This is a genomic window from Blautia glucerasea (genome assembly GCF_013304385.1).
In the GTDB taxonomy this organism is placed as follows: Bacteria; Bacillota; Clostridia; order Lachnospirales; family Lachnospiraceae; genus Blautia_A; species Blautia_A ammoniilytica.
On record NZ_JAAITU010000021.1, the window covers coordinates 1 to 57671 of the forward strand.

Sequence of the window (57671 nt, forward strand, 5' to 3'; positions counted from 1 at the left end):
GAAATACGAAAAAAAGCCCAATTCTTTTTTAGAATCAGACTTTTTCAGTGCCCTTGTTTGCATTGGCGTTCCAGGCATTTCTAATCATGGTGTGCGTGGGAATCTACTCTGTTTTGGTACAGAGTATCGCCACGGACGGAAATATCTCAGGCGCGATATGGGCCTGCATGGGCTACACGGTCCTGCTGTGCTTCGCCCTGTTCAAGACCGGCAGCCTCTCTAAGAGCCTGTTCGGAGCGCATTAAGGAGGCTTGATAAATTGGCGTATGTAACCATTCCAAAGGATTTGACGAAAGTAAAATCCAAAGTGCTGTTTGGACTTACCAAACGGCAGCTTATATGTTTCGGAGCGGCGGCACTCATCGGAGTACCGCTTTTCTTTTTGCTCAGACGCACGGCCAGCAACAGTGCCGCCGCGTTCTGCATGATTATCGTCATGCTCCCGTTCTTTCTGCTTGCCATGTATGAGCGGCACGGTCAACCCCTGGAGGTGGTGGCCGGACAGGTCATCCGCTGTATGTTCCTGCGGACGAAGGAACGGCCTTACCAGACAAACAATTTCTATGCAGCCCTGGAGCGGCAGGCCCAGGCGGAAAAGGAGGTGAAAGCCATTGTTCAGAAAGCGAAAGCCAAAGCCGCAGGCACGACAGGCGGCAAAACCCGCGGTAAAGCTGACCGCCGCAGAAAAGCGTGAGATCAGCCGTATCCTGGAAACTGCCAGAGGCGACGGCAAGGTACATTCCGCGCAGGATACTTTACCTTTCCGCCAGATGTACCCGGACGGACTGTGCAAGCTGGACGATCACACCTGGTCGAAGTGTATCGAGTTCGAGGATGTGAATTATCAGCTTGCGAAACCTGACGATCAAACGGCGATTTTTGAAGCCCTCTGCGATATGTATAACGCCCATGACGCTTCTATCGGGATGCAGCTCTCCCTTGTGAGCCGCCGCATGAACCGGGAGGATTTTGTGAAGCGTATCGAGATCGCGGCGCAGGGAGATCACTTCGACCATATCCGTGAGCTTTACACGCAAATGCTCCGCAAGCAGCTTGAACGGGGCAACAACGGTCTTATCAAAACAAAGTACCTGACCCTCACCATCGAGGCACGGGACAGCAAAACCGCACGGGCACGATTTTCCCGAATCGTCATGGACGCCCTCAACCATTTCAAGGTCATGGGCGCTCTGGCAAAGGAGCTTGGCGGCAAGGAGTGGCTGGAAATGCTCCACGGCATCCTGCACCCGGACGGGGAACGGTTTGCCTTTGAATGGAGCTGGCTTGCCCCTTCCGGCCTGTCGGTTCAGGATTTTATCGCACCTTCTTCTTTCCGCTTCGGAGAAGCACGGAAGTTCACGATGGCGGATAAATTCTGTGCCGTGTCCTTTCTGCAGATCAGCGCACCGGAAATGGATGACCGTATGCTCACTGAACTGCTGGATACGGACAGCGGGCTGCTTGTCAGCCTCCATATCCGCAGCATGGATCAGAACGAGGCGATCAAAACGGTCAAGCGGAAGATCACCGACATTGACAGTATGAAGATCGACGCGCAGAAAAAGGCGGTGCGGGAAGGTTTCGATATGGATATCATCCCCACTGATCTTGCCACCTACGCAGGCGAGGCAAAGAATATCCTCCGTGATCTGCAAAGCAGAAATGAGCGAATGTTCCTAATGACCTTCCTGGTGGTGAACTTTGCGGACAGCAAGCAAAAGCTGGAGAATGACCTTCTCCGTGCGGCAAGCGTGGCGCAGAAATATAACTGCTCCCTGGTGCAGCTGGACTTTCAGCAGGAGGACGGCTTCGTGTCGGCTCTGCCCCTGGGTGTCAACCGCATTAAGATACAGCGCGGACTTACCACTTCGGCGGTGGCGGTGTTCGTTCCCTTCACCACGCAGGAGATTTTCCACGGCGGCGAAGCTCTTTACTACGGGCTCAATGCCACTTCCGGCAACATGATCCTTGCTGACCGCAAAAAGCTGAAAACGCCCAACGGCATGATCTTAGGTACGCCCGGCAGCGGCAAGAGTTTTTCCGCAAAGCGTTCCATCGTGGGTGTGTTCCTGAATACAAAGGACGATATCTTGATCTGCGACCCGGAGGCGGAATATTTTCCGCTGGTGAACCGGCTGGAAGGCCAGGTCATCAAAATCTCTCCAACCAGCACGCAGTATGTGAACCCTATGGATATCAACCTCAATTACAGCGAGGATGATAACCCGCTGGCGTTGAAATCTGACTTTATCCTGTCGTTCTGTGAACTGGCGGCAGGCGGCCGGAACGGTCTGGAGCCAGTGGAAAAGACGGTCATTGACCGTGCCGTGCGGATCGTGTACCGCCCCTATATTGCAGACCCTCGCCCGGAGAATATGCCGCTGCTGGAAGATTTGTATGACGAGATCAAGCGGCAGCCGGAGCCGGAGGCGCAGCGGATCGCGGCAGCGTTGGAACTGTATGTGCATGGCAGTCTGAATGTTTTTAACCACCGTACCAACGTGGATATCAACAACCGCATTGTCTGCTTCGATATCAAGGAGCTGGGAAAGCAGCTCAAAAGCCTGGGTATGCTGGTGATCCAGGATCAGGTGTGGAACCGTGTTTCCCAAAACCGGGATCAGGGCAAATCCACCTGGTACTTCGTAGACGAGTTCCACCTTCTGCTGCGGGGCGAGGTTGGTTCCTGGAGCGTGGAGATTTGGAAACGCTTTCGCAAATGGGGCGGTATCCCCACGGGAATTACGCAGAACATCAAGGACCTGCTTTCCTCCCCGGAGATCGAGAACATCTTTGAAAACAGCGATTTTGTATACCTTCTGAACCAGGCCAGCGGAGACAGGAAAATCCTCTGCGAGCGCCTGAATATCTCCAACCAGCAGGCGGCGCATATCAGCAACGCAGGCCCCGGCGAGGGGCTGATCTTCTTCGGCAATGTGATCCTGCCTTTTGTGGATGACTTCCCGAAGGACAATGAACTTTACAGCATTATGACAACAAAACTTGGTGAAACCGGGAAAGGAGGCGCGGCGCATGAATGATGAAAAATATGTGATTGGTAGCGGAAGTTTTCGGCTTCTGATCGGTGATTTGTATGATCTCTATTGTTATCATTTCAGTTTGACCCGCAGACTGGCGGAGGCTGCGGACGAAAAGGCACTTTTGAAAATCCAGAAAAGCGTGTCCGGCTATGAGCGCAGGATGAAGCGCCTTTGCAGGCGTTGGGGTCTACCCACGGATGATACGCCCTGGGCCTACGATACAATGGAGAAATCCATCCGGGAGCGGATGCTCCATGAATAACCTGACCCATGTGAGCCTGTTTTCCGGCATTGGCGGTCTGGACCTGGCGGCGGAGGCTGCCGGGTTTGAAACTGTCTGCCAGTGCGAGTGGGCGGATTTTCCGCACTCCGTCCTCTCCGCACGATGGCCGGATGTTCCCAGGTTCCGGGATATTACTACTTTTACGAAGGAGGCGTTTTTTGAAAAAACAGGACTTGAAACAGTTACCGTTATCTCAGGCGGCTTTCCCTGTCAGCCCTTCTCCACCGCCGGAAAACGGAAGGGCTTTGCGGATGAACGCTACCTGTGGCCGGAAATGTGCCGCGTTATTACCGAGCTGCGGCCCCGTTGGGTGCTTGGGGAAAATGTTGCTGGCTTCATCAATATGGGGCTCGACAAAACGATCTTTGACCTGGCAAAAGCGGGATACGCTGTTCTCCCATTCGTATTTCCGGCTTGCGGTGTCGGCGCATGGCATGAGCGCCAGCGAACTTTTATCGTCGCGGCTGATGTTTCCCACACCCCTTGCCTCCGACAACAACACCGCCAGGGACGCGGCAAGCCTGGATGTGTTCCTGTCGGACAATGGGATATTCCGCAAGAGGAACCGAAACGGGGCGATCTGGAGCCTGAGCCTGTCGGCGGCGGTATTCTATCTGACCCCGGTGGCGTCGGACGGTTTCCGCTCAACCTTGAAGCTGTCGGCCTTCGATCCGGCGAAGAAGGACGGGAACCTGTCGGCGCAGATCATCTCCCAGGAGCGGCCGGTGTCCGAAACGGCGGCGCTGAATCCGGATTGGGTGGAATGGCTCATGGGCTTCCCGAAAGGATGGACGGACGTATCCTCTGGGCCGCCGAACCGGAAGGAATCCCCCGCATGACCGAGCGCATGGATGACCGGGCGCTGCGGCTGAAAACATTGGGAAATGCGGTCTGCCCGCCCCAGGCCTATCCCATTTTCCGCTATATCGCCATGATCGAGAATGGCACCTGCGGTGACTTCTGCCCCTATGGAAAGGAAGGTGACTGCCTATGAGGGAACTGAAAGCGACCGATAAGATCACGCAGAAAATGACCCGTGACGGTGCGGTATCGGAAAACCTTGCCACGGGCGAGGTGAAACATATCAGCAGCCGAGAGCCGGAAACGGAGCTGTCTGTTTCTTCGGAAGAATCCGCTGGCGCTGCGGCTGACCTTGCCTTGCGTGCGGCGGAACACCATGAGAAGAAAAGCGCACGAACGGCGGAAAAGGCTGACACCCAGGCGGTGCGGGATGGTTCTGCTGCAAGGCAGCACCCGTCCTCCCGTCTGCAATTCACCGAGGAAGAACGCGCCGATCCCACACTTGGAAAGTACATCGACCATTCCGACCGTGCGGCGGACAGGCTGGACGCGGCAAAGGCCGCTATCCCCACAAAGAAAGTTCTCCGTACCGAGCGTGTTTTTGACGAGACAGCCGGAAAAGGCAAAACGCAGCTTCACTTTGAAGAAGTGGAGAAACGCCCCAACGGACGCCTGCGGCACAATCCGCTTTCTCGGACGGTCCATGAGATCGTCCACGCCGCCCATGCGAAGGTGCATGAGGTGGAACAGGAAAATGTGGGTGTTGAGGCTGGACACAAGGGCGAGGTGCTGACGGAACGCGGGCTTGCCTACGGAAAAGGCAAAGTCCGTGCCGCCGTCCACCATCACCGCACAAAGCCCTGGCGTGACGCGGCGAAGGCAGAGCAGGCTTCTTTTAAGGCAAACGCCGACTACCTTTACCAAAAGGCACTGCATGATGATCCTGCATTGGCAGCTTCTAACCCGGTATCCCGCTTTCTGCAGAAACAGCGGATCAAGCGGAACTATGCAAAGGAGCTGCGGCAGGCGGAGAAAACCGCAAAGAACACAGCAGCTACGGCGAAAAGTGCGGCGCAGAAAGCAAAGGACGCCTTCAAGGAAACATTCCTCTACATCAAGCATCATAGCCGGGCGGTGCTGTTGGTGATCGGCATTGGTGCCTGTGTTGCTCTGCTGTTTGGCGGGGTATCTTCCTGTTCCATGATGGCAGGCTCCGGCATAGGTAGCGTATTTACTTCCTCTTATCTCTCCGAGGACGCGGATATGCTGGCTGCAGAGGCGGCCTACTGCGAACTGGAGCAGGAGCTTCAATATGAACTGGACCACTATGAGGCTCTGCACCCCGGATATGACGAATACCGTTTTGATCTGGACGAGATCGAACATGACCCTTATGTGCTGATCTCCATTCTCACGGCGTTCCATGAAGGGGTGTTCACCATCGACGCGGTTCAGGCGGAGCTGCAAATGCTCTTTGAAAAGCAGTACATCCTGACGCAGACCGTGGAAGTGGAGGTGCGCTATCGGACGGAGACACGGACAGACAGCGAAGGAAACGACTATGACGTGGAAGTACCATACAACTACTATATTTGCAATGTGAAGCTGGAAAACTTCGACCTTTCCCATGTGCCGGTCTACATCATGGACGAAGAAACGCTTTCCCTGTATGCGGTCTATATGGCGACGCTGGGGAACCGGGAAGATTTGTTTCCCAGCTCCGGCTATGTAGACAAGTACACCAAACCGCCCACCACCTACGATATCCCGCCTTCCGCACTGGAAGATGAAACCTTTGCAGCGCTCATTACCGAGGCGGAGAAGTACATCGGATATCCCTATGTCTGGGGCGGCAGCAATCCGAACACTTCTTTTGATTGCTCCGGCTTCGTATCCTGGGTGCTGACACAAAGCGGTGTCTGCAATACGGGCAGGCTGGGAGCCCAGGGGCTCTACAACATTTCCACCCCGGTATCCTCTGCCAACGCAAGACCCGGCGACCTGATCTTTTTCGTCGGCACTTACGATACACCGGGCGTTTCCCATGTGGGTATCTATGTGGGCGGCGGAAAAATGCTGCATTGCGGCGACCCCATTCAGTATGCAGATATCAACACAAGCTACTGGCAATCCCACTTTTACGCTTTCGGGCGACCGCCCTACAACTAAAAAACGATATGGAGGTAATTTGATTTATGGCAACGACACAGAAGATCCGCAATGACATTGCGAAAACCAAAGAAAAGATCACGGAGCAGCAGAAACGCCTTCGTGCGCTGGAGGCTCAGCTTGCGGAGGAAGAAAATCTGGAAATCGTCCGCATGGTGAAAGCCGTGAAGATGGACAACAAGGAACTGACTGCCTTCCTGAAAGCCTATGCCAGCGGTATGATCTCCCTGCCGGAAGGTATGCTGCAGGAGGGCAACACCGAGAATGAGGAAACGGAGGGATACGAAGATGAAGCATAACTTTATGACAAAAATGGTATCGGCTCTTTTGGCGGTGGTGCTCAGCACTGCCGCTTTTTCTGTCACCGCCTTTGCCAGCGGCGGCGAGGAAACCACGGAGCCCGTGGCTGAACAGGAAACGGCTGGGGATGTCTCTGATCTACTTTCCGCTCTGGCAGGCAGCCGGGTCGCGGTATCCGTCACCGAGAACGGTATCCAGTTCAGTTCCGGCGAAAATGACTCTGAGCAGACCGGCATCGTCACCACGGGCGGCGGCAATCTGAATGTCCGCACGGGCGCCGGAATGGACTATACCGCCTTCGCCCAGCTTCCCAACGGAACGACCGTGAAGGTGATCGGCACGGACGGCGACTGGCTGAAGGTCATCCTGCCGGAAAAGGTCGGCTATGTCTATTCCGGCTACATGACGGTAAGTGACGGCGAGGCTGGCTCCGGGGGAGGTTCTTTCTCTCTGGATGCGGAAACGCTGGAAAATCTGCTGGGGATGCTGGGCGGCGGTTTGAATGGCGGTGCTGCCCTGACGCCGGACGGGAACCTTTCGCTGATTGACGATATCGGCAGCCCTGCCACCAGTGGCAAGCAGTTTATTACAGTAGAAACGAAGAACGGCAATGTGTTCTATCTCATTATCGACCGTGACGACGAGGGCGAGGAAACCGTGCATTTTCTGAACCAGGTGGATGAAGCCGACCTCATGGCGCTTACGGAGGATGGAGAAAAGGCGGAAACACCTATTGTCTGCACCTGTACGGAGAAGTGCCAGGCCGGAGCGGTCAATACCGCTTGCCCGGTCTGCGTAAAGAACCTCAGTGAATGTGTTGGCACAGAACAGAAAGCTGCGGAGCCCACCGAGCCGGAGAATCCGGAACCCGAAAAGAAAAGCAATACCGGGGCGATCCTGGCGGTGCTGCTGATCCTTGCAGCCGGAGGTGGTACGGCGGTCTATTTCCTGGTGCTGAAACCGAAGCAGGGAAAGAAAGTTCCCGCTGATCTGGATGATTTCGACCTGGAGGATGAAGAAGAATATCTGACCGAGGACGAGGAAACGGAGGAAAAGAATGAGTAAACTGATTATCGCGGAAAAACCGAGTGTGGCAAAATCTATCGCATCGGCCCTGGGTGCTTCATCCAGGGCCGATGGCTTTTATGAGGGCAACGGCCTTCTTGTGTCCTGGTGCGTGGGTCACCTGGTATCCCCGATGGATGCGGGCAGCTATGACGAGCGTTTCAAGAAATGGCGCTATGATGATCTTCCCATTCTGCCGGAGCCATTTCGCTATGTGCTGGCACCAGGCAAGGAGGATGCTTTTGAAAATCTCCGTGTCCTGATGAACCGCCCCGATGTGGATACCATCGTCAATGCCTGTGACGCCGGGCGTGAAGGGGAGCTGATCTTCCGGCTGGTGTATGAAATGGCTGGATGCCGCAAGCCAATTCTTCGTCTCTGGATTTCTTCGATGGAGGACAGCGCTATCCGGGAGGGTTTTTCTGATTTGCGCCCCGGCGCCGACTATGAAGCCCTGTATCAATCCGCACTCTGCCGCCAGAAAGCGGATTGGCTGGTGGGGATCAACGCCACTCGTCTTTTCTCCGTTCTCTATCACCGCACCTTGAATGTGGGGCGTGTCCAGACACCCACATTGGCAATGCTGGCGGAGCGTGACGCAAAGATCACGCTGTTCCACAAAGAGAAATATCATCTGCTTCGCCTGACGCTGGACGGAGCCGAGGCGGTGTCGGAGAAGTTCACCGATCCAACGGAGGCGGAACAGGCAGCGGCCATGTGCAAGGGTGCGGCCGTCACCTGTACTTCCGTCACGAAGGAGCAGAAGAAGGAACAGCCGCCGAAGCTCTATGATCTTACCACCTTGCAGCGGGAGGCGAACCGCCTGTTCGGATACACGGCGAAGCAGACCCTTGACTACGCCCAGAGCCTCTACGAAAAGAAGCTGCTGACCTATCCCCGCACGGACAGCCGGTATCTGACCTCCGACATGGCGGAAACAGCCTCCTGCGTCATCCATCTGGCGGCGAACGTGCCGCCCTTTGATAGCTGCAGTAACTTCTTCCCGCTGGTAGAGTCCATGATCTCCGACAAGGATGTATCCGACCACCACGCCATTATCCCCACATTGGAGATCGAGAAAGCGGATATCCCCGCCCTGTCCCTGGGCGAGCGTGAGCTGCTTCTTCTGGTCTGCTGCCGTCTGCTGTGCGCATCGGCGGAGCCCTATGTGTATGAGGCGGTCACGGCTGCCTTTGGCTGCGGCGGCCATTCCTTCACCGCAAAGGGTAGGCGCGTCCTCTCCGAGGGCTGGCGGGAGATCGACCACATTTTCCGTACCTCCCTGAAAGAAAAGCCTGTTGATGGGGACGGCGGCACGCTCCCGGACTTCACCGAAGGGCAGACTTTTGACGGTGCGGAGGTTTCCGTTACCGAGCATTTCACCCAGCCGCCGAAGCCCTACACCGAAGATACCCTTCTGTCCGCTATGGAGAACGCAGGCAAGGACGATATCCCCGACGAGGCAGAGCGAAAAGGTCTTGGCACGCCTGCGACCAGGGCGGCTATCATCGAAAAACTGGTGGCAGCCGGATTTGTGGAGCGCAAGGGCAAGAGCCTGATCCCCACAAAAGCCGGTATCAACCTTGTCACGGTCCTGCCGGAGCCGCTGACCTCTCCCATGCTGACGGCGGAGTGGGAGCAGAAATTGACGGAGATCGCAAAGGGCGGCGCTGACCCGGATATCTTCATGGACGGTATCCGCACGATGGTTCAGGAGATTGTGTCCACCTATTCCTGCATTTCCGAGGATGGCAAAAAGCTGTTTGCCCCGGAGAAGGATGTGATAGGCACCTGCCCCCGCTGTGGTCAGCCGGTCTATGAGGGCAAGAAAAACTTTGCGTGTTCGGATCGGTCCTGCGGTTTTGTCCTCTGGAAAAATGACCGCTTCTGGACGAGCCGCAAGAAGGAGCTGACAAAGAAGATGGCGGCGGACCTTCTGAAAAAGGGCCGCACCAATGTCAAGGGAATGTGGTCTGAAAAGAAGCAGGCTGCTTATGACGCCGCGGTGATCCTGGACGACACGGGCGGCAAGTACATCAATTTCAAGCTGGAATTTCCGAAAAGAAAGGTTGGTGCTGATGGCAGAAAATAAGACTTTGGAACATTTACCCGAAGTGAGGGCGGCGGTGGCTGCCCTCTCCCCGGAGGACCGGGAACTGCTGGCGGCGGTGCAGGCATCGCCTTTCAAGCTGGCAGCGCCGGAGCAGTTCAAGGAGTTTGCGGCCAACATCGACTATTTCGTGTTTGAGCCCAATATCCACGATTTGAACGATCTGGGCTGGCGGTATCTGGCACAGCACATGGATATGCTGCTGCCCCCAGAACTTCTGAAAGCAATCGACCCTGTTCCTTTTGGCAAGTACGCCATGCAGGAGGAACAGGGCCATTTTACGGAACACGGATATATTTCTCTTTCCGGCGACGAGTGGGTGCATGAACGCCCTGCGGAGCCGGAGAAAAAGCCCTCCATCCGGGAACGGCTGGAACAGGGCAAGAAAGAATGTGCGGAGAAAAACAAGGCGCAGCCCCACAAGGAAAAGTCTGCGCCGGAACTGTAAGGAGGTGCTGATATGCCATATTACGATCACAACAAGGATTATCCCTTTGCCGCCTTTATCACCAATCTTGGGAAGTACAATGAGGGCGAGCTTGTGGGCGAGTGGGTGAAGTTTCCCACCACCGCCGAAGAATTGAAGGAAGTGTTTAAGCGGATCGGAATCGGCCAGAAGGATGACTTCGGCCAGCCCTATGAAGAATGGTTCATCACGGACTATGACTGCTATGTGGACGGTCTTTACAGTAAGCTGGGTGAATATGAAAATCTGGACGAGCTGAATTATCTGGCATCGAAGCTGGATGAAATGAGCGAAAGCGAATACGCACAGTTTCAGGCCGGTATGGAAATGGGCGACCATTGCGGCAGCCTGCAGGAGATCATCAACCTGACGGAAAATCTGGACTGCTATGAGGTTTATCCCAATATTGAGGACTATGACGATTTGGGACGCTATTACATCGAAGAACTGGACGTTATGCAGGTGCCAGAGCATTTGCAGAATTACATCGACTATGAGGCCTACGGCCGGGACGTTGCGTTGGAGGAAAGCGGCACCTTCACGGATCAGGGCTATGTGCGTGATACGGGTGACAGTTTCCATGAGTATTATGACGGCGAGCGTGGCAGCATCCCTGACGAGTACCGGGTGATGACTTTCCAAGACGATCTTCCCGAAGAAGAAAAATCCGAGTGGGCTATGGATATCGCCTTTGACATGGACGAGTTTTTTCGTCAGAACGATTCACAGTATGCGGCGGAGCACCCGGAGGCACACGCCGCAAAGGAAGAACTGTATGAAAATCTGATGGCCGGACGCATTTCCGCTTTGGATGAAAAGCTGGCAGCGCTGGGGCAGACGCAGGAGGACTATCTTCCTTCGGAGATTGAAAAGTTCAAGGACGCCACGTGCTATGAGGAATTTCTTGATTTTGATCCGGCGGAGGTCAAGGACGCTTTGGATGACCCGGAGAAGTCCCATGCGGATGAAATGCTGTCCGCTGCGGAGAAGGTTGCCTCGGAAAAGATGACTGTGCTTGTAGTGGAGCCTATGAAGGAACCCTATGTGAAGGAGATTGACCCCGATCTCCATTCCCTGCAGGCGGAGGTCGGCGGAGACATTGGCGCAACTTATCCCTATTCTGACCCGGTGGCGCTGGTTTGCAATGATGAAGGAAAGCTCATAGGGCTTGATCTGAACCGTGGGCTGCGGGATGAAAATGGAGAAATTTATGATATCGTAGCAGGGACTTTCCTGGTGGTTGGACTTGGTGAGGAAGATTTTGCGTCCCTGTCCCCGGAACTGATTCAGAAATACACGGAACAGTTCAAAACGCCGGAACGATTTATGCAGATCAATGGCAATATCGTTGTTCTCCCTGTCCCGGCAGATAAGCAAGACCTCGCTTATCTGCCAGACCGTTTTGAAACTGGCGAGCGTGTGCAGACACCGAGGGGTAGCTTTCAGGTGACGGCTATGAGCCGGGAGCAGATGGAGGCAGCCGGTTATGGCGTCCACCATATTTCCAATGATGGAAAGTATCTTATCATGGGAAACGGTACACGGGCCTTTGCCGTGGCAGCGGAACAGCCGGAAAAGGATAATCCCCTCCGCACAGCGGAAATGACATTGGAGGATGACTACGGCATGATCGACGGCGTTATCAACAACGGCAGACGCGGCGAAGAATTGGAAAAAGCCCAGGGGTACGCAGAGCGGACGACGCCGGAGAAGCCTTCCATCCGTGAGCGGTTGGAGGACGCCAAACGGGAATGTGCCGAGCATAAACCCCAGGAGGGCAAGAAGCCCGGTCGTGATGTGCCGGAGCATGACTGCCTATGAGCCGAAGCAAGAAATGGCGGTTGGAATGGGCGTTCTTCCTGGGTGACAACGGCAGGCGGCAGTATAACCATATCTGTAAAAAATGTGTTCACGGCTGCAAGCAGAGTTTCCGGGCGTGTCTGGTCGCTTGTCCGCATTACAGTTCCAAACGATCTAAAATTTGTGAAGATAAGGGTGGAAAAACCGCAGAATAATTCCCTGTATCCGTATTTTCAAAGGGAGCCTTTATGATTTCTCATGTGTCGGTCTGCTTGCTGGCACATGAAAAAAATGCTTGATTTCAAACACTTTCTGTCACGCAAAACGGGAGTACAGCTTTTCGGTTCGTCCGATCGGCTGTACTCCCGCTTTTTCTTTTTAATCAAATTATTTGAACAGGGGTACAAACTGTACCTCAGTTAGAGAAGGATTTCCATAGTATTTTTTTAGGATTGGATAGGAAAGGATGGATAGCCGCCGCAGTAGGCGTTGTGGGAATGTGCGTAAACTGTCAGAATTGCGAGGCTGTGGGAAAGCTGTTTGCAGGCCTGTGGGAAAAGGCTTGTCTTTTTCCATCAGGTTGTGAATGGTTTTTCCATCGGCACGAGCGGCAGTTTTCCATATTTCCATGACGCAAGAAAATCATCCAACGATCAGCCGGTATACCGTCAGCGGCACATACCACACTGCCACGATCAATCGCCATGCCAGAACGAAACCACCAATCACACCGCCGATAATAAAGTTCAGTGCAAACAGGGCAATCCCTCCACCCAGGGAGCCGCCGCCCGGCACGATCCAGAGGCACATCCGATGGAGGCCAAACGGCAGCCCGCAGAGTATCCAGAGCCATACATAGTCAAGCTCTCCGTTCTTCACGCAGGCGGATTTGAAGATACAATACAGGATCAGTGCCACGGTTACGGGCAATACGCTTTTGAAGAAAAATGCTTTGATTGCTTCGCTTCTTGTCATCGGTAAAACCTCCTTCCGCAGTTCCATTATACAGGATGCCGGGAGCTGCGCCCAGCGTCTTTCAAAGAAATTTATTCAAGTTCATGCCGCCGCTGTTGTTCCTGTTCCTTTGGAACGGCCAGAAGCGCATCCACATTTTGCTTGACGGTCTCGTATTCCTGGGCTTCGGTTCTTGCGGTTTTGTACTCGGCAAGAAGGCGTTCCTTTTCTGCGCTGAGATTTGCAAGCTCCGTTTTCATGCTTTCTGTTGTCGGCAGCGGTACAGCACCCAGCCGTTTCAATTCTCTGGCGGCGGCTTCAAAAAGGATGATCTCGCTCTCATGCCCCCGCAGGAACTTTTCTTTATCATTCGATTTACGGTATCGGTCATAAAGCGGCTTTAGCTGACGGTAAGTTCCGGCATGCTTCATCACAAGGGCAAGTTCGGCACTTCTACTTTCTATCCGCTTGATCTCTGCATGAGCGGTATCCCTTCGTGCGGATATTGCGGTCAATTTGCTTTCCAGTTCTCCATAACTGCTTATCCCGTGCTCGGTCAGGAAATTCATGGTCTTGGCGGCCTGTTTCAGATTGTTCAGCTTCGCCCAATGGGTGAAGCCTGCGTTCTGCTGTGCCTTGATGTTATTCTGGATATCAATGAGCAGACTGATCTTTCCGTCCTGCCGTTTCGGTTGGCGGGAAGGTCTGGAGCGTGCGGCAATCCGGTCGGCAAGGGCTTCTTCGGTGTAGTCCACACCCAGGGTTTTCAGACGGGTGAACCGTTCCTGATCCGGTGCTCTGGCAGAGATATACTTGCCTCGCTTGATCTCATAACCTTCTCTCCGCAGGCGACGAAGCAGTTCTTCCAGATCGGAACAGGCTGGCAGAAGTCGGTCAATGGCAGCTTTCAACTTTGCCTTATAGCTGGTGCCGTTCTGCGCAGCCTGATGTTCAATATAGCTCTTGCCCTTGTCCTGTCCGGGGATGATGACAGACAGACCGTGTTCCTTGCAAAGCCGGTCCGAAGTGCGGCGGATATAGTGATAACTCCGCTTGTTGGAATGATAGTGCTTGTGATCCGTGAAGCTGACCGCATTGAAAATCAGATGGTTATGGACGTGCTCCTTGTCTATGTGGGTGGTCAGCACAAATTCATACTTGCCGCCCAAGATTTCTTTTGCAAGTTCCATGCCTATTTCATGGGCCTGTTCCGGCGTAACCTCCCCAGGCTGAAAGGCTTGGATCAGGTGGCGGCCCAGATTTGTTCCCTTGTCGATGGCATGGCGGCGGGTCCAGGCAAATTCGATATCCGCAGTTTCGGCGGCACAGCCATAGGAGGATACAAGCAGTTTTCCGTCCGTCTTTTTCGGGTTGCAGATATAGTCAATGGCTGCTTTCAGCGTTGACTTGATAGGATGCGTCTTTGTAACTGCCATATCTCGTCCAGCCTTTCCCGTATCTCATCCATGTCAGCTTGATACGCATGACCTCCGGCGTTGATTCGCTTGGCGATCTGATTGATGTTCCGACCAATGGCGGAAAGCTCTTTGGTGAACGCCTTGATATCTGCGGTGTCCGTATAGATGATATACCCGTCAATCGCCATCTTGCGGAGGTAGGCACCATATCTGCGTGTGGGTAACTGGCTCATTTTTTCGTCTATGAGCCGCTTTTCGTCCTCCGTAACATAGAATTTCATTTGGATATTCCGCTTTCGGTTTGCCATGCGCCGCCTCCGTTCTTTATAAGGGTTTGGGACTATCCCAACAAGCAATTTTGAATTTTCGGGCAAGGGACCTGAAAATCTCAAAATTCGCAAGCGGGTACTCGCTTGCTGTGCTTGCTACCGTATCTTATCCCTACTTATAAAGCGTTTCGGAAGTCCCCAAATACCCGCAAAAGAGCATAAAATAAGAGCCGCTCTACAAACTGGTAAAGCGACTCTTATTCGTTCATCTTGATTGCCCCATCAATGGTTGCTTCCACAATAGGAAGATACTTCTCTGGGCAGAGTGCCAACTTGTGGCTAACTCGTTGACGCAGCTTGCTTTCTTCTCGCATGACCTCTGGATTGAAATATCGTTCCATCGGCAAGCCGCAGATTTTTACAAGCTGAATGATAACCGGCAAACTTGGAATCGTTTGCTCTAATTCGATATTGGCAAGATAGCGCGGATCAACATGTATCTGCTCTGCCAACACTCTGCGAGACATATTCAAAGCCTCCCGCGCGGCTTTTATATCTGCACCAAAGGTTTCAAAGCCAGGGCAGTCTTTAACTTTTGCCATTCAACATCACCCACATACATTTTATATTTCATAGTTTGCACATGGAATGATTTGATATGTATCGCACCTACATTTTATAATTCTTTGTTATGCCATGCTCTCCTTGACTGATTACCAAATATGAAGTATTATATGCTTAGTCTCGACTAACTTAAAAAGGAGGGCGCACAATGACAAATCAATACATGACAAAGCTGTACCATGATCTGCTCTCCAACTCTCCGCAGACAGTGACAATAGATATTCCGGCTGATATGGGAACAGGCCAGATTTCACAGGTTGTTACAAAGCAAGGTGCTGTTGTATCCGACTGGAAAATGAACTATTTTTCAGATATGAATGTGCAGGGTGTAAGCTGCGAAGATTATATTCAACTTCTATTTTGCTTCAATGATGGCGTATCGTGGAATATTGCAGATGCGCGTCAAAGTGTCAGCATACAGAAGGGCGAATCCTGTATTTATCGAGGACATGGTAAGATGGAATACCTGTGTTATTCCGGAAAGACAGATTTCCTTTTCAAAAATATAAAAATTCCCATGCCCTATTTCCACAAAATTTTGAGTGACTACTTTGAAGATAGTGAGATAGATGCTTATGAGAAAAAGTTATTGACTGAAATTTCAAAAGTGAGCGTTACCCCGTATATGGAACACATTTTTGCGGAGGTAAAAGATTTTTCGCAATATCGTGGCGGTTTAGGGTATCTATTCTTGGAAAGCAAAGTTTTTGAATTGCTGTCTGTGTATTTGAGTGAAGTATTGGAACTCAATATTCTTTCGTCGAGCTATATCAGCATTTCCAAAAGTGACAGGGACTCGATTACCGAGGCAAAACGGATCATCGACAGCCAGCTTGCCCTGGCTCCGAGCTGCGAGGAATTGGCGCGGCAGGTCAATATCAGCACTTCAAAATTGACGAAGGGCTTTTCCTCCCTGTTCGGAACATCGGTTCATGCGTATGTCATCGACCAGCGGTTAGAAAAGGCGGCAAGCCTGCTGTTAGAAAGTAATTTGAATGTCAGCCAGGTGGCTATACTGGTGGGATATTCAAAAGCGAGCAATTTCGCAGCGGCGTTCAAAAGGAAATACGGAGTGAATCCGAAAAACTATAAAGCAGAAGCTACGATTGGATAAATGCAAAAATACTGATTTTGGGTAGAATAAAATTGGTTTTGGGTTGGAATCGTGGGCGCAAATTGCTATTATATGTGGTGTGGTTAGAGGAAGCTAACCACACCACATTTTCATTTTCTCAGAGGAGGATACTGGTATGAGTTCCCAGAAAAAAAGTTCCCGGCTTGAGGGAAAAGATTTAATTACTATCGGCATCTACACCGTCATCTATGTCGTGATTGTTATGCTGGTGGCGATGCTTGGCTTTATCCCCATTTTTATTCCGCTGATGGCGGTACTGTGCCCTTTGATTGGCGGCATCCCCTATATGCTGTATGTTACAAAGGCTAAAAAATTCGGGATGACTGCAATCATGGGTTTCCTGATTGGCCTAATCATGGTGTTCTTCGGCAACGGCTATCTTACTATGGTAACTGGTCTCGTTGGCGGCCTGTTGGCCGACGTGATCCTGAAAAAGGCGGACTACAAAAGTGCAAAGAGTACAGTTCTTTCCTGCGGCGTGTTCAGCATCTGGGTGTTTGGCAACTTTGCTCCCATTTTCCTGAACCGTGAAAGCTATATGGTAATGTTGACTGAAGGATACGGCGCTGAATATGCAGCTACCCTTAATACATATATGCCTATGTGGATTGCGCCTATTCTGCTGGTTGCCTGCTTTGTGTTTGGCCTTGTCGGAGGTGTGATTGGGAAAGCTATTTGCAAAAAGCACTTCCAGCGTGCCGGTATTGCATAATGGCGCGGGAAATTCTGCTCAGCAAAAAAACAGAACAAGGGTTACGGCTCGATCCGCGTACAAAACTGTTGCTCATCTTCATCATAAGCATTTTTGTCATGGGTGGAACAGGCGGAGAAGCTATGGGGCTGATCCGCCTTGTTCTTTGTACGGTTCCGGCTATATTGCTGCTTACCTCGAAACAATGTGCAAAAGCTGTGGGCTATATTGCTGTGTTTTCTGCTTTTTATGCTGTTCAAATTTATGTTTTACCGCACCTTACGGGAATATTGAATTTCCTCGTTCTGTTTACAACAGGATTCTTCTGCCGAATCCTTCCCAGTGTTGCGATTGCTGCCTATGCAGTGAAAACAACAACGGTCAGTGAATTGATTTCCGGCATGGAAAGAATCCATATGCCTAAAGAAGTGACGATCCCCTTAACGGTCATGTTCCGCTTCTTTCCAACTGTCTTTCAGGAGTCAGAAGCAATCAGTGACGCTATGAAAATGCGTGGGATTAAACTTGGAGGGAAAAAATCTTCAAAAATATTGGAGTATAAGCTGATCCCGATGATTACCTGCTCCGTGAAAATCGGTGAGGAACTTTCCGCTGCGGCAATTACCCGTGGCCTCGGTGCTCCTGTCAAACGCACAAACATTTGCCAGCTTAAATTCAATTTTGCCGATGTGGTGCTGATCTTGTTTTGTTGCTTTGTAGTGTTTTGGGCGATTGCTTCCCCGATAATTTCCGCAGGAGGGATTTTGCCATGATAGATTTTCAAAATGTTTCTTTTTCTTATGGTGAAGAATCCAGCGGCGGAGGGATTAGAAATGTCAATCTCACCATAAACACAGGGGAATTTGTTTTACTCACGGGAGAATCCGGCTGTGGGAAAACAACGATTACCCGTTTGGTAAACGGGCTGGTGCCTCATTATTACGAGGGCAATTTAGAGGGTGATGTCCTTCTGGACGGAAAAAGCGTATCAGATACGCCGCTTTATGACTTGGCTGCTATGGTGGGATCTGTATTCCAGAATCCCAAAAGTCAGTTTTTCAACGTGGATACGGATAGTGAATTAGCCTTTGCCTGTGAAAATTTAGGCTATCCCCAGGAAGATATCCTGAAAAGGATTGACCGTACAGTTTCCGATTATCATATTGAAGATTTGATGGGGCGAAGCGTGTTTGCTCTGTCCGGGGGCGAAAAGCAAAAAATAGCCTGTGCTTCATCAAGTGTATTGCTACCGGGAATTATGGTCCTTGACGAACCATCTTCTAATCTGGATATGGCTGCTATTGATGACCTGCGGCAGGTCTTGAGCCTCTGGAAAAAGCAGGGCAAAACAATTCTGATTGCAGAACACCGCCTTTACTACCTTCACGATCTTGCAGATCGTGTGCTGTATGTAAAAGATGGGGAGATTGAACGGGAATACACGCCTGCTGAATTTGACAGTTTATCGGATAGCACTCGAAAAGAAATGGGGCTGCGGCCGTTTTCTCTCTCGAAGTTGAAACCCGCGAATCGGTATCAGGCGCATACAGCTAAACTGATGGAATTTCAAAATTTCTGCTTTGCGTATAAAAAGCGGGAACCGGAAAGCCTCCATATTCCGAGTGCTGAACTGCCTGTTGGAGAAACGATTGCCATTATCGGCCTGAATGGCGCTGGAAAATCTACTTTGGCCCGCTGTATTTGCGGACTGGAAAAGAAGTGTGGCCTTTTGCAGGTTGACGGGAAAACCCTTGATTGGAAAGCCCGGCTCAAACATTGCTACATGGTAATGCAGGATACCAGCCATCAGCTATTTACCGAAAGCGTGATGGATGAAGTGCTTCTGAGCATGGACAACGAGGATGAAACTGTTGCAGATGAAATCCTTAAACAGTTTGATCTGCTGGAATATAAAGACAGGCACCCGCTTTCTCTTTCCGGCGGGCAAAAACAGCGGGTAGCGATCGCATCTGCCATTGTGAGTAACCGGGAGATCATTGTGTTTGACGAACCAACCAGCGGGCTTGATCTCAAACATATGTGGGAAGTTGCGCGGAGTTTGAAGTCACTCGCGGATCAGGGCAAAACGCTTCTTGTTATTACGCATGATCCGGAGTTGGTGATGGCGGGATGTTCGTATGTAGTCCATATGGAAAAAGGGCAAATAAAAGAAAGCTATCCATTGGACGAATCCGGCAGTAAAAAGGTTTTGGATTTTTTCCGAATCCGCCAGTGAATTTTAGAAATTATGAATGTCAGGGCCGCCTTGACTGGACAGAAAGATAATGATAAGAGGCCGCTTTACTTTGGCGGCCTCTTGTTTTTGAAGCACAGACAGTACGGCTCAATATAAGGAGGGCTTATGTTCAAAAAAATCTTTGAGTACGCAGGGCCATATAAGAAAAATATGTATGTGGCCACGGTTGTCGTACTGGTCAGCGTTCTTATGGGCGTCCTGCCTTTTGTGCTGGCCTATCAGGTCATTTCACCATTGGTTATGGGCGATTCTGTTGAGACAGAATTTGTTTTATTGCGTGTTATAGGGGTTTTGATCTGTCTTGTTTTGCAGGCGGTTTTATATGGATGGGGATTATCAATTTCTCATAAAGCAGCATATAACACATTGTTCCGGCTGCGGGTATCTCTGCAAGAGAAGTTTGAGAAACTTCCCCTTGGCATTGTGGAGGAAAAAGGGACAGGGACAATCAAAAAGCTGTTTGTCGATGATGTGGACAGCTTGGAATTGCTCCTTGCTCATTCAGTCCCGGAGGGTATCGCAAATTTGCTGATCCCGCTGGTGATTTATGTTGCTATGTTTTGTGCGGACTGGAAACTGGCTCTTATGTCTTTGGCCTCTATCCCGATCAGCCTGCTCTCCATGGTCATTATGTACTCTGTTGGAATGAAGCGCATGGGTCCCTACTATCAGTCTGCACAGAAAATGAACAACACGATCATTGAGTACATCAATGGTATGGAGGTTGTCAAGGTTTTCAACCGGGAGAGTGAATCTTACGAGAACTTCCGCAAGGATGTAACGGACTATCGGGATTATACCTTGGCATGGTATAAGGCCGCCTGGCCCTGGATGGCGATATACGGAAGTCTGCTGCCCTGCACTGTTATTCTGACTTTGCCTCTTGGGGCATGGTTTGTTCTCTGTGGCATAAGCACTTTACCTGATTTGATTTTAGTCCTCTGCCTTTCCCTCAGCATTGGGATTCCTCTCCTGAAAGCACTGGGCTTTATGGAGACGATTCCGAATCTGAATTATAAGATCACGGCACTTGAACAGATGTTAAATGCGGCACCGCTGCAAGCTGCTGAGGATGATTTCCACGGACAGGATTTTAACATTTCTTACGATCATGTTTCCTTTGCGTATCAAACGACACAGCCTGGCCCAGATGGGAAACCGATAATAGCGGAAAACGAAGTCCTCCACGATATTACCCTTGTGGCAAAAGCAGGACAAAAAACTGCCCTGGTTGGTGAATCCGGTTCTGGCAAGAGCACCCTTGCAAAACTGTTGATCCACTACTATGACCCGCAGAAAGGGAGCATTTCCATTGGCGGGCAGAAACTTTGTGATATGAGCCTGGAGGCATTGAACAGCCGCATTTCCTATGTGGCTCAGGATCAGTACCTGTTTAACACCTCCCTGCTGGAAAATATCCGTCTTGGACGTTTGGATGCTACCGATGAGGAAGTAATGGAGGCGGCGAAGAAAGCCCAGTGTATGGAGTTTCTGGAAAAGCTGCCGCAAGGTATTCACTCCATGGCGGGCGATGCGGGGAAAATGCTTTCCGGGGGGCAGCGCCAGCGAATTTCCCTGGCGCGAGCAATATTGAAGGATGCCCCGATTGTAGTGCTTGACGAGGCCACGGCCTATGCTGATCCAGAAAATGAGGAAAAAATGGAGGCTGCTATTGCGGAGCTGGTGAAGGGAAAAACCTTGGTAGTTATCGCTCACAAACTTCCCGCTATAATGAACGCAGATCAAATATGCGTTATGGATCACGGAAAGATGGTGGCAACCGGAAAACATCAGGAGCTGATTCAAGCTTGCCCAGAATACCAAAAGTTGTGGAAAGCGGCTCAGGACAGCGCCGAGTGGAAAGTATCTACTGCAAAGGAGGGAAGATAAATGTTTGCATTGATTTCAAGAATCCTGAACCTCTCCGGGAGGTATAAAAGCCGTATTCAGGCTGCATTTCTATGTGCATTTGTCGAGTCCATTCTCTCCAAAATGCCGATCTTCATGGCGTTTATTGTCTTTGCCGGGTTTGCTGATAATACGCTGACTGGAAAGACCTGTCTGTTTGTCGGACTTGGATTATTAGCTGTTGTAGTGGTTCAGACAGTGGTTCACTATTTGAGCGACCGTCTGCAAAGTGCCGCTGGATTTATGATCTTTGCTGATAAACGGATGGAGTTGGGAAATCATTTAAGAAAAATGCCGATGGGTTACTTTACATCGGGGAATATTGGCAAAATCAGCTCTGTTCTCAGTACGGATATGGTTTTCATTGAGGAAGTTTCTATGAGTACCATTGGCAACATGATGAGCTATATGCTGTCTACTTTGGTTTTAGCTGTTTTTATGTTCGTACTGGATTGGAGACTTGGGCTGATTGCGGTAATCATTACCTTGCTGGCATCGCTGGTTGCAAAATATATGAATAAGGTTTCCTTCAAGGAGGCTGTCGGGCGTCAAAACCAAAGCGAGAATTTGACGGATGCGGTCTTGTCTTTTGCTGAAGGAATTGGGGTTATCAAAAGTTACAATCTGCTCGGAGAAAAATCTGACGAATTAACGGAAAACTTCAAAAAATCAAGGGATGTCAATACGAAGTTTGAGCAGAAAATGACACCGTGGACCACTGGCTTAAACATTCTCTATGGCGTGGGTATTGCCGCTATCTTCGGTTTATCCGTTTTTTTACATCAGGAAGGCGTACTCTCCCTGGCTTATCTTTTGGGCGTGCTGCTGTTTGTCTTTGATCTCTTTGGACCTCTGAAAGCTCTTTATGGAGAAGCAACCCGACTGACCGTGATGAATGCCGCATTAGACCGCATTGAAGCTGTTTTGGACGAGCCCGAACTTCCCGATAACGGAAATCAACATATTCTGTCACAGGCACAGCCGGATCAGCCAGAAGTACAATTTAGCGATGTGGCCTTCGCCTATCAGGACAAGGAAGTCCTGCACAACATCAGCTTCTCTATGCAGAAGAATACCATGACCGCACTTGTGGGACCGTCTGGCGGTGGCAAATCCACGATTGCGAACCTTCTGGCGCGGCTGTGGGATGTGAAATCCGGCAAAGTGACAATCCGTGGTACAGATATTCGGGATGTACCTCTCGCCGAACTGATGGAACAGATCAGCATGGTTTTCCAGAGGGTGTACTTGTTCCAGGATACCATTTACAACAATATCAGCATGGGTAAACCGGACGCTACCGAGGAAGAAGTCTATGAGGCTGCAAAAAAAGCCCGCTGCTATGATTTTATCATGGCGCTGCCAGATGGATTCCAGACAGTCATCGGTGAAGGCGGCGCTACTCTGTCCGGCGGCGAAAAGCAAAGAATCTCTATCGCCCGCTGCATTTTGAAGGACGCACCGATTGTCATTTTGGATGAAGCGACTGCAAGTGTTGATACCGATAATGAAAGCTATATCCAGGAGGCAATCAATGAACTGGTAAAGGGTAAAACATTGCTTGTGATTGCACACCGCCTGAATACCATCCGTCAGGCAGATCAGATTTTGGTGATCTCCGATGGACGGATCAGCGAACAGGGAACCCATGACGAGCTTATGGCAAAAGCCGGGATTTATCAGGATTTTGTAAATATCCGTAAAAAGTCCTCCGGCTGGAGCCTTGCATAAAGGAGACAATAGTGATGATTCATGCGTCCGGAGAGGATTATCTGGAGGCTGTGCTGGTTCTTCAAAAGAAGCAGGGCATGGTCCGCTCCATTGATCTTGCCCGGCACATGGGCTTTTCAAAGGCGAGTATCAGTCATGCGGTGGGCGTTCTGCGGGATGGCGGCTTTCTGACAATGGACGAGGATGGATTTCTCCACCTGACCGATATAGGCCGGGAGGTGGCAGAGAAAATCTATGAACGCCATTGCTTTTTTACAAAGCACTTTATATCCATAGGCGTTGATCCTGAAACGGCGGAGGCTGATGCCTGCCGAATCGAACACGATATTAGTGCAGAAACCTATGAACGACTGAAAGAATCTATCACGAAAGAATAATTACATAGCGCATGAACCTGCCCCGATTAAGGGGAAAGAAAAAAACCGTTGGTTGGGGCAGGTGATTTTGCGCGCCTATTTTAAGCTATTACCCTAACGGCGGTTTTGAGAAATCAGAGCCGCCGTTTCTTTGCGTTTACACAAACCAATGACGACTTGCAGGGACACGGTAGCCGATTGGAGGTTATTTTGCCGTGTCCTTTTCTCTTTTTCGCAGTATCCATGATCTGCACCAGTTAAAAAAAGCATAGCCCCTCCATCGAAGCAGTCCGGCTTTGGATATGAACTATACCATGTAAGCAATCTTCTTCATAAAACATTTCTGCGCCCTGCAGGTCCGTTGCGACTTGCTGGGCGCTTTTTGCTGTTTTCCGAGGACAAGCCCGCCTCGAAAAAATTTTTTGAGAAATTTTCAAAAAGGAGGCTTTTAGCGGGTAGCGAGCGGCTTTGCGTTCGCCTTGTTAGCGGAAAGGGAGAAACCCACCTCATTCCCCCAGGAAAGGGGGTGAAAAGATGGATATGATCCCCCGCAATAACTATGGCGAGCGGTGCCAGTTCGATGCTTACTGCAAGCTGGTACTGTACCATGAGGCAATCGACTACCTCCGGGAAATGCAGAGGCGCCGTGACAGGGAACTGTCATTCAGCGACCTTCCGCAGATGGAGATGGACAAGCTCTGCGTTGTAGATCATTACCCCAGTGACAGGTTTACATTCTCGTCCCACGGGTATGACCTACATATTGAAAACGAGCTTGTGGCTGATGCCTTCGCCGGTTTGCCTGTTCAGGAGCAGAGTATTTTGATCCTGCATTTTGTTCTGGACCTGCCGGATCAGGAGGTTGGCCGCCTTGTTGGAATGTCTCGCAGCGCCGTTCAGCGGCGAAGGGCAAAATCATTGACCGAGCTGCGGATCAAGTTGGCCGCACTCATGCCGAAGGGAGGTTGAAGGTATGAAGAAACCCACTTACAAGGGCAAGGAGCTTCTTCCTCTTTCGGTGATCGACGCCGCCCGTGACGGGGACTCTCAGGCTGTGGATCAGGTACTCCGGTATTATGAGGGCTATATCAATAAGCTCTGCACCCGGACGCTTTACGATTCTGACGGCCAGTCCCATGTCCGGGTGGACGAGTACATGAAGCGCCGATTGGAGATCAAGCTCATTCATTCCATTGTCAGCATGAGTTGACAAGCCCGGTCTGAAAGCAGAAACAGCTTACCCTTTCCCTGTTTCTCTCTTTCGTGGCTGGAGGCAGCACCTTGACAAAGAAAGCCCGTTGGGAAGCCTCCGGCGCAGCATAAGGCAGACGGATACATTCCTGTCTGTGCCGAGCCATACGGCCGGTGCGCCATGACCCTGTTGCAAGTCCGCAGGACGGGACCCCTACTAAACAGGCGAGCGATTATAACCAGGCCGCAAAACAAGCGTGGCAGCTTGTGGGCGATGAAGCACAGGCAGGGTTAAAGATACTCGCGCATTGAACGCCCGCAAAGCATTGTGCGCCGCACCCATCAGCATGGGCCGGGGTGAGACTCCCGTGGAGCTGTGCCAACAGCCGTCCGTTTTCTGTCTCTTTTGATGCAAGAAATGGTTTTGTATTTGAAAGGGTGAACTATATGCAAAACGAAGTAAGAACCGCGCCGCAGATGGTGCGTGAATATAAAATTGGGAATACAACTTATGTTGTGAAATCCCATTCCAGACCTGACGCCACGGAGGACGCCGTTTCCAAAGTGAAGCGTCTGATACGGAATGACCTCCGAAAAAATACTGCAAACAAATAGAAAAAGGCAGCAGACAGCTTCCAGGCAGCGCGGTATAATTGAGTTAGGAAAAGCATTGTCTGTTTGACTGTCGGATAAGGAGGTTAAAATGTTACAGTCAAACACCCGCCCTGCCGTGAACAGTTTTCCTTTTACCGTTTTGAGCAGCGATGAAATCACCGCTCTTTACTGTCGGTTATCCCAGGACGACAAACAGGAGGGCGACAGCAACAGCATTATAAATCAGAAGAAAATCCTCAAAAAGTACGCAATGGACAGGGGATACACCAACATCCAGTTTTACATTGATGATGGTATCTCAGGCACGACTTTCAACCGGGCCGGCTTCCAGAGCATGATCGCAGATGTGGAGAGCGGCAAGGTAAAGCGGGTTATCGTCAAGGATATGTCCCGCCTGGGCCGTGACTATCTGCAAGTAGGTATGTACACGGAAATCTTTTTCCCGGAGCATGATGTTCATTTTATCGCAGTCAATGACGGGGTGGACAGCAACCAGGAAGATAACGAGTTTACCCCCTTCCGCAACATCATCAATGAATGGTACGCAAAGGACACCAGCAAGAAAATCCGTGCAGTGAAGCGTTCAAAGGGAATGGCCGGAGAACATATCGGCTCCCATCCTCCTTACGGTTACAGGAAAAATCCTGAAAACAAAAAGGAATGGATCGTGGATGAAGAAGCCGCCGAAGTGGTCCGTGAAATCTTCCGTCTGTGTGTCAGTGGTTATGGTCCTACCCAGATTGCAAAGATGCTGACGGAAAGAGAAATCCTCTGCCCCACCTACTACGCATTGGAAAGAGGCGAGAAACCGCGTACCGTACTCCCTCCCCATAAATACGCATGGAACGGCCCGGTTGTCGCAATGATATTGGACCGGGTGGATTACCTGGGGCATACGGTAAACTTTAAGACGCACAACAAGTCTTACAAGTGCCATAAGAAAATCAAGCATACTCCCGATCAGTGGAAGGTCTTTGAAGATACCCATGAGGCCATCATTGACAAGGAAACGTTTGAGATCGTCCAGAAAATCCGGGCCGGGAAAAGGCGGCCTACCAGGATGGGGGAAATGCCCATGTTCTCCGGCCTGCTCTACTGTGCAGACTGCGGGAGCAAACTGACCTTCCATCGGAAAGCTGATGAACCGGCAGAAAAACATCATTATATCTGTGGAAATTACAGGAGCAATACTTCCAACTGTACCATGCACTATATCCGTAACGTGGTAGTGGAGCGAATTGTCCTGGAAAACCTGAAAGAAGTCATCCGCTATGTTTCCAACTATGAGGATGAATTTGTGCGGATGGTGATGGATGCCGATGTGCGGCAAAAAAACCGTGAGCTGGCGCAGAAGAAAAAGAAGCTGATTGAGCTGCAGAAGCGTATCGGGGAACTGGACACCATCTTCCAGCGTATCTATGAGGACAATATCACAGGCAAACTTTCTGACGAGCGGTTTATGAAAATGTCAAAAGGCTATGAGGATGAACAGCATACCTTACAGGCCGAGGCAGACAAAATTCAGAATGAGCTTCAGCAGGAAGAAAAGAAAAGTGTTGATGTGAAACGCTTTCTTGCCATCGTAAAGAAATACACGGACCTGACCGAACTGACACCTGAAATCTTACGGGAGTTTGTCGATAAGATTATCGTCCATGCACCTGACAAGAGCAGCGGCAGACGGTTACAGGAAATTGAAATCATCTATAACCATATCGGAGAATTTGACCATTCAAAGGTCACTCTCTGGAAAGGAAATGCGGTATAGCATATCCCGTGCCATACCGCATAATCCTAAATCTTAAAAACATCCTTACGAAAACCTTGTTAAAGAAGGACTTTTAGGATATTTGCTGTTGATCCATGTAAGAGGAACTGAAGAATCCGAAATATATGGACCAAAGATGCGACAGCCATCCTCTTGGATCAGCATTTTGTGTCTGGAATCCAGGGAAAATTCACGAAATGTTTTACCACTTTTCTTCAAAAAATTTTTCAGTTGTTTGATTTCGATTTCACTCATTGTAATCTTTCACCTCTCTATAACTGGCATAAGCTGTAGATACTATTGTTTATTATAATTAATATAATTGGAAAAACCAATCTATATATTGAATTATATATAAAAAATTGGAAAATGCAAATAAAAATGCAAAAAACAATATAATTCTCCGATATTAACAAATAAAAAGATGCAATTTTATGCAAAAATATTGGAAAAGTATGTTGACACATTGGAAAAACCAATATATAATCAGACTCAAGAAATGAGGCAAGCAAAAACGAAAAATAATGGAGGAAGTAATGTGGATGAACCTATTTTGAAAATGCAGGGAATTGAAAAAAGGTTTCCAGGGGTTATAGCACTTCATAATGCTTCATTGAATGTACGGAAAGGTCAGATTATGGCTTTGCTGGGTGAAAATGGAGCCGGTAAAAGTACATTGATGAAGGTTTTGACAGGCGTTTATAAAAGGGATAGCGGAACCATTGTCTACAAAGGAAAACAGGTGGAATACCAGAATACCAGACAGGCCATGAATGATGGAATCGCAATTATCCATCAGGAACTTACCTTGATTCCTAAGATGACTATTTATGAAAATATTTTTATGGGAAGCGAAAAGACTAAAGGCCTGGGAATTGCAGATAAAAAATACATGATACAGAAAAGCCGGGAACTGCTTCGTATATTGAATATGGATTTGAATCCGGAAAAAAGAATTGAAACATTGTCCATTGCCCAGCAACAGATGGTTGAAATCGCAAAAGTGCTTTTATATGATGCACAAGTGATTGTTATGGACGAACCTACAGATGTGCTTCCAGATGAAGAAGTGGATAGTTTATTCCGGGTACTTGAGGATCTGAAGAAAAGAGGCAAGGCTATTATTTATATTAGCCACCGTCTGAAAGAAATCTTCCAGATTTGTGACATGGTAACAGTGATGAGGGATGGGGAATTTATTGGGGAGAAGTCGGTAAGTGAGATCACCAATGAGTCACTGGTAAGTATGATGGTAGGAAGAAAGCTGGATGAACAGTTTCCACATGTGGAAGTACAAAAGGGGGAAGAAGTTCTGAAGGTGGAGCGGATTTCCAACGAATATGTGCATAACATTTCTCTTTCTGTACATGCCGGGGAAATCGTAGGGATCGTAGGGCTGGTAGGAGCAGGCCGGACGGAGCTTGCAAAGACCATATACGGCTGTTATCCATATCAGGAAGGCCAGGTCTGTGTAAAGAACCGGAAAGTGCCGAAAGGCTCCATCAAGCAGGCAATTCATTCAGGGCTTTATTATATGACAGAAGACAGGAAAAGAGACGGCCTTGTGATGCTTTTGGATGTACGGACAAATATGACATTGTCTTCCCTGAAAAAAATATCCAGGTGCTTTACTGTATTGAAAAAAACAGAGAAAGAAGCTGCTGAAGATTTTAGGCAGAGAACTAGGGTAAAAACCCCATCCATTTTTCAACTTGTGAGAAATCTGTCAGGTGGAAACCAACAGAAAGTAATCCTTGCAAAGGCGCTGATGACTGAGCCAGATGTACTGATCCTGGACGAACCTACAAGAGGGATTGACGTAGGAGCAAAAAAAGAAATATATAACCTGATCAATGAATTGAAAGAAAAGAATAAGGCAATTGTGATCATTTCTTCAGAGATGCCAGAAATCCTGGGAATGAGTGACCGGATCATTGTTATGAATGAAGGCTATATCAAGGGGGAATTATCCAGGCAGGAAGCTTCTCAGGAAAAAATCATGCATATGATCCTGGATCAGGCATGAGGAAAGGTGTGGAAAATGAGTAAAAGTAAAAAAGAATATATCAAAATATTGGGAAGATACAGAATGTTTCTGATTCTGATTTTTGCAGCAGTGATTCTGGGAATCATAGAACCAAAGTTTTTAACGGTATCAAACTTTTCCAATATTTTCAAACAGATCGCAACAAATGCCATTCTTGCAGCAGGAATGACCTTTGTAATCCTTACAGGAGGAATTGATATTTCAGTAGGAGCAACTCTGGCTTTTGTTGGGGCAGTAACCATAAACATGATTGGAAGCGGTGTGAATCTGGGAATTACCCTGATTACAGGACTGGCATTTGGAGCGGTGATAGGTGCTTTTAATGGTATTTTCGTATCACAGATGCAGCTTCAGCCAATGATTGTTACATTGGCTACTCAGTCTATTTTTCGGGGACTTACCTATATCATTACAAAAGGCTCTCCCATTCCACTTGATCTTTCATCCAAAAGTGGGCTGGGATATAAATGGATTTATGGAGGTCTGATAGCAAATTCAATCCCATTTTCTTTTGTACTGGTATTTCTTGTATACATAGTTTCTTACTATCTGCTAAACAAAGCAACTTATGGAAGACATATTTATGCAGTAGGAGGTAGTGAGGAAGCTGCAAAGCTTTCCGGAATCAATACAAAACTGACAATGATACTGGCATATGTAGCTTGTGGAGTAATGGCGGCAATTGCTGGGATCATCATATCTGCCAGAGTGGCATCCGCACAGCCTAATGCAGGTGAAACATATGAAATGGATGCAATTGCAGCCGTTGTAATCGGCGGTACATCATTACGAGGAGGGGAGGGACATGTTGGATTTACCATTATAGGTGCCATTATTATCGGAATGCTGAATAATTTTTTAAATCTGATGGGTGTGGATACCTATTATCAGGTAGTTGTAAAGGGTGTGGTAATTCTTTTGGCAGTATTGGCAGATGCAAAAACGGGGAAAAAGGCATAAAAATTTAAAAGGAGAAGGTATCATGAATAAAAAATTAATGAAAAAACTTACAGCAATCGGTGTTGCAGCAGCAATGACAGTTCCATGTGGAGCAGTGATGGCAGAGGAAAGCAAGGATACAGAGAAAAAGGATGTTCTGATCGGTCTTCTTGTTTATAATGATAAAAATGAATTTATCCAGAAGCTGATTGATGGTGCCCAGAAAAAATGTGATGAATATGGATATGAACTGGTGGAATATGGCGCTGATAAGGATGCTGCAAAAGAAATGACCAACATGGAAGACCTTCTGTCATTGAATCCGGATGTGATTCTTTATAATCCTGTGGATTCCGATGCAGCAGGAGCCACTCTTGCTCTTGCCAACGATGCCGGGATCCCGGTTATTACTGTTGACCGTGTGGCAAATTCAGGAGAAGTGATCTCTCATCTTGCATCCGACAATGTATATGGCGGAAAGATTGCAGGAGAGTACATTGTAGAACAGCTTGGCGATGATGGCGGTGAAGTAGTGGAGATCCAGGGACAGGCAGGAACTTCTGCTGCCCGTGACAGAGGACAGGGCTTCCATGAAGCGGTTGATGATGTGGAAGGCATTGATGTAGTTGTCAGTGATATCGGTAACTGGGATAAAGCAGAAGGTATGACCATTATGGAAAATGCACTGCAGGCACATCCTGATATTAAGGCAGTATTTGCCCACAATGATACAATGGCAATGGGCGCAATGGAAGCATGCCAGGCAGCAGGCAGAGAAGATATTGTGATCGTTGGTTTTGATGCAGATGACGATGCAGTACAGGCAGTAAAAGATGGAAAACTGGCAGGAACTGTAGCACAACAGCCAGAGCTTATGGGAACAGGAGGCGTGGATCTGGCTCATGATTATCTGGAAGGAAAAGAGATTGAGGAGTCTACAGCGATTGAAGTAACTCTGATCACCAAAGACACAGCAGAATAATCTGAAAAAATGGTTGCTTTTCTGTTTTATTTAGATTACCTTAAAAAAGACAACCAGTATAATATACAGTGTAAACAGGAGGCGTATGATGAATAAAACAGAAAGGCACCAGATAATCCTGGATTATATGCATAAAAATGGTAAAAAAGGAGAAATCGAGGAGCTTGTAAAAACCTGTGGCGTGACCAATGAAACCATCCGTAAGGATCTGATCCAGCTGGAAAAAAAGAATCTGATAAGGAGAGTCCTTGGAGGGGCGGTACTGGTAGAAGAATTTGATGAGAAACCATTTAATAATCGCTACTGGGAGAAACTGGATCTGAAAAACCAGATTGCTGCCGCCGCTGTTTCACTGATTAATGACAGGGATTTTATCGCACTGGATTCCGGGACGACCACATTCTGTCTGGCAAAAAAGCTTCAGAAGAATGTTACAGTGTTGACCAATTCACTGGATATTGCCAGGGAGCTTGCTGTGGCAGAGGGAGTCAGATGCTTTGTAGCAGGTGGAGAACTAAGGGAAAGAAACATGTCTATGACAGGGGAAACAACGGAGAAGATCGTTGGCAGTTACAGGGTAAGCAAATGCTTTCTTACCAGTGAAGGAGTAGGTCTTGGATATGGGATGATGGATGCCCATGAGTCTGAAAGCAGGGTAAAACGGGCAATGATGTCATCCGCAGAGAAGATTTATCTTCTTGCAGACCATACCAAGTTTTCCATCCTTACCCCGATCGTAACAGCACCCCTGGAAAGACTGACAGGAATTATTACAGATTCACAGATTGATCCGAAAATCGTAAATGCATATGAAAAAGCCGGGATACCAATGATTGTTGCAGATCCAGATGGAAGTGAAAAACAGCTGGAATAGACAGAAAGGATATGAATGAATGGATAGGACCGGATTTGAAATACTGGCAGAAAAACTGGAAAAAAACGGAATTGATGTGGAATGGGTGCTAAGGGAACTGGATCAGCTTCTTGTGGAGGTTCCTTCCTGGGGATTTTCAAAATCAGGAACCAGATTTTTCTCTTTTGAACAAAAGGGAGATGCAAGGGACTTTTTTGAGAGAGTGGATGACTGTGAACAGGTTCTGAAATACACAGGAAAAGGCGGACAGATCTGTATGCATATTCCGTGGGATCAGTGTGATTATAAAGCTGCCAGGGAATATGTGGAAGAAAAGGGGATGACCTTTGGAACTTTAAATACAAATATGTTCCAGGACAATGATTTTAGGCTCGGCACACTTGCAAATTCAGATAAAAAGATACGTAAAAAGACCGTAGATACACTGAACCACTGTATTGATGTAGCCCATACAGTTGGTGCTAAATCCCTGAATGTGTGGACCATTGACGGGAGTGACATTCCAGGACAGAATGATTACAGAATGCGTAGAAAATGGATGCTGGAATCCTTGAAAGAAGGCTATGACCATGCAGTGTCCTGTGGCGTTCAGTATAATATTGAATATAAACTGTTTGAACCATCTTCCTACCATATGGATATTCCGGACTGGGGTACAGCCTTATATTATGCGTCCAGACTTGGGGAGCAGGCGAAAGTAACCGTAGATCTTGGACATCATGCTTTCGGTGTAAATGTGGCACAGATTGTTTCCCTTCTCATTGATGAGCAGCGTCTGGGAGCTTTCCATTTAAACGATAATGTTTGTGCAGATGATGACCTGATCCCGGGAACCATCAATCCATTAAGGCTTTTTGCAATTGAAAATGAAATCGTTGCAGGGATTTGTGAAAAAGAAACAGAAAGCTCTGCAAGAAGTGTATTACAGGGACTGGACATCAGTTTTTATATTGAACCAAAGGTAGAAGCCATGATCCTTTCCGTGGTAAATCTTCAGACAGCCTATGCAAAAGCCCTTCTGGTAAACAGGAAAAAGCTTCAGCAGCTGCAGCTGGATAATGATATCCTGGGGGCAAATCAGTGCCTGATGCAGGCTTATCATACAGATGTAAGTCTTCTTCTTGAGGAGTGGCGGAACCGTCATGGGATCCAGGGTGATCCATATACAAATTATATTCATTCTGAATATTTTGCAGACAGAAAGAAAAGAGGATAAGGAAGCAGGAACAGGATATGGACAGGAAAAAATACGTATTGTCCTTTGATCTTGGTGCTTCCAGCGGAAGAGGAATCGTTTTTTCTTTTGACGGAACAAGGATGGAGCAGATCTGCCAGCACAGGTTCGGCAATCAGGCAGTTTATCTGAACGGTACTGCTTACTGGGATTTTCTGTATCTGTATCAGAATATCCTTGAGGCTATGATCCGTGTGGGGACACAGTATCCCATAAGCAGTATGGGGATTGATACATGGGGCCTTGATTACGGAGTGATTGACAGCTGCGGCAGACTGTCAGGCAATCCGGTATCCTATCGGGATAAAAGAGGGGCTGCAGGAGCAGATCTGCTTTTGCGGAAGATGACGGGGAAGGAACTGTATCAAAGGACAGGAACCCAGTTTTTATGTGGCAATACAATCTATCAGTTATTTTATGAAATTCAGAAACATCCGGAGCAGTTAAATAACGCAGAAGCAGTTTTAATGATCCCGGATCTGATCTCTTATTTTCTTACCGGCAAAAAGGGAGCGGAATACACTATCGCATCTACTACCCAATTGCTGGATATGAAATCAAAACAATGGAATTTCCCTCTGATCAGTGAAATTGGATTAAGAAAAACACTTTTTTCGGATATAAAGTATCCGGGAGAGGATTCTTATACCCTTTTTTCAGAGATTCAGGACAGAACAGGGATGAAAGAGGCAAAACTGGTGACGGTGGCATCTCATGATACAGCTTCTGCTGTGCTGGCTGTTCCGGCAGCAGAAAAAGAAAATTTTATCTATATCAGCAGTGGAACCTGGTCTGTGATCGGGATAGAAACCAGGGAACCTGTGATCAATGAAAAGGGATTTCTGGGGAATTTTACCAATGAAGGCGGATTTGGAAAAACGATCCGCTACTGCAGAAGCCTGACAGGAATGTGGCTGATACAGGAATGTATGCGGTGCTGGAAGGAACTGGGACAAACGATCACCTATGATCAGATGGGAGAGGGTCTGAAAGATACAGAAGAATTTATGTGCTTTATCTATCCGGAGAATGAAGCCTTCCAGAAACAGTGTGATATGCCAAAGGCTATCCAGGAGTATTGCCGGAAGACAGGACAGAAAGTGCCACAGTCACAGGCACAGATCGCAAGATGTATTTATGAAAGTCTGGCAATGAACTACCTGGAAACTGTGGAAATATTAAAGGAGCAGAAAAAAGCGGATTATGCCAGGATCTATATTGTGGGAGGAGGATCCCAGGCTGCGTTCCTGAACCAGTGTGTGGCCAATGCCACAGGAATGCAGGTGGCAGCAGGAATCTCGGAGGCAACCTCCTATGGTAATGCATTTGCCCAGCTGTATCATGCAGGAGAATTTCATTCCCAGTGGGAATTTCGGGAAATGTTGAAAAGAGAAGAAAATATCCGATATTATGAACCGGAAAACAAGGATGTCTGGAAGCTTATGTACGAAAGATACAGACGGGTAATAAAGAATGACGGAGGGCAGAGGATTTGAGAAAAATCATGAATAAAGCCGACAGATTTGTTTATGAATTGTGCAATGGCATTGCAATGACAAATCCGCTGGTTACAAATGATGAGCGATATAAGATAATCAGAAGAAAAGATCTGGATCCCGGCAAGGTTACATTGATCAGTGGAGGCGGCAGCGGTCATGAACCGGCACATGCCGGATATGTAGGAAAAGGTATGCTGGATGCAGCTGTATGCGGAGACATTTTTGCATCCCCTACCCAGATCCAGGTATATAAGGCGATTGAAGAAACAAGAAGTGAAAAAGGTACTTTGCTGATCATAAAAAACTACAGCGGGGATCTTATGAACTTTAAAAATGGTGCGGCCCTGGCAGAAGAAGAGGGGATAGAAGTAAAATATGTAGTTGTAAGTGATGATATTGCTGTGAAGGACAGCCTATATACAGTAGGACAGCGTGGCGTGGCAGGAACTGTGCTGGTGCATAAGATTGCAGGAGCTGCTGCAGAAGAAGGTTGTTCCCTGGAGGAAGTACAGAAAATTGCAGCACATGCAGCAGATTCTGTAAAATCGATTGGTTTTGCATTTTCTTCCTGTGTGGTTCCTGCAAAAGGCTCTCCTACCTTCCAGATCTGTGACGGTGAAATGGAGTATGGCGTAGGGATCCATGGAGAACCCGGGATCCAGAGGGAAACATCTGTTACCAGCAGGGAACTGGCAGCACGTATGACCAGCCAGCTTCTTAAGGCGCTTAATATGGAAAATAAGGGAGAGATCGCCATTTTGGTAAATGGCTTTGGCGGAACGGCACTGCAGGAACTGTACGTACTTGCCAATGATGTGCGAAGAGAACTGGATCAGTATGAAAATCTTACAGTGTACCGAAGTTTTGTTGGAAACTATATGACCAGTATTGATATGATGGGGGCATCTCTTACCATTATGAAGCTGGATGAATCTTTAAAGCATTATCTGGACTGTGAATCCTGTGCGCCTGCTTTTCGTGTGGACGGGCCTGTGCCAGTGATCCCTTTCAGGGAAACGGATCTTACTGTAACAGAGGCACAGGTTTTTGAAACAGAAGACTCCTGGAAGTATGTGGGAGAACAGGTATCTCCTGAAAATATAAAATATATGGTTGCTCAGATGGGACAGTGTATCATTGACCATGAGGTGCCTTTCTGTACCATTGATTCTTATGCCGGAGACGGGGACTTTGGGGCAAGCGTGGCAAAGGGATTCAGACAGCTGAGAAACGAATGGCTGATGCTGAAAGAGAAAGACACCATAGAAGGTTTTCTGAAAGCCTGCGGAATGATCATTATTGAGTATTGCGGAGGAGCTTCCGGACCAATTTGGGGTTCTGCCTTTATGGGAGCTGGAAAATGGGCAAAAGGAAAAGTATCTCTGTCTTTGGATGAGTTCGGCGAAATGATGGAAGAAGTAGTAAGAAGCATTCAGAGAACCGGAGAAAAATCCTTTGGCAGAGGTGCAGTTGTCGGTGATAAAACTTTGATCGATGCACTGGTCCCTTATGCAGATACACTTGTTGCATGCGGAAAAAAACAGATGGATATAAAAGAAGCTTTTAAGGAGGCATCTGCGGCAGCTGTGAAAGGAGCAAAGGAAACGGAAAAGATTGTGGCAAGAATGGGGAGAGCCGGTGTGGTAGGAGAGAGAAGTCTTGGACATCCGGATGCAGGTGCTTATGCCCTTGGTGTTATATTCAGTTGGATTACGGAGGCGTTAAAGTAAATATGGAGATGAAAAAAATACGCTTTTTCAGGGATTTGATCCGTATGGCCTGTGATGGATGGCAGCTTGGCTGGCATGAATATCACGGGGGAAATATTACCTATCGAATGAATAAGCAGGAAGCAGAACAGGTACAGCCCTTTTTGACAGAAGATTCTCCATGGGTGGAAATGGAGGAAGGCTTTTCTGTTCTGGGAGACAGCTTCTTTGTTGTTACAGGCAGCGGGGAATGCTTCAGAGATGCATCAGAGTATCCGGAAGAGGTTTTTGGAATCGTAAAGCTGAATGAAAAAGGAACCGCCTATAAGGTGTTGTGGGGACTGACCGGAAATGGGGGAAAACCAACCAGTGAATTTATGCCTCATCTGTTTATACATGAAACAAAGGTGCAGATTGGGGAAGAATATAACAGGATCGTTTATCATGCCCATCCGAAAAAGGCTATTATCCTTACCAGCATACTGGAGCATGACAGCAGAAAAATCACTAGGGCATTGTGGGATATGGAGCCGGAGTGCCCCATGACATTTCCAAAAGGGATCGGAATCATCGACTGGTGTGTACCGGGAACAGTGCAGCTGGCTCAAAAAACCGGTGAACTGATGAAAAAATATAATGTGGTTCTTTGGAGCCAGCATGGAATCCTGGTATCCGCAGCAGACTGTAATGAAACCATCGGGATTGTTCATACGGTAGAGAAATCATCAGATATGTATCTGGAGATTCGGAAATATAAAGAAGAACCGGTTGGCGTGGTAACAGATGAGCAGTATAGAAAACTGGCAGAAGTGTTTCACCTGGATCTGCCTGAGGAATATATTTAGTAAGATAGACCACTTTAGGGAAAAATCCTGAGGTGGTCTTTTTATCTGCAAATTTGTGAATTTAATCTTGAAAAAGTGAGGAAAATGTGCTAACCTGTATTCCTGTGTGTTTATTCTAAATACGAATGACCGCCACAGCCGCACAGAAATAAGGCGGATTCGTAAACTCAGGAGAGTCTCTTCAAAAAAATCCGAGGAAGAGCGCCGAAGGTGTACGCAGCAGTAAAGCTGTCATTCTCTCAGGCAAAAGGATGGAGGAAAAATTATGTTTACACAAATCAACAACTTTATCACATGGTTTGACGGAGTCGTATGGGGACTTCCGCTGATCATTCTGATCCTGATCACAGGATTTCTTTTAACCGTTCGGTTAGGTGTTTTACAGGTAAGGCATTTGGGAAAAGCCCTGAAATTCATGGTAAAAAATGAAGAAGGCGGCGAAGGTGAAGTTACCAGCTTTGGAGCCCTTTGCACAGCATTGTCTGCAACCATCGGTACAGGGAATATTGTAGGTGTTGCCACTGCAATTGCAGCAGGAGGACCGGGAGCTTTGTTCTGGATGATCGTAGCAGCATTCTTCGGAATGGCAACAAAGTATGCGGAAGGCTTGCTGGCAATCAAATATCGAACCATCGATAAAGATGGCCATGTACTTGGAGGCCCATTTTATTATATCGAAAATGGTATGGGCAAACAGTGGAGATGGCTTGCCAAGATTTTTGCATTTTTCGGGGCTGGAGTTGGACTGTTTGGCATTGGTACTTTTACCCAGGTAAATGGTATTGCGTCTGCAGTTAAGAATTTCTTTGACCCGGATACAGTACATACTGTTTCGATCCTGGGAAGAGATTATTCCTGGGCAACAGTGATCGCATGTCTGATCCTTACGGTATGTGTAGGACTGGTTGTACTTGGCGGGATCAAACGTATTGCAAATGTATCACAGGTCATTGTGCCTTTTATGGCAGTTTTATATGTGGCACTTGCATTGATCATTGTTATTACAAATATTACGGCTGTACCTGCAGCCATTGCCCAGATCGTAAAAACAGCCTTTTCAGGAAGTGCCCTGGCAGGCGGAGCGATGGGAACTATGGTTGTAGCTATGCAGAAGGGTATTGCCAGAGGAATCTTTTCAAATGAATCCGGTCTTGGAAGTGCACCGATCGCAGCAGCTGCGGCACAGACAAAGGAGCCTGTACGTCAGGGTCTGGTATCTATGACAGGTACATTTATTGATACGATTGTGATCTGTACCATGACAGGACTTGCCATTGTTATGACAGGAACCTGGAATACAGGACTGGAAGGCGTAGAGATCACCACTGCAGCTTTCCAAAAGGGTTTGCCATTCCCTCCACAGGTGGCATCCTTTGCATTGATGATTTGTCTGGTATTCTTTGCGTTTACCACGATCCTGGGTTGGGATTACTATGGAGAGCGGTGTCTGGAATATTTATTTAACAGGAATCAGGGAGCAGTAAAGACTTATCGTTTACTTTACATCATCTGTGTATTTATCGGACCATATATGACAGTTGCGGCAGTATGGAATATTGCGGATATTTTCAATGCACTGATGGCCTTCCCCAATCTGATCGCTTTGCTTGCATTAAGCGGTGTGGTAGTAAGGGAAACCAAGGATTTCTTTAAACGTCACAAAAATTACGAATAAATATCAAAATATATAAAACAGGGGGCTGCTGCAGCCCTCTGTTTTGTGCATATGGCGTTCTCCTTTTCTGTTTTGCATTCCAATACTGTAATCGTAAGATCTGCTTTTCCAACACTGTAATCGTAATATTGTCTTTTACAAAATAAATGATCTATGGTAGAATAATTCTGATTCTAAATTATATTGAAAAGAAAAACGTGAAGGAGAAAATCATGAGCGAATATATAATTATGACAGATACTTCCGCAGATATTCCGGAAGTAATACTTGCAGAAGGTCACATTCAGCTTATTCCCATGGCGTTTGAATTGAATGGAGAAGAGCGGGTACATTCTGATCCGGGAAAATGGGACAGTAAGGAATTCTATGGTAAACTGCGTGATGGCGGACAGGGCAAGACCTCACAGATTCCTCCTATGGTTTATACAGAATATTTTGAAAAGATCTTAAAAGAAGGAAAAGACATTCTGTATCTTTCTCTTTCAGGCGGACTTACATCTACCTGGCAAAGCTCAAAGCTTGCTGCCACTGACCTGATGGAAGAGTATCCGGACAGGAAGATTTCCTGCGTAGATTCCCATGCAGCTACAGGAGGGCAGGGGATCCTTACCCTGATCGCAAGGAAAAATCAGGAAAAGGGCATGAGCCTGGAGGAGAATACCGCCTGGCTGGAAGAAAACAGAAATAATATCTGCCACTGGTTTACTGTAGATGATCTGGACTTTCTGAAGCGAGGAGGCAGGATCTCACCGGCAATTGCCTGGATCGGCGGCAAATTAAAGATCAAGCCTGTTCTTCGGATCGCTGAGGACGGGACTCTTGCTATTATGGAAAAGGTAAGAGGGTCAAAAGCAGCCCTGAATTATATTTCCGGTAAATATACATCTATTCCGGAAAATTATGATCCTGAGTATCCATATGTATTCCTTTGCCATGGGGATGCACAGGAGCAGGCAGAAAAGTTAAAGGCAGACATTCTTGCAGCAATGCCCCAGGCACAGGTTGTGATCATGCCAATGAGCCCTATTATTGGCGTACATACAGGACCGGGCGTTCAGGCTGTGATCTATTATGGGAAGAACCGGGTCTGATCATAGATCCTGAAGACTGCCAAAGGAATAACCCATGGCTTCCCATCGGGTAAGAAGTTCATCAAGAATATCAGCATTTGTAGAAGAGGTACTGTGAAGCAGCACGATGGCACCAGGATGGATGCGTCCAAGCAGCTTTTCAAAGGTCTCTTCTTTTGTTGGCTGTTTGTCCTGATACCAGTCTACATAGGCAAGACTCCAGAAAAAGGTTTTATACCCCAGTTCTTTTGCCATGGAAAGATTGACAGGACTGTAGATTCCTCTTGGAGGCCGGTAATATTTTGGCATAGAGGATCCGGTGGCTGATTGGTAAAGTTTTTCTACATCCTGAAGTTCTTTTTGGAATCCTTGCATGGATGAAATGAAAGACATATCCGGGTGGGTCATGGTATGATTTCCAATGGTGTGGCCTGCCTGGATCATTTTTTTTAACAGATCCGGATGATCTGAAATAAAGTTTCCCACCACAAAAAAAGCTGCAGATACCTGGTGTTTTTTCAGGGCTTCCAGAATCTTTGGCATATTACCATTTTCATAACCGCAGTCGAAAGTAAGATATATGATTTTTTCTTCTGTGTCTGCAGCATAGTAAGCATTATATTTTTTCAATTCTTCTATGGAAGCATTCCCAATAGGACGTTTCCCCTTTTCCTGAAAGCTTAAACCCCAGCTGGTGTTTTCGGAGGATGCACTGACGCTGCCGTAGTCAGGCAGTAACTGTCCAGTGGTTTTGCCTAGCAGAGAGCCGGTACAGAAGGCTGCTGCAAAAAGAATCAGGATCATAAGATGGACTTTTGAGATGGGAAAAAATTTTAAACGGAAATTTTTCATAGAACCTCAGAAGAAAAGATTTGTATCAGTTTATGAGAAATAGTAAAAAATATGTGAAAAAATAAGAGCCATCCGTCTTAATAACCGATGACTCTTAGGAGTGTTCACTGTCCAATGGAATGTACCTCACTTTCAAAATTTAATAAAACAATTCAGGTATTTCGCTTAAGTTCTTGGTGGACCGTACCTTCCTTTCTTAGAATATAGGAAAATCAATTCTTATTTCGGTGGTCTGTACCTCACTTTCCTGGAGTTTATTTGAATAACATTTCTACGTTTCTGGGGGAATCACTCCTTTTCTATTTATTATGTTTCCCTTTTGTTTTATGCGTTTACTATAACAGAATATTTTGCATATGTCAATAGAAAAATAGAAAAATAAATAAAAAATACAATAAATAAAAGACTATAAAGAGATAATATTTAAAAAAAACTGAAAATTTATACAATTAACCAGAGGATATTTGGAAAATATTGAAATGAAAATCAAAAGACCAGGCAGAAATGGGAGAGCCAGGTGAAGATTGTAAGAAGTGTACGAACAGGATGTTGCGATTTGGGAAGAATAAGGGTATAATAGCAAGCGTATTTGACAGAGATAAGGGAGGAACAGATTATGTTAGATCAAATTCTGAAAGACAGACAGGTTCAGGCAATTCTGATCACAGACCCATATAATATGCGCCATGTAAGCGGATTCAGAGGAGGAGAAGGTGCCCTTTATATTTCAGGCACCCAGACTGTTCTGATCACAGATTCCAGATATACTGAAGCAGCAGCAAAGGAAAGCAGTTTTACCGTGCTCCAGGAGTCTAATCAGCATAAAAGAGAAGAAATCCTGAAAGAGTGTATAGAAAAAGAGCAGGTACAGGGGGATTTTGCTTTGGGCTATGAAGACCAGTCAATGCTTTGCTGTGATTTTGCAAAATTAACAAAAGCATTGCCGGTTCAGTGCTGGGTACCCCTTGAAAGCAGCATCAATGACCTGAGACAGGTGAAGACCCAGGAAGAGATCCAATACCTGAAAATGGCTGAGGAGATTGGCGACAGAGCATTTGCAAGGCTTCTGCCTCTTTTGAAGCCAGGAATGACAGAGCTGGAGGCAGCTGCTGAGTTGGAATACCTTATGAAACAGGAAGGGGCAGAGGATCTCAGCTTTAATACCATCGTGGCTTCAGGACTGAACAGCTCTATGCCTCACGCTATTCCAGGTACAAAGAAATTTGAAAAAGGCGATTTTATCACCTTTGATTTCGGATGCAAATATAAGGGATATTGTTCAGATATGACCCGTACAGTAGTCCTTGGAAAAGCAAGTGACAAACAGAAAGAGATCTATAATGTTGTTCTGAAAGCGCAGCTGGCCGGACTGGATGCATTAAAGGCCGGCAAATCCGGAGCAAGTGTAGACAAAGTTGCCAGGGATATTATTGCAGATGCAGGTTACGGAGAGTATTTTGGACATGGACTGGGACACAGCGTAGGACTTTTCATCCATGAGAATCCAAGGCTTTCTCCGTCTGATGACACCATTCTTAAGGAGAATATGATCGAAACCGTAGAGCCAGGGATCTATGTACCTGGTTTTGGAGGCGTAAGGATCGAAGATATGGTGGTTGTTACAAAAGAAGGTCATATAAATCTGGCCCACTCACCAAAGGAACTGATCGAGTTACCAGTAGAATAGAACATATACCGAGGAGATTATTATGTTAAAACAGTTGTCTATTTTCGCAGAAAACGTAAAAGGTGCCATGCACAAAATGACACAGATCCTTCAGGAGAATGATATCAATATTCTTGGATCTGTTACCAATGACAGTGCTGAGTATGGTATTGTACGTATGGTGGTATCGGATCCGGACAAGGCTGGCAAGGCATTGACAGAAGCAGGATTTCTGTGTAAGCTTACCGATGTCCTGGGGATCGAGGTTAAGGATGAAGTGGGAAATCTTAACAATCTTCTTCAGAGTTTTCTTGACAGCAATGTAAATATTGATTATCTGTACCTGTCCTTTAACAGGGACACAGGACGCCCCATTATGATCCTTCATGTAGAGGATATTATGGAGGTAGAAGCCTGCCTGAAAAGCAAAGGATTTATTTCCCTTTAAGCTGCAGTCAAAATGGAAATGTGATAAAAGGATCTGCTTTGAATAGAAAATGCTGTTACAGGAAAAACTACCTTCATAAATATCAGGAGGTAAAAACATGTTACGGTATCTTCCTATCAGAAAGATTCACGCAAGACAAGTACTGGATTCCAGAGGCAATCCTACGGTAGAAGTAGAAGTTACAGTAGGAGAAGGTGTGATTGGGATCAATGGATATACAGCAAGAGCAATGGTACCTTCAGGAGCATCTACAGGGAAATTTGAAGCTGTAGAGCTAAGGGATCAGGAAAAAGACAAATATCTGGGGCTGGGTGTGGAGAAAGCAGTCCAAAATGTGAATACGAAGATTGCTGAAGCAGTTCTGGGAGAGAATGCCTTAAATCAGATGTACATTGACCAGATCTTGCAGTACACAGACGGGACAGACAACAAGGGGAATCTGGGGGCAAATGCTACACTTGGAGTATCCATGGCAGTAGCAAGGGCAAGTGCCATGGCCATGAGGATTCCCCTTTATCAATATCTGGGAGGCTGTCATGCCAGCCGGCTGCCTGTGCCTATGATGAATATCCTGAATGGGGGCTGTCACGCAGACAATACGGTGGATCTGCAGGAATTTATGATCATGCCCCTTGGGACGGACTGCTTTCCGGAAGCATTGCGGATGAGTGCAGAAATATATCAGCATTTGAAATGTATCCTCAGGCAGAGAAATATGAATACTGGAGTGGGCGACGAAGGCGGTTTTGCACCGGATGTGAAGGACTCCAGGCAGGTTCTGGAGCTGATCATGGAGGCCATTGAAAAAAGTGGTTATCAGCCGGGCAAAGAGATTGGAATCGCAATTGATGCGGCTGCCAGTGAATTGTATGATGAAGAAAGAGGAGTTTATGTTTTCCCTGGCGAAAGTCAGATGACAGGGGAAGAAGTATTACGGGACAGTGGAGAGATGATCCATTATTATCAGACGCTGGCTCAGGATTTCCCTGTTGTGTCTCTGGAGGATGGACTTCATGAGGATGACTGGGAAGGCTGGAAGAATTTGACAAAGGCTCTGGGAAGCCATCTTCAGCTGGTAGGAGATGATCTTTTTGTTACCAATATTAAAAGACTTGGCTGTGGGATCCGTCTGGATGCTGCCAATGCGATTCTGATCAAAGTGAATCAGATCGGAACGGTAACAGAAGCCCTGGATGCTGTGGAAATGGCTCATCGTGCAGGATATCGTTCTGTCATATCCCACCGTTCCGGGGAAACTGAGGACCCTTTTATTGCCGATCTGGCAGTGGCAACAGGAGCGGGGCAGATCAAAACAGGAGCACCATGCAGATCTGAGCGGAATGCCAAATACAATCAGCTTCTTCGGATCCATGAGCATCTGGGTGGACTGGCAATCTATCAGAATCCATTTTCTTGATCTGTTTGTATGTTTTCAGTAATTTTAACAAAACATTATAAAAACATTTTGGAAAAACAGTTGAAATCCCACTTTACCTATGATACAATGAAAAACAGTTGATTAGGAGGTGTAACAGAGTGGAGATTTTAAGAACGATATTGACAGTTATTTTTGCTATAGATTGTATTGCCCTTACCGTAGTAGTCCTGATGCAGGAAGGAAAGTCTCAGGGCCTGGGCGCAATTGCAGGAGCAGCAGATACCTACTGGGGAAAGAATAAGGGACGTACCATGGAAGGCGGCCTTGTTAAAGCTACTTCTCTGATGGGAGTTCTGTTCTTTGTGCTTACTGTAGTTCTGAACCTGAATTTCTAAGCATATTCCAGTGACAGGACAAGCCGCAGGTTTTACAGCTTTATGCTGTGGACATTGTGTATAAGTTAGTAAATGGGAAAGGCTGTTGCATATTACAACAGCCTTTTTTTTATCAAAGGAGATATTTTGAGCGGAAGAAATAATACAGACAAAAGGAAAAAATTCATACTGGAATTAATGGGAGATCCTGTCTACAAGCCTATGCGGCTGAGGGAAATGGCCTCTTTGCTTGGCCTGTCAAAGGAAGAAAAAAGAGAATTATGGCAGGTGCTGGATGAACTGGAGCAGGAGGGCAAGGCACAGCAGGACAAAAAAGGCAGGTATTTCAAAGTATCCGGTAAAAAGAAAAAAAACAAGATCAGGGAAAAAGATTCAAAAGCTGCAAAAGAATGGAGCGGCGGAAAAGAAAAAAAACGGGTTAAAAAAAGACTGACAGAAAATCATTTCCAGGAAGATCTTGCGGATATGCCCAGGTATGAAGGGACATTTATCGGGCACAATAAAGGCTTTGGCTTTGTAGAAACCGAAGAACTGGAAGAGGATATATATATTCCGGAGGAAAATACAGGAACAGCTATGCACCAGGACCGGGTAGTGGTAGTTGTGACCAAGGAGCCGGAGGATGGAAAACGTAGGGAAGGCGCTGTTGTGAAGATCCTGGAGCGGGGTACTATCCAGATTGTAGGTACGTATCAGAATAACCGGGATTATGGCTTTGTTCTCAGTGATAATCCCAGATTTTCCAAAGATATTTTTATTCCCAAGAAGGATTCCAAGGGAGTCCGGGATGGAGATAAGGTGGTTGTTCAGATCACAGATTACGGCACTAAGAACAAAAGCCCGGAAGGTAAGGTGATCGAGGATCTGGGGAGTATGAAAGCGCCAGGGACAGACATCCTGGCTATTGTGAAAAGCTTTGGAATTCCAAGTGAATTTCCGGATAAGGTGCTGCGTCAGGCAGAACGTGTACCGGATCATGTGCTGGATGCAGACAGGGAGGGCAGGCTGGATCTGACCCATCTTCAGACGGTTACCATTGACGGTGAGGATGCAAAGGATCTGGATGATGCGATTTCCCTGACAAAAGAGGGAGATATCTACCACCTGGGGGTACATATTGCAGATGTTAGCAATTATGTGCAGGGCGGCAGTGCCTTGGACCGTGAAGCCTTGAAAAGGGGTACCAGTGTTTACCTGGCAGACCGTGTGGTGCCTATGCTTCCGGTACGGCTTTCTAATGGGATCTGCTCCCTGAATCAGGGACAGGACCGCCTTACGCTTTCCTGTCTGATGGATATTGATTCATCAGGAAAGCGGATTTCCTACCAGATCGCAGAGACTGTGATCCGTGTGGATGAGCGGATGAGTTACACAGATGTTAAGAATATTCTGGAGGATACGGATCCACAGGCAAAAGAAAGATATGCGTCGTTGATTCCCATGTTTTTCCTTATGAAAGAACTTTCAGGGATCATCCGTGAAAGCAGACATCACAGAGGTTCCATTGATTTTGATTTTCCGGAAAGCAAGATCATCCTGAATGCAGCAGGAAGGGCTATCGATGTAAAGCCTTATGAAGCTAATGTAGCTACCAGGATCATTGAAGACTTTATGCTGGTGGCAAATGAGACTGTGGCAGAAGAATACTGTAAAGAAGGAAAACCATTTGTTTACAGGACGCACGATAATCCGGATCCTGAAAAGGTGGAAAGTCTGCTGACCCTATTGCGTAATCAGGGAGTGGCTGTACAGAAGATGGGTCAGGAGATCACTCCCAAGGAGATACAGCAGATCCTGGAGCAGATCCAGGGGCTGGAGAATGAACCGCAGATTAGCCGTCTTACTCTTCGCACCATGAAGCAGGCCAGGTATACTACCCAATGCAGCGGTCATTTCGGATTGGCTGCAAAGTATTATTGCCATTTCACTTCTCCTATCCGCAGATATCCGGATCTTCAGATCCACAGGATCATTAAAGATAATTTAAGGGGACGCCTGATCCGGGAAGGAAGGACGGAACATTATCAGGAGATCCTGGAGGATGTGGCACAGCAGTCCAGTGCCTGTGAACGCAGGGCTGATGAGGCAGAAAGGGAGTCTGATAAGCTGAAAAAGGCAGAATACATGTCCTATCATCTGGGTGAAGAATATGAAGGGATCATTTCCGGTGTTACAGGCTGGGGCTTTTACGTGGAGCTTCCCAATACAGTAGAAGGACTTGTACATGTAAATACATTGCGGGATGATTATTACACCTTTGACAAAGAAACTTATGAACTACGGGGAGACATGACCCGGAAGGTATACAGGCTGGGCCAGAAGGTAAAGGTCCGGGTAGCAGATGCAGATACATTTTTGAAGACTGTGGATTTTACAGTAGTCCATCCGTAAAAATATAAGAAAGGGAGAGAGCCAATGGCGAAGAAACCTGGGATCAAACTGATCGCAAATAATAAAAAAGCCTTTCATGATTATTTTATAGAAGATACCTATGAAGCCGGGATCGCACTAGCTGGCACAGAGGTAAAATCTCTCCGAATGGGGAAATGCAGTATCAAAGAATCCTATGTTCGGTCAGAGAGAGGGGAGATGTTCATATATGGTATGAATATCAGTCCTTATGAAAAGGGGAATATTTTCAATAAAGATCCTCTTCGTGTAAGGAAGCTTCTTCTGCACAGATACGAGATCAACAAGATCGAAGGAAAGCTGAAGGAGAAAGGCCTGACACTTGTACCATTAAAGGTGTATTTTAAGAACAGCCTGGTGAAAGTGGAGATCGGAATGGCAAGAGGAAAGAAACTGTATGACAAACGTCAGGATATTGCAAAGAAAGACCAGAGACGAGAGGCTGAACGAGACTTTAAGGTAAAGAATCTGTACTGATGGAGGCAGCATGAAGAAAGCAGGATTCATGGAGAAAAATCAAATTCAGGATAAAGAGCGACGGATTCGTACTGTGGCAGATTCAAGGACAGAACAGGTACATTTGATCATGCATCAGCACTTAAATGCAGGCGGCCGTCTGTTTGGGGGAATGCTGATGCAGTGGGCAGATGAGGTGGCCAGTGTGGTAGCCATGCGTCATGCAGGCACCAACCGTGTGACCACAGCTGCCATTGATAATCTTCAGTTTAAAGAAGCAACCTATGAAGGAGAGCTTTTGGTACTGATCGGATATGTTACCTGTGTAGGTAATACCTCTATGGAAGTGGAAATCGATACGTATGTGGAAAGGTCAGATGGCATGCGCTATTCTGTGAACCGTGCATTTTTTGTCATGGTGGCAATGGACGAAAACGAGCATCCTATGCAGGTACCGGGGCTTAAGATCTGTACAGAGGCGGAAAAGGGCAGACATGAAGCAGGACTCCTTAGGAAAAATATGCGGAAGAACCGTATGAAGACAGGGTTTTAACAGGGGTATTCAGTGAAAAGCACTTATCCCATTATAGAAACAAAAAGTCTAAAAATTGTATGAAATCCTGCCGGGGTTGGTTGACAAGATGGGGATACTCTGTAATAATAAAATAGTATTTTTACTGGATTTGTAACTGTGAGGATACAGAACAGTTACGATTTATGTCCAGATCTTTATTGTTTATGATCCAATTTTCGGGAGGAATATATATTATGAAAAAACGTTATCTAATCCTGGCAGGGCTGCTTGTCTGTGTGGCAGCTGCAGCAGGATGTGGATGTGGAAAAAAGAGCAAAGACGATGGAAAACAGTCTGAGACGCAGGTAACAGTAGCACCTGCATCAGATGACCAGAAGAAAGACGGCTCTTCCGGCAGTGACACAGAACTGGTGGATATGGAGAAGAGCACTGATGAAGATATTACCAATATTATGGGAGAGAAGACAAGCACATCTTCCAAGGTGGTTGTGGTCAATAAGACAGGTTCTGAAGTTGCCAGGATCTATATCCGTCCTAATTCCGATGAGGATGATGACTGGGGCGATGATCTTGTGAACGGCATGTTTACTTTGAAGGACGGGGATAAGGCCCTGTACTACTTTGAGAAGAATGCCAAGGATGCATCTGGTAATACAGTTTCCAGCTATGACATCCGTATTTCTTATACAGATGAGAATAAGAGCGAGTGCTTCTTCAGAAAGATCCCGCTTCAGAATATCAGCCAGATCACTTTGAAGATGGATGGCTCAGGAGATTCTTCTATTCCCTATGCTACTTACTTAACTGGCAGCAGCAAGAAGGAGACCTCCACACTTACAGAGGTTAAGAAGCGTCTGGGGCTGATCGATGATGATGGACAGAGTACAGATGGCAGTGGTAATGATACAGATGCCACACCCACTCCGGGAGTGACCTCTACACCGGCTGCTACTACTGCTCCTACCCCTACCCCGGATCCTAATAATACAGATCCTACAGACAATAGTGCCAGCGTGGCAGAGCAGTATATCGGGCAGTCCCTGGACAGTCTGATCGCAGCATGTGGGGAGCCACAGGGCAGTGACTATCAGAATGAACCGGAGACTGGAGAGACAGGCTACCATTATTATCCATCTTTTACAGTTTCTACTACTGTGGACGAGAGTGGGAATGAGATTGTTGCAGGTGTATGGTAATAAGTACTGCCGGTTGGCAGGAGCAGGTTACGACGAGCAGAGTGAGCATTAACCAGAGAATAATCGAAGCAAAGGCAGGATTTTACAATGGAAATGAAAAGAGTACTATTAAAATTAAGTGGTGAGGCACTGGCAGGCCCTAAGAAGACAGGCTTTGATGAGGCTACAGTGATCGGAGTTGCGAAGCAGATCCATCAGATCGTATCTGAAGGTCTTCAGGTAGGGATCGTGATCGGAGGCGGCAATTTCTGGCGCGGACGTACCAGCGGTGCCATGGAACGCAGCAAGGCAGACCAGATTGGTATGCTCGCTACTATCATGAACTGCATTTATGTATCCGATATCTGCAGATATGTAGGCCTTTCTACAGAGATTTATACGCCATTTACCTGTGGTGCATTTACCAAACTGTATTCCAAGGACAGCGTAGAGGAGAGCTTTGCACAGGGAAAGGTAGTATTTTTTGCCGGTGGTACAGGTCACCCTTATTTTTCTACAGATACAGCGACTGTGCTTCGTGCAGTGGAGATCAGCGCAGATGCTATCCTTCTTGCAAAAGCAGTGGATGGTATTTATGACAGTGATCCCAAGGTAAATCCGGCTGCAGTGAAGTATGATGAGATTTCCATACAGGAAGTGGTTGATAAGAAGCTGGCAGCTATGGATCTTACTGCATCTATTATGTGTCTGGAGCAGAAGATGCCTATGCTGGTATTTGGCCTTGAGGAAGAGAACAGTATTGTAAATACTGTTCATGGTAAATTCTCCGGTACAAAAGTAACCGTGTAGAAAATAGAGAATAACAGGAGAGGGAGATTGAACAATGGATGAGAGAATTCAGAAATATGAGGACAAAATGAAAAAGACCCTGAGTGGTTTTGAGACAGAGCTTACAACGATCCGTGCAGGACGCGCTAATCCGCATATCCTTGATAAGCTGACAGTAGATTACTATGGAACACCTACCCCCCTTCAGCAGGTAGCCAATATTACCGTTCCTGAAGCACGTTTGATCCAGATCCAGCCATGGGAGAACAGTCTGATCAAGAAGATCGAGAAAGCTATTCTGTGTTCTGACCTGGGCCTGAATCCAAGTAATGACGGCAAGGTGATTCGTCTTCTTTTCCCGGAACTTACAGAGGACCGTCGTAAAGAGCTTGTCAAGGATGTTAAGAAGAAAGGGGAAGCAGCGAAGGTTGCTGTCCGCAATATCCGCAGGGATGCCAATGATGCCTTCAAGAAACTGAAAAAAGAAGATGTTTCTGAAGATGAAGTAAAGGAACTTGAAGAGAAAGTCCAGAAACTGACAGATAAGTATATCAAGGATGTAGATGCTGCAGTTGATAAGAAATCCAAAGAAATTATGACAGTATAAGCACTATATATGGGAGGACTGCTGCAAATAAGGCATTGTCTGTTTGCGGCAGTCCTTTTGTGCAGTCTTAAAAGAAGGAGAGAATATGAAAGTACCCAATCATGTTGCAATCATTCTGGATGGGAATGGCAGATGGGCGAAAGCAAAGGGCATGCCAAGAACTTACGGGCATGTAAAAGGCTGTGCCAACCTGGAAACCATTTGTGATGATGTAAAAGACTTAGGAATCAAATATCTGACAGTATATGCGTTTTCCACAGAGAACTGGAAGCGTTCCAGGGATGAGGTGGAAGCGCTGATGAAGCTTTTTAGAAGCTATCTGAAAAAGTGTGTGAAAATTGCAGAAAGAAATAAAATGCGGGTGAAGATCATAGGAGATACCTCTGTATTTGATGAAGTGATCCGGGAGAGGATCCACTACCTGGAAGAAGTATCTAAGGATTATGACGAACTGTATTTCCAGATCGCACTGAATTATGGCAGCAGGGATGAGATTACCAGAGGTATGCGAAGGATGGCACAGGATGCTGCAGAAGGGAAGCTGATTCCGACACAGATTACAGAGGAAACCATAGAGGGATATCTGGATACTGCCGGAGTACCAGATCCGGACCTTCTGATCCGCACAAGCGGAGAACTGCGTCTGTCCAATTTTCTCTTATGGCAGCTGGCATATACAGAATTTTATTTTACAGAAGTTCCATGGCCGGATTTTGATAAACAAGAATTAATCAGAGCCATTGAGAAATATAATCAAAGAGACAGAAGATACGGTGGGGTAAAGGAGGAACAGCATGTTTAAAACAAGACTTATAAGCGGGATCCTGCTGGTAGCAGTGGCACTTCTTACGATCATGAGCGGCAGTTACATACTGTTTTTTACCCTTCTCGGGATTTCCCTGATCGGTATGCAGGAATTATATAAGGCCATGCAGGTTCATAAAGAGAAGTTTACTCTTTTGGAGATCACAGGCTATGTGGGGGCTGTGGTATATTACATTGCCATGGCAGCAGACTATGAGAAATATGGCATGATGGGCTTGATCCTGGCATTGATCCTTCTGCTTTTTGTATATGTATTTACATATCCAAGATTTCATGCAGGAGAAGTAATGGAAGCCTTTTTCGGGATCGTCTATGTTGCGGTTATGCTTTCTTTTATTTACCTTACCCGTAATCTTACAGATGGCAAGTATATTGTGTGGCTGATCTTCTTATGCTCCTGGGGATGCGACACCTGCGCTTACTGTACAGGTATGCTCATCGGTAAGCACAAGATGGCTCCTGTACTAAGCCCTAAGAAATCGGTGGAAGGAGCTGTAGGAGGTGTGGCAGGAGCCGCACTTCTGGGTGCATTATATGCAGCAGCCACTGGTGGTAAAGTGGCAGAGTATGCCCTGATTTGCGCGGTTGGAGCGCTGATCTCCATGGTAGGCGATCTGGCTGCTTCTGCCATCAAGAGAAATCAGGGAATCAAGGATTACGGCAAACTGATCCCGGGACATGGAGGAATCCTTGACCGTTTTGACAGTGTGATCATTACTGCACCGGTAATCTATTATCTGGCAACCCTGATCCTGGGCTGATCCATATAGGAAGAGAGGATGCACTTTTTATGAAAAAAATAGCAATTTTAGGTTCTACCGGATCTATAGGCACCCAGACATTGGATGTAGTCCGGGGCAATAAAGATATACAGGTTCTTGGTATCAGCGCAGGGAGAAATATCCTTAAGCTGGAAGAACAGGTACGGGAGTTCCATCCCAGGCTGGTAGCTGTATGGGATGAACAGGCTGCAAAAGACCTGCAGATACGGATCGCAGATCTGCCTGTAGAAGTGGTTTCGGGTATGGACGGTCTGCTTCAGCTGGCAAGGATGGATGAGACAGATATACTTGTGACGGCTGTGGTAGGGATGATCGGGATCCGTCCTACTATGGAAGCCATCTGTGCAGGAAAAGACATTGCACTTGCCAATAAAGAGACCCTGGTAACGGCCGGGCATCTGATCATGCCCCTTGCAAAGGAAAAGGGAGTACAGATCCTGCCGGTAGACAGTGAGCACAGTGCCATTTTTCAGGCTATTCATGGAGAAAACAAAAAAGAGATCCATAAGCTTCTGATCACAGCCTCCGGCGGACCTTTCAGAGGAAGGAAACGGGAAGATCTGCAGCAGGTGACTGTGGCAGATACATTAAAACACCCTAACTGGGTTATGGGACAGAAGATCACAGTAGATTCAGCAACCCTGGTGAATAAAGGACTTGAGGTAATGGAAGCAAGATGGCTGTTTGATATGGATCTTGATCATATTCAGGTAGTGGTACAGCCTCAAAGTATTATCCATTCCATGGTTGAATTTAAAGATGGGGCAGTGATGGCACAGCTTGGGACACCGGATATGCGCCTGCCCATCCAGTATGCCCTGTATTATCCTGAGAGACGTTATCTGGATGGGGAACGCCTTGACTTCCATAAACTCAGGCAGATCACCTTTGAAGAACCGGATATGGATACGTTCCTGGGGCTTCCTATGGCAATCCAGGCAGCGCAGGCTGGAGGCAGCATGCCTACTGTCTTTAATGCAGCCAATGAGCTGGCAGTGAAGCTATTTCTTCAGGAAAAGATCCGTTTTCTGGATATTTATCAGATTATCGGGCAGTCTATGGGAAGACATAAAGTGATCCAGCATCCGGATCTGGATCAGATCCTGGCTGTGGAAAAAGAAACCTATCAGTGGATTGAAAGCAGGTGGTAGATTGAAGATCATTCTGGCAATCATTATTTTCAGTGCAATTGTATTGTTTCATGAGTTGGGACATTTTCTGCTGGCAAAGAAAAATGGGATCGTAGTTACAGAGTTTTCCCTGGGAATGGGGCCAAGGCTTGTAAGTACGGTAAAGGGAGGTACCAGGTATTCTCTAAAGCTGCTTCCTCTTGGCGGATCCTGTGCCATGCTGGGGGAGGATATGGAGGATGACCGGCCTGGCACTTTCAATGCGGCATCTGTCTGGGGACGGATCGCAGTGGTGGCAGCAGGTCCTGTTTTCAATTTTATTTTGGCATTTGTACTTTCGGTGATCATGGTTTCTCTGGCAGGATATGACCCTGCAGAGGTACTGGATGTAAAGACTGAATCTTCAGCAGAGAAGGCAGGTCTTAAGACAGGAGATGTGATCACGGAATATGAAGGATATACCATTGATCTATCCAGGGATCTGTACCTGTATACGTATTTTAATCCTGCACAGGAAGATAAGACCGTACACATGACGGTAGATCGTGACGGTCAGGAGATCAATCTGGCCTTTAAGCCGGATGTATCTGTCAGGTATCTGCTTGGCTTTAACAGAAGCGATGCTTCCTCTATGGAGGTGGAATCCCTGATCCAGGGAATGCCTTTGGAGGAAGCAGGTCTTCAGGCAGGGGATGTGATCACATCCATTAACGGGGTTAAAGTGGCAGACGGAGATGAATACCAGGCATATATTGATGAGCATCCGCTTTCCGACGAGCCTGTACAGATCACTTATGAGCGAAATGGACTGGAATATGATGCCACCATTACGCCAAGGGAATACCGTACCCCGGATCTTGGATTTTCCTATAATGCAGGCTATCAGAAGACAAAAGGGATGGCTGTATTGAAATACAGTGCCTATGAAGTAAAATATCTGATCCGCTCTACCATTATGAGCCTGAAAGAGCTGGTCACCGGACACCTGGGAATCAAGGATCTGAGCGGACCAGTAGGTGTGGTGGATGCCATCGGTACCACCTATGAACAAAGCAAAAAAGAAGGAACACTTGCAGTATGGGTAAACATGATCTATATGGCAATCTTTCTTTCTGCAAACCTGGGGGTTATGAACCTGCTTCCTATCCCTGCACTGGATGGAGGAAGGCTTATCTTCCTGGTGATTGAAGCAGTGCGGAAAAAGCCGGTGAACCGCCAGGTGGAAGGGATGGTTCATTTTGCCGGGCTGATGCTCCTTATGCTTTTGATGGTGGTAGTGATGTATAATGATCTTCTGAAGATTTTTTAAAGAAGGATAATATCTGATATGTTGGTCAGATATTGTTTTAAAGGCATTTCCTGGATGCCACGGGTACTCATTCCTTCAAATATTACATGTTTGTTTTTTATTCCATATACAAGCAGATATTCTATACCGCCGGCTTTCTTATCTCTTTTATGAACAGATATTCCAGGGATAGGAAAGTCTTCTGCGGTAACAGAAAGATCCATTTGGTAGGATTCTGCAGAAGGAATGCGCTGTCTCATTTTCTGAAGAACCAGGTTTCCTTCTGTAGTGGATTCTACAGGATTGATATCTTTGATCAACTCTTCATAGGATAGTGGTTTGCCAAGGACGGTTGACCATTTTACCAGTGCCCACAAAGCGGTATTTGTAGTTGTATAATTGGATATCTGAAAAGAGTATTCTACGAATTTTTGGTAGTTTTCTGGCTGTGTTCGTTTCAGATGCTCCAGAAAGGCGTAACTGAGTTTGTTCAGCCGTATGTTCAGTTGGCAGCTTTTGGAATTGGTGGTATACATATTGCCATACTGAAGATAGGAATTGGCGTAGCATTCGCCTCCACAGGCCTGGTGAAAATCACAGGCTTTACATGCTGGGATTTTGTCTTTAGGACGTTCCCAGTATTTTTTTACCAAATCCGGACGTACGCCTTCCGCCAGGCTCCCGATACAGAAATCTTTTGAACCCATCATAACGCTGCATGAATAGAATTTTCCGTCAGGACCGCAGATAATACGGTTTTTACCCATTTCACAGCGGAAAGGAGCGCTGCCGCCTTTCCGCAGATTTTGCGAGATCAGGATGCCGAAAACATCAGCACCATTGATCAGCTTTATCAGATAGTCAAAATTCCCCTGCTTTAACTGGAACAATACATTTTCGCACAGTTTCTCGTAATGCAGCAAAAGCTCATCTATATCAAAGTGATCGAAATCGTAGGCAGATCCGGAATATTCCCGGATATAGCGCATGCTGATACAGTCTACATTTGGAAGCTGATAAAGTTCATCAAAGATTTCATCCACCTTCTGGTTTAAAGGGGTGATAGTGGAAGCAATGCCGAATTTTTTGTTTTGAAACAATTCCAGACTCTTTTTTACATCCTGGAAAGTGCCTTTCCCATTTTTGTATATCCGGTTATTGTCATTGGTTTCCTGTCCGCCATCAAGGCTTGTTCCAAGAAGAATCATGGATTCATTTTCAAAATAATCAGCCATTTCCCGAGTCATCAATGTGAGATTGGAGCAGAACATGATCTCGATGGCTTTTCCGATTTCCTGTCTCTTTTCTTTACAGTATTCTGTTACCTGACGAATCAAATCGAACTTCAGCAAAGGCTCTCCGGAGCCGCTGAAATCAAAAATATATTTGCAGCCGTAGGGAGCATATTCGTAAAGCATATAATCAATAGCTTTTTTGATGGTATCAAAGCTCAATTCCTGGTTGTCCAGATAATCAGAGTGTCCAAAGCAGTATTTACAGTTCAGGTTGCATTTCCTGGATGGATGAAAACACAAGGTAAACTGTCCAAGCTCCAGTTCATTTCTAATTTCTGATTCTGAATAGTGAGTCAGATTTCCAATGCGTTTTTCTATGGATGTTCTTGAAAAAACGGAGTATTCTTCCGGAGATTCTTTCTTCAAAAAGCAATCCAGTTCTTTCCATGTCCATTGATATTCACAATCTGTCATTGCACAATCAGGGCGCAGACCAAAGTAATAATTGACAGCAGGCAGATAAAGGATTTTCTCATTCAGGGCTGTATAAATAATTGCTTTATATGTTTTCATCGAATCCTCCAAGTAGATCCGGCTGTGTATGTGAATGATCCTGTACTTCATTCCACAGCCTGTAATAATAATATTTGTTTTGCAGAAGCTGAACATGTGTGCCTTCTTCCACCAGAGAACCATTATCAAATACATAGATCCAATCACAGTTTTTTACTGTGGTCAGCCTGTGAGCAATCTGGATCAATGTCATATGATTGGCACATTCTGACAGGGCACGTCCGATCATCTTTTCTGAAATATTGTCCAGGCTGCTTGTGGCTTCATCCATGATCAGAACTTGAGGCTTCCCAAGAAGTGCCCGGGCAATGGAAATCCGTTGTTTCTGACCGCCGGAAAGATTTTTTCCGTTTTCCTCAATCAGGGTTTCAAAGCCAAGAGGCAGAGAATTAGCCATTTCCTGTATGCCGCATAATTCGCAGATGTGGTTGAAATCACTTTCTTCAATATCCTCACGACCGTTTAGCAGATTTTCGCGAAGAGAACCATTTTGCAGGAAAACATCTTGGGAAAGATACAGAATCTTTTTACGCAGTTCCGGTTTATAAATGGTGTTCATATCAACATCGTTGTAGAAAATAGTTTGATCAGATGTCTGAAAAAGACCTACCAGAAGCTTTGCCAGAGTTGTTTTTCCTGATCCGGAATTTCCGACAAAACCGATTTTTTGTCCCTGTGTTATGGTTAGTGATACATTTTTCAGAACGGGCTTCCTTGTACCGTAAGAGAAAGTAAGATCCTGAACGCGGATCCGTTTAAAATCAGGCAGTGGCTGTACATGCGCCGGTTTTTCTGCATCGTATTCACATCTGTAATCCAGAACTTCTCCAACACGGTTTACGGATACAACGGCAGCCTGAATGGTAGGCTGCAGATTGATCAGATTTGTAACCGGCCCGATAAAATATCCTAACAGGGCATTAAAGGTGATCAGTTCACCAATGGAAAGATTTCCCTTTAGCACGCCGGCTGTGCCTACCCACAGGATGGCAACACCTCCAAGGGAAGAAATGGTAGAGATCAGGGTGCTTTCACTAAGTGAGATCATTCCGATATGGAAATTTTTTTTCAGAAGATCCTTGTACATACCGCTTACTTTGTCAAAATGCCGTTTTTCATTATTAAAGGATTTTATGGTTTCTATGCCGTTTACACTTTCGATAAAGCGTGAAGTGACCTTTGCATTGTCGTCCAGGATCTGACGGTTCATTTTCATTAATGGCCCTGTATATAGAAAAACAATCAGAGCATACACAGCCATCATAATGAAGGCCACCAGAAACATTTGAGGATTATATCTGC

At 46.9% G+C, this 57671-nt stretch carries 53 protein-coding genes, 1 pseudogene and 1 riboswitch (1 of these 55 running past the window's edge); of the genes and pseudogenes, 46 read left to right on the plus strand and 8 right to left on the minus strand.

All coding sequences use genetic code 11. The features are described 5' to 3' along the window. Positions 1-53: 53 nt before the first annotated feature. The 11 genes and pseudogenes from G5B11_RS09505 to G5B11_RS09555 form a co-directional block, all read left to right on the plus strand. A pseudogene (locus G5B11_RS09505) lies at positions 54-245 on the plus strand (VirB6/TrbL-like conjugal transfer protein, CD1112 family); the annotation flags it as partial. Between the two features lie 14 nt (positions 246-259). After that, on the plus strand, positions 260-694 hold the full coding sequence (locus tag G5B11_RS09510) for a PrgI family protein (protein ID WP_173727848.1): 435 nt from the start codon (positions 260-262) through the stop codon (positions 692-694). Continuing rightward, positions 612-3041, plus strand: a complete 2430-nt coding sequence (locus G5B11_RS09515) for a VirB4-like conjugal transfer ATPase, CD1110 family (protein ID WP_173727850.1) — start codon at positions 612-614, stop codon at positions 3039-3041. Before G5B11_RS09510 ends, G5B11_RS09515 begins: the two co-directional genes overlap by 83 nt. Beyond that, positions 3034-3303, plus strand: coding sequence for a hypothetical protein (locus tag G5B11_RS09520; RefSeq protein WP_118199935.1), 270 nt, complete (start codon positions 3034-3036; stop codon positions 3301-3303). Before G5B11_RS09515 ends, G5B11_RS09520 begins: the two co-directional genes overlap by 8 nt. Then, positions 3296-4318, plus strand: coding sequence for a DNA cytosine methyltransferase (locus G5B11_RS09525; protein ID WP_173727852.1), 1023 nt, complete (start codon positions 3296-3298; stop codon positions 4316-4318). Before G5B11_RS09520 ends, G5B11_RS09525 begins: the two co-directional genes overlap by 8 nt. Continuing rightward, positions 4315-6294 carry a C40 family peptidase gene (locus G5B11_RS09530; RefSeq protein WP_173727854.1) on the plus strand — a complete coding sequence of 660 codons (1980 nt, stop codon included), beginning with the start codon at positions 4315-4317 and terminating at the stop codon, positions 6292-6294. Before G5B11_RS09525 ends, G5B11_RS09530 begins: the two co-directional genes overlap by 4 nt. 26 nt (positions 6295-6320) lie before the next feature. Then, a complete protein-coding gene (locus tag G5B11_RS09535) occupies positions 6321-6593 on the plus strand; it encodes a DUF4315 family protein (protein ID WP_025653854.1) in 273 nt (90 codons plus the stop codon). Further along, the gene (locus tag G5B11_RS19845; protein WP_173727856.1) at positions 6583-7659 is read left to right on the plus strand and encodes a CD1107 family mobile element protein; all 1077 of its coding nucleotides are present in this window, start codon (positions 6583-6585) and stop codon (positions 7657-7659) included. Before G5B11_RS09535 ends, G5B11_RS19845 begins: the two co-directional genes overlap by 11 nt. After that, complete coding sequence (locus tag G5B11_RS09545; protein ID WP_173727858.1) at positions 7652-9751, plus strand: type IA DNA topoisomerase; 2100 nt, start codon at positions 7652-7654, stop codon at positions 9749-9751. Before G5B11_RS19845 ends, G5B11_RS09545 begins: the two co-directional genes overlap by 8 nt. Then, a complete protein-coding gene (locus G5B11_RS09550; protein WP_173727860.1) occupies positions 9738-10217 on the plus strand; it encodes a hypothetical protein in 480 nt (159 codons plus the stop codon). Before G5B11_RS09545 ends, G5B11_RS09550 begins: the two co-directional genes overlap by 14 nt. Before the next feature lie 12 nt (positions 10218-10229). Continuing rightward, the gene (locus G5B11_RS09555; RefSeq protein ID WP_173727862.1) at positions 10230-12056 is read left to right on the plus strand and encodes an antirestriction protein ArdA; all 1827 of its coding nucleotides are present in this window, start codon (positions 10230-10232) and stop codon (positions 12054-12056) included. A gap of 621 nt (positions 12057-12677) precedes the next feature. On the opposite strand, the gene G5B11_RS09560 is transcribed toward G5B11_RS09555, so the two are convergent. From G5B11_RS09560 to G5B11_RS09575, 4 genes are all read right to left on the minus strand, one after another. Next, complete coding sequence (locus G5B11_RS09560) at positions 12678-13010, minus strand: DUF6050 family protein (RefSeq protein ID WP_147566889.1); 333 nt, start codon at positions 13008-13010, stop codon at positions 12678-12680. A 71-nt stretch (positions 13011-13081) separates the two neighbouring features. Beyond that, the gene (locus tag G5B11_RS09565; protein ID WP_173727864.1) at positions 13082-14425 is read right to left on the minus strand and encodes a relaxase/mobilization nuclease domain-containing protein; all 1344 of its coding nucleotides are present in this window, start codon (positions 14423-14425) and stop codon (positions 13082-13084) included. Next, entirely contained in the window at positions 14386-14715 is a 330-nt protein-coding gene (locus tag G5B11_RS09570; RefSeq protein ID WP_173727866.1) for a MobC family plasmid mobilization relaxosome protein, read from the minus strand. Before G5B11_RS09570 ends, G5B11_RS09565 begins: the two co-directional genes overlap by 40 nt. 218 nt (positions 14716-14933) lie before the next feature. Continuing rightward, positions 14934-15278, minus strand: coding sequence for a helix-turn-helix domain-containing protein (locus G5B11_RS09575; RefSeq protein WP_173727868.1), 345 nt, complete (start codon positions 15276-15278; stop codon positions 14934-14936). 170 nt (positions 15279-15448) lie between these two features. On the opposite strand from G5B11_RS09575, the gene G5B11_RS09580 reads away from it, so the two are divergent. From G5B11_RS09580 to G5B11_RS09630, 11 genes are all read left to right on the plus strand, one after another. After that, the gene (locus tag G5B11_RS09580) at positions 15449-16414 is read left to right on the plus strand and encodes a helix-turn-helix domain-containing protein (RefSeq protein WP_173727870.1); all 966 of its coding nucleotides are present in this window, start codon (positions 15449-15451) and stop codon (positions 16412-16414) included. A 136-nt stretch (positions 16415-16550) separates the two neighbouring features. Then, positions 16551-17147 carry an MptD family putative ECF transporter S component gene (locus G5B11_RS09585; protein ID WP_005601664.1) on the plus strand — a complete coding sequence of 199 codons (597 nt, stop codon included), beginning with the start codon at positions 16551-16553 and terminating at the stop codon, positions 17145-17147. Then, on the plus strand, positions 17147-17899 hold the full coding sequence (locus G5B11_RS09590; protein ID WP_006428309.1) for an energy-coupling factor transporter transmembrane component T: 753 nt from the start codon (positions 17147-17149) through the stop codon (positions 17897-17899). Before G5B11_RS09585 ends, G5B11_RS09590 begins: the two co-directional genes overlap by 1 nt. Further along, positions 17896-19362, plus strand: coding sequence for an ABC transporter ATP-binding protein (locus G5B11_RS09595; RefSeq protein ID WP_173727872.1), 1467 nt, complete (start codon positions 17896-17898; stop codon positions 19360-19362). Before G5B11_RS09590 ends, G5B11_RS09595 begins: the two co-directional genes overlap by 4 nt. Positions 19363-19488: 126 nt before the next feature. Continuing rightward, the gene (locus tag G5B11_RS09600) at positions 19489-21273 is read left to right on the plus strand and encodes an ABC transporter ATP-binding protein (protein ID WP_009249997.1); all 1785 of its coding nucleotides are present in this window, start codon (positions 19489-19491) and stop codon (positions 21271-21273) included. Continuing rightward, on the plus strand, positions 21274-23022 hold the full coding sequence (locus G5B11_RS09605; protein WP_138374209.1) for an ABC transporter ATP-binding protein: 1749 nt from the start codon (positions 21274-21276) through the stop codon (positions 23020-23022). An 11-nt stretch (positions 23023-23033) separates the two neighbouring features. Further along, positions 23034-23399: a metal-dependent transcriptional regulator gene (locus G5B11_RS09610; RefSeq protein ID WP_173727874.1), complete on the plus strand. Its 366-nt coding sequence runs from the start codon at positions 23034-23036 to the stop codon at positions 23397-23399. Positions 23400-23912: 513 nt separating this feature from the next. After that, positions 23913-24347, plus strand: coding sequence for a sigma-70 family RNA polymerase sigma factor (locus G5B11_RS09615; protein WP_173727876.1), 435 nt, complete (start codon positions 23913-23915; stop codon positions 24345-24347). Between the two features lie 4 nt (positions 24348-24351). Continuing rightward, on the plus strand, positions 24352-24588 hold the full coding sequence (locus G5B11_RS09620) for a helix-turn-helix domain-containing protein (protein ID WP_173727878.1): 237 nt from the start codon (positions 24352-24354) through the stop codon (positions 24586-24588). Positions 24589-25046: 458 nt separating this feature from the next. Beyond that, the gene (locus G5B11_RS09625; protein WP_119242470.1) at positions 25047-25184 is read left to right on the plus strand and encodes a transposon-encoded TnpW family protein; all 138 of its coding nucleotides are present in this window, start codon (positions 25047-25049) and stop codon (positions 25182-25184) included. An 88-nt stretch (positions 25185-25272) separates the two neighbouring features. Further along, entirely contained in the window at positions 25273-26952 is a 1680-nt protein-coding gene (locus G5B11_RS09630; RefSeq protein ID WP_173727880.1) for a recombinase family protein, read from the plus strand. Positions 26953-26997: 45 nt separating this feature from the next. On the opposite strand, the gene G5B11_RS09635 is transcribed toward G5B11_RS09630, so the two are convergent. After that, a complete protein-coding gene (locus G5B11_RS09635) occupies positions 26998-27207 on the minus strand; it encodes a hypothetical protein (protein WP_173727882.1) in 210 nt (69 codons plus the stop codon). 283 nt (positions 27208-27490) lie between these two features. Between G5B11_RS09635 and G5B11_RS09640 the strand changes: the two genes are divergently transcribed. From G5B11_RS09640 to G5B11_RS09685, 10 genes are all read left to right on the plus strand, one after another. Then, positions 27491-28978, plus strand: a complete 1488-nt coding sequence (locus G5B11_RS09640) for a sugar ABC transporter ATP-binding protein (protein ID WP_330382850.1) — start codon at positions 27491-27493, stop codon at positions 28976-28978. 15 nt (positions 28979-28993) lie between these two features. Then, a complete protein-coding gene (locus tag G5B11_RS09645; RefSeq protein ID WP_158420149.1) occupies positions 28994-29959 on the plus strand; it encodes an ABC transporter permease in 966 nt (321 codons plus the stop codon). Positions 29960-29981: 22 nt separating this feature from the next. Continuing rightward, on the plus strand, positions 29982-30920 hold the full coding sequence (locus tag G5B11_RS09650) for a substrate-binding domain-containing protein (protein ID WP_202188986.1): 939 nt from the start codon (positions 29982-29984) through the stop codon (positions 30918-30920). Between the two features lie 85 nt (positions 30921-31005). Then, positions 31006-31794 carry a DeoR/GlpR family DNA-binding transcription regulator gene (locus G5B11_RS09655; protein WP_158420151.1) on the plus strand — a complete coding sequence of 263 codons (789 nt, stop codon included), beginning with the start codon at positions 31006-31008 and terminating at the stop codon, positions 31792-31794. A 19-nt stretch (positions 31795-31813) separates the two neighbouring features. Continuing rightward, complete coding sequence (locus G5B11_RS09660; protein WP_158420153.1) at positions 31814-33010, plus strand: L-rhamnose isomerase; 1197 nt, start codon at positions 31814-31816, stop codon at positions 33008-33010. A 17-nt stretch (positions 33011-33027) separates the two neighbouring features. Further along, positions 33028-34524, plus strand: a complete 1497-nt coding sequence (locus G5B11_RS09665; RefSeq protein WP_158420155.1) for a rhamnulokinase — start codon at positions 33028-33030, stop codon at positions 34522-34524. Further along, the gene (dhaK, locus tag G5B11_RS09670) at positions 34521-36257 is read left to right on the plus strand and encodes a dihydroxyacetone kinase subunit DhaK (RefSeq protein ID WP_158420157.1); all 1737 of its coding nucleotides are present in this window, start codon (positions 34521-34523) and stop codon (positions 36255-36257) included. The genes G5B11_RS09665 and dhaK overlap by 4 nt, the downstream gene beginning before the upstream one ends. A 2-nt stretch (positions 36258-36259) precedes the next feature. Further along, positions 36260-37081 (plus strand): rhamnulose-1-phosphate aldolase, encoded by an 822-nt coding sequence (gene rhaD / locus G5B11_RS09675; protein WP_158420159.1) that lies wholly within the window; start codon positions 36260-36262, stop codon positions 37079-37081. Positions 37082-37239: 158 nt separating this feature from the next. Next, a riboswitch (glycine riboswitch) is annotated at positions 37240-37346 on the plus strand. Then, complete coding sequence (locus G5B11_RS09680; protein WP_158420161.1) at positions 37347-38756, plus strand: alanine/glycine:cation symporter family protein; 1410 nt, start codon at positions 37347-37349, stop codon at positions 38754-38756. 212 nt (positions 38757-38968) lie between these two features. After that, positions 38969-39847, plus strand: a complete 879-nt coding sequence (locus tag G5B11_RS09685; RefSeq protein WP_158420163.1) for a DegV family protein — start codon at positions 38969-38971, stop codon at positions 39845-39847. Here G5B11_RS09685 and G5B11_RS09690 read toward each other — a convergent pair whose 3' ends face one another. Next, complete coding sequence (locus G5B11_RS09690) at positions 39848-40630, minus strand: polysaccharide deacetylase family protein (protein ID WP_244092964.1); 783 nt, start codon at positions 40628-40630, stop codon at positions 39848-39850. 664 nt (positions 40631-41294) lie between these two features. On the opposite strand from G5B11_RS09690, the gene G5B11_RS09695 reads away from it, so the two are divergent. The 14 genes from G5B11_RS09695 (at position 41295) to rseP (ending at position 54582) form a co-directional block, all read left to right on the plus strand. After that, complete coding sequence (locus G5B11_RS09695; RefSeq protein ID WP_173727887.1) at positions 41295-42365, plus strand: M24 family metallopeptidase; 1071 nt, start codon at positions 41295-41297, stop codon at positions 42363-42365. A 22-nt stretch (positions 42366-42387) separates the two neighbouring features. Further along, positions 42388-42792, plus strand: coding sequence for an amino acid-binding protein (locus G5B11_RS09700; protein WP_173727889.1), 405 nt, complete (start codon positions 42388-42390; stop codon positions 42790-42792). Between the two features lie 97 nt (positions 42793-42889). Next, the gene (gene eno, locus G5B11_RS09705) at positions 42890-44209 is read left to right on the plus strand and encodes a phosphopyruvate hydratase (RefSeq protein ID WP_158420168.1); all 1320 of its coding nucleotides are present in this window, start codon (positions 42890-42892) and stop codon (positions 44207-44209) included. 119 nt (positions 44210-44328) lie between these two features. After that, positions 44329-44565: a preprotein translocase subunit SecG gene (secG, locus tag G5B11_RS09710; protein ID WP_173727890.1), complete on the plus strand. Its 237-nt coding sequence runs from the start codon at positions 44329-44331 to the stop codon at positions 44563-44565. Between the two features lie 177 nt (positions 44566-44742). After that, positions 44743-46956 (plus strand): ribonuclease R, encoded by a 2214-nt coding sequence (gene rnr / locus G5B11_RS09715; protein ID WP_420360626.1) that lies wholly within the window; start codon positions 44743-44745, stop codon positions 46954-46956. Positions 46957-46980: 24 nt separating this feature from the next. Continuing rightward, positions 46981-47451, plus strand: a complete 471-nt coding sequence (gene smpB / locus G5B11_RS09720; RefSeq protein ID WP_158420171.1) for an SsrA-binding protein SmpB — start codon at positions 46981-46983, stop codon at positions 47449-47451. A 10-nt stretch (positions 47452-47461) separates the two neighbouring features. Further along, positions 47462-47983 (plus strand): acyl-CoA thioesterase, encoded by a 522-nt coding sequence (locus G5B11_RS09725; RefSeq protein WP_158420172.1) that lies wholly within the window; start codon positions 47462-47464, stop codon positions 47981-47983. Positions 47984-48198: 215 nt separating this feature from the next. Continuing rightward, on the plus strand, positions 48199-49161 hold the full coding sequence (locus G5B11_RS09730) for a hypothetical protein (RefSeq protein ID WP_173727894.1): 963 nt from the start codon (positions 48199-48201) through the stop codon (positions 49159-49161). A gap of 93 nt (positions 49162-49254) precedes the next feature. After that, positions 49255-49950, plus strand: a complete 696-nt coding sequence (gene pyrH / locus G5B11_RS09735) for a UMP kinase (protein WP_173727921.1) — start codon at positions 49255-49257, stop codon at positions 49948-49950. Positions 49951-49984: 34 nt separating this feature from the next. Beyond that, the gene (frr, locus tag G5B11_RS09740; protein WP_158420175.1) at positions 49985-50536 is read left to right on the plus strand and encodes a ribosome recycling factor; all 552 of its coding nucleotides are present in this window, start codon (positions 49985-49987) and stop codon (positions 50534-50536) included. A gap of 85 nt (positions 50537-50621) precedes the next feature. Further along, positions 50622-51338 (plus strand): isoprenyl transferase, encoded by a 717-nt coding sequence (locus G5B11_RS09745; protein ID WP_173727896.1) that lies wholly within the window; start codon positions 50622-50624, stop codon positions 51336-51338. Further along, the gene (locus G5B11_RS09750) at positions 51331-52122 is read left to right on the plus strand and encodes a phosphatidate cytidylyltransferase (RefSeq protein ID WP_173727899.1); all 792 of its coding nucleotides are present in this window, start codon (positions 51331-51333) and stop codon (positions 52120-52122) included. Before G5B11_RS09745 ends, G5B11_RS09750 begins: the two co-directional genes overlap by 8 nt. Before the next feature lie 29 nt (positions 52123-52151). Continuing rightward, positions 52152-53294: a 1-deoxy-D-xylulose-5-phosphate reductoisomerase gene (gene dxr, locus G5B11_RS09755; protein WP_173727901.1), complete on the plus strand. Its 1143-nt coding sequence runs from the start codon at positions 52152-52154 to the stop codon at positions 53292-53294. Position 53295: 1 nt separating this feature from the next. Further along, positions 53296-54582 (plus strand): RIP metalloprotease RseP, encoded by a 1287-nt coding sequence (gene rseP, locus G5B11_RS09760; RefSeq protein WP_173727903.1) that lies wholly within the window; start codon positions 53296-53298, stop codon positions 54580-54582. Here the strand turns inward: rseP and G5B11_RS09765 are convergent. Together G5B11_RS09765 and G5B11_RS09770 are read right to left on the minus strand one after the other, a co-directional pair. After that, entirely contained in the window at positions 54579-56369 is a 1791-nt protein-coding gene (locus G5B11_RS09765) for a radical SAM/SPASM domain-containing protein (protein WP_173727905.1), read from the minus strand. The genes rseP and G5B11_RS09765 overlap by 4 nt on opposite strands. After that, positions 56356-57671 carry the 3' portion of a peptidase domain-containing ABC transporter gene (locus tag G5B11_RS09770; RefSeq protein ID WP_173727907.1) on the minus strand. The gene runs 886 nt beyond the window's last position, so 1316 of the gene's 2202 nt are visible here — the last part of the coding sequence; the start codon falls outside the window, past its right edge; it ends in the stop codon at positions 56356-56358. Before G5B11_RS09770 ends, G5B11_RS09765 begins: the two co-directional genes overlap by 14 nt.

Excerpts from the sequence above, each read along its gene's own strand:
- G5B11_RS09520 (WP_118199935.1), top strand. The coding sequence starts at position 3,034 with ATGAATGATGAAAAATATGTGATTGGTAGCGGAAGTTTTCGGCTTCTG.
- G5B11_RS09525 (WP_173727852.1), top strand. The coding sequence starts at position 3,296 with ATGAATAACCTGACCCATGTGAGCCTGTTTTCCGGCATTGGCGGTCTG.
- G5B11_RS09530 (WP_173727854.1), top strand. The coding sequence starts at position 4,315 with ATGAGGGAACTGAAAGCGACCGATAAGATCACGCAGAAAATGACCCGT.
- G5B11_RS09535 (WP_025653854.1), top strand. The coding sequence starts at position 6,321 with ATGGCAACGACACAGAAGATCCGCAATGACATTGCGAAAACCAAAGAA.
- G5B11_RS19845 (WP_173727856.1), top strand. The coding sequence starts at position 6,583 with ATGAAGCATAACTTTATGACAAAAATGGTATCGGCTCTTTTGGCGGTG.
- G5B11_RS09545 (WP_173727858.1), top strand. The coding sequence starts at position 7,652 with ATGAGTAAACTGATTATCGCGGAAAAACCGAGTGTGGCAAAATCTATC.
- G5B11_RS09550 (WP_173727860.1), top strand. The coding sequence starts at position 9,738 with ATGGCAGAAAATAAGACTTTGGAACATTTACCCGAAGTGAGGGCGGCG.
- G5B11_RS09555 (WP_173727862.1), top strand. The coding sequence starts at position 10,230 with ATGCCATATTACGATCACAACAAGGATTATCCCTTTGCCGCCTTTATC.
- G5B11_RS09560 (WP_147566889.1), bottom strand. The coding sequence starts at position 13,010 with ATGACAAGAAGCGAAGCAATCAAAGCATTTTTCTTCAAAAGCGTATTG.
- G5B11_RS09565 (WP_173727864.1), bottom strand. The coding sequence starts at position 14,425 with ATGGCAGTTACAAAGACGCATCCTATCAAGTCAACGCTGAAAGCAGCC.
- G5B11_RS09570 (WP_173727866.1), bottom strand. The coding sequence starts at position 14,715 with ATGGCAAACCGAAAGCGGAATATCCAAATGAAATTCTATGTTACGGAG.
- G5B11_RS09575 (WP_173727868.1), bottom strand. The coding sequence starts at position 15,278 with ATGGCAAAAGTTAAAGACTGCCCTGGCTTTGAAACCTTTGGTGCAGAT.
- G5B11_RS09580 (WP_173727870.1), top strand. The coding sequence starts at position 15,449 with ATGACAAATCAATACATGACAAAGCTGTACCATGATCTGCTCTCCAAC.
- G5B11_RS09585 (WP_005601664.1), top strand. The coding sequence starts at position 16,551 with ATGAGTTCCCAGAAAAAAAGTTCCCGGCTTGAGGGAAAAGATTTAATT.
- G5B11_RS09590 (WP_006428309.1), top strand. The coding sequence starts at position 17,147 with ATGGCGCGGGAAATTCTGCTCAGCAAAAAAACAGAACAAGGGTTACGG.
- G5B11_RS09595 (WP_173727872.1), top strand. The coding sequence starts at position 17,896 with ATGATAGATTTTCAAAATGTTTCTTTTTCTTATGGTGAAGAATCCAGC.
- G5B11_RS09600 (WP_009249997.1), top strand. The coding sequence starts at position 19,489 with ATGTTCAAAAAAATCTTTGAGTACGCAGGGCCATATAAGAAAAATATG.
- G5B11_RS09605 (WP_138374209.1), top strand. The coding sequence starts at position 21,274 with ATGTTTGCATTGATTTCAAGAATCCTGAACCTCTCCGGGAGGTATAAA.
- G5B11_RS09615 (WP_173727876.1), top strand. The coding sequence starts at position 23,913 with ATGGATATGATCCCCCGCAATAACTATGGCGAGCGGTGCCAGTTCGAT.
- G5B11_RS09620 (WP_173727878.1), top strand. The coding sequence starts at position 24,352 with ATGAAGAAACCCACTTACAAGGGCAAGGAGCTTCTTCCTCTTTCGGTG.
- G5B11_RS09625 (WP_119242470.1), top strand. The coding sequence starts at position 25,047 with ATGGTGCGTGAATATAAAATTGGGAATACAACTTATGTTGTGAAATCC.
- G5B11_RS09630 (WP_173727880.1), top strand. The coding sequence starts at position 25,273 with ATGTTACAGTCAAACACCCGCCCTGCCGTGAACAGTTTTCCTTTTACC.
- G5B11_RS09635 (WP_173727882.1), bottom strand. The coding sequence starts at position 27,207 with ATGAGTGAAATCGAAATCAAACAACTGAAAAATTTTTTGAAGAAAAGT.
- G5B11_RS09645 (WP_158420149.1), top strand. The coding sequence starts at position 28,994 with ATGAGTAAAAGTAAAAAAGAATATATCAAAATATTGGGAAGATACAGA.
- G5B11_RS09650 (WP_202188986.1), top strand. The coding sequence starts at position 29,982 with ATGAATAAAAAATTAATGAAAAAACTTACAGCAATCGGTGTTGCAGCA.
- G5B11_RS09655 (WP_158420151.1), top strand. The coding sequence starts at position 31,006 with ATGATGAATAAAACAGAAAGGCACCAGATAATCCTGGATTATATGCAT.
- G5B11_RS09660 (WP_158420153.1), top strand. The coding sequence starts at position 31,814 with ATGGATAGGACCGGATTTGAAATACTGGCAGAAAAACTGGAAAAAAAC.
- G5B11_RS09665 (WP_158420155.1), top strand. The coding sequence starts at position 33,028 with ATGGACAGGAAAAAATACGTATTGTCCTTTGATCTTGGTGCTTCCAGC.
- rhaD (WP_158420159.1), top strand. The coding sequence starts at position 36,260 with ATGGAGATGAAAAAAATACGCTTTTTCAGGGATTTGATCCGTATGGCC.
- G5B11_RS09680 (WP_158420161.1), top strand. The coding sequence starts at position 37,347 with ATGTTTACACAAATCAACAACTTTATCACATGGTTTGACGGAGTCGTA.
- G5B11_RS09685 (WP_158420163.1), top strand. The coding sequence starts at position 38,969 with ATGAGCGAATATATAATTATGACAGATACTTCCGCAGATATTCCGGAA.
- G5B11_RS09690 (WP_244092964.1), bottom strand. The coding sequence starts at position 40,630 with ATGATCCTGATTCTTTTTGCAGCAGCCTTCTGTACCGGCTCTCTGCTA.
- G5B11_RS09695 (WP_173727887.1), top strand. The coding sequence starts at position 41,295 with ATGTTAGATCAAATTCTGAAAGACAGACAGGTTCAGGCAATTCTGATC.
- G5B11_RS09700 (WP_173727889.1), top strand. The coding sequence starts at position 42,388 with ATGTTAAAACAGTTGTCTATTTTCGCAGAAAACGTAAAAGGTGCCATG.
- eno (WP_158420168.1), top strand. The coding sequence starts at position 42,890 with ATGTTACGGTATCTTCCTATCAGAAAGATTCACGCAAGACAAGTACTG.
- rnr (WP_420360626.1), top strand. The coding sequence starts at position 44,743 with ATGGGAGATCCTGTCTACAAGCCTATGCGGCTGAGGGAAATGGCCTCT.
- smpB (WP_158420171.1), top strand. The coding sequence starts at position 46,981 with ATGGCGAAGAAACCTGGGATCAAACTGATCGCAAATAATAAAAAAGCC.
- G5B11_RS09725 (WP_158420172.1), top strand. The coding sequence starts at position 47,462 with ATGAAGAAAGCAGGATTCATGGAGAAAAATCAAATTCAGGATAAAGAG.
- G5B11_RS09730 (WP_173727894.1), top strand. The coding sequence starts at position 48,199 with ATGAAAAAACGTTATCTAATCCTGGCAGGGCTGCTTGTCTGTGTGGCA.
- pyrH (WP_173727921.1), top strand. The coding sequence starts at position 49,255 with ATGAAAAGAGTACTATTAAAATTAAGTGGTGAGGCACTGGCAGGCCCT.
- frr (WP_158420175.1), top strand. The coding sequence starts at position 49,985 with ATGGATGAGAGAATTCAGAAATATGAGGACAAAATGAAAAAGACCCTG.
- G5B11_RS09745 (WP_173727896.1), top strand. The coding sequence starts at position 50,622 with ATGAAAGTACCCAATCATGTTGCAATCATTCTGGATGGGAATGGCAGA.
- G5B11_RS09750 (WP_173727899.1), top strand. The coding sequence starts at position 51,331 with ATGTTTAAAACAAGACTTATAAGCGGGATCCTGCTGGTAGCAGTGGCA.
- dxr (WP_173727901.1), top strand. The coding sequence starts at position 52,152 with ATGAAAAAAATAGCAATTTTAGGTTCTACCGGATCTATAGGCACCCAG.
- G5B11_RS09765 (WP_173727905.1), bottom strand. The coding sequence starts at position 56,369 with ATGAAAACATATAAAGCAATTATTTATACAGCCCTGAATGAGAAAATC.